The following is a 53,577-nucleotide window of genomic DNA, read 5'->3' as shown; positions in this document are numbered from 1 at the left end:
CGCGCTCTACGTCAACCTCGGTATCGGGAGCTACTCGGAGCAGTCGCAGCAGAAGGTGCAGACCTTCGCCGACACCGTCGCAGCCGCGCACGGTGCGAGGCTCCATATCCACAAGGTCGAACAGGAGGAAGGCGCAGGCATCCGCGAACTAGCCGATCTGGTTCATAGGCCGACGTGTTCGACGTGCGGGACGATCAAACGCTATCAGTTCAACCGCGCGGCGATCGAGCAGCGCTACGACGTGATGGCCACGGGCCACAACCTCGACGACGAAGCGGCCCGGCTGCTCGGCAACGTGCTCCATTGGCAGGACGACTATTTGGACAAGCAGGGACCCAGCCTGCCAGCATCGGTGGAAGGATTCGCCAAGAAGGTGAAGCCGCTCTATCGTTTGGCCGAGCGCGAGATCGCCGCCTACGCGGTGCTGAACAAGATCGAGTACATCGTCGAGGAATGCCCGATGGCCAAGGGCTCCAAAATGCTCCTCTACAAGGACGTGTTGAACCGGCTGGAGACGGAATCTCCTGGCACGAAGCAGCGATTCTATTGGGGCTTCCTGGAGCGGCAAGCGAAAGAGCAGCCGGCGGCGTCCTCCATGACCGAAAAAGACCGGGCCTCGCTCCATCCCTGCTCGAGCTGCGGCCAGCCCACGACGGCCGAGATCTGTTCCTATTGCAAGATGATGGCGCGCGCGAAAGTCAGCAAATAGCTAACAGCCGATAGCGGGCAGCAGGTGGCAAAAAGAAAATATCCCTAGGCTGCTCGCTGTTCGCTATCGGCCGCCTGCTCACCACTTGAATAGGACCGCGCAACCTCGTAAGCTGCTGTCAGAATAGCCAACAGCGAGCAGCCAATAGCCATCAGCTTTCCCCACCCTCCCCCTTTTTCAAGGGGGAGGGTCTCGGGGAGGGGGTGATTCGGTGATTGCTCATTCGCGTCGATGAAAGCGGACAGTGATACTTCAGCATTTGCCCAATCACTCATTCACTAATCACTCAATCACTGCTTTTTCTCTTCGCGCCTGAGAATGGCCACGGTTCAAAGAGATTATTACGAAGTGCTCGGCGTGCCGCGCACGGCCACGCAAGACGACATCAAGAAGGCCTACCGCCGGCTTGCGCGCCTGTACCATCCCGACTTGCACAGCGGCGGCCGCAAGGCGGAGATGGAGCGAAAATTCAAAGAACTGAACGAGGCGCACGAGATCCTCTCCGATCCGGACAAGCGCAAGAAATACGACCGGTACGGGCACAACTGGGAGCAGGCGGAAGCCTATGAAAAGGCCAGGCAGGAGGCGCGAGCGCGCGCCGGAGCGGGACCGGAGTTCTCGTTCGGCGACGCCGAGGCGTTCAGCGACATCTTCGAGACGTTTTTCGGCCGGCGGGGGCGCGGCGCAGGCACAGCGCGCGGATTCGCGGTCCAGGGCGAGGACCTGGAAACCGACGTCCATCTCTCGCTCCGCGAAGTCCTGACCGGTGTCACGCGGCGGCTCACGCTGTCGGAGACGGTCCCCTGCTCCGCGTGCGGCGGAACGGGGATGGCGCGGGGGCGGCCCTGTCCGACCTGCCTGGGCTCCGGCGCACGACAGGAGACGCGCACCATCGAGGTGAGAATTCCGGCCGGCGTGCAGGAGGGCACGAGGGTGCGCGTGGCGGGGAAGGGCCATCCCGGCGTGAACGGCGGCAAGCCGGGCGACCTCTACCTGCGGGTCCACATCGCCGCCGAGGGCGTCTTTCGGAAACAGGGCAGCGACCTACACGTGGCGCTTCCCGTATGGCCGTGGGAAGCGGCGTTGGGGGCGGAGGTGTTGGCGCCGACCCTGACGGAGCCGGTCAAGGTCAAAGTCCCGCCCGGCAGCAAGGCCGGTGCGAAGCTCCGGCTCAAAAGCAAAGGCCTCCCCACCGCGTCGGGCGGCCATGGCGATCTGTTTTTGACGCTGCAGGTCGTAATGCCGCCGACGCTGACGGAAGAAGAGCGCAAACTGTACGAGCAACTCGGCCGATTCCCGCATCCCGATCCGCGCGCGGACCTGCTCGCGGCTGCGCGCCGCGGATGATCGTCCCGGTTCGCCTTCATCCCGCCGACAGGCGACGGTGAACCGCTCGGCGCACATGCAAACGACGGCCACTCAACACAAGGAGGGTGTGATGAAGAGATTCGCGGTCACTGTCTTCTCGATGGGCTTGGCAACTCTGGCTATATTGGCGTTCACCTTGCAGCCCGCGTGGGCCGATCCGCCGGCCGACAAACACGGCAGGGACGGCTACGGCAAAGAAGGCTACGGCGGCCACGGTATGGGGATGGGCATGATGCTGCACGGCAGCACCTCCCACCTCATCCGCCACCTCTTGAGGCACCAGAAGGACATCGGGCTGAACGACGAGCAGGTCGGCAAGCTCAAGGAGTTGCAGCTCAACCTGGACAAGACCCGCATCAAGAGCGAGGCGGACATTCAGATCGCGGAACGCGAACTGCGGGCCTTGGTTGAAGACGACAAGTCGGACCTCGGCGCCATCGAGGCCAAGCTGAAGCAAAGCGAGGAGCTGCAAGTCGGGCTTCGCCTGGCCGCCATCAAGGCCCGGCGCGAGGCGCTCGGGCTGTTGACGCCCGAGCAACGGGAAAAGGAAAAGGGCATCCATGAAAAAATGATGCGAGAGCATAAGAGCGCCGGCCGCGGTCACGGGAGCCCCAAGGGAGAGCCCAAGAAGGACGACGGAAAGAAAAACTAATCATCCGACAGGAGGTGAATCATGCGCAGGTTCGGCATTGTTGCGGTGACCGTCATGGGCTCGACGCTGGCGCTGAGCGCGCCGGCCTGGAGCGATGAAAAGGGCAAGAAGGACAAAGAGGAGGCCAAGGTCTCGGAACTTGTGAAAGACGCCAAGGTCACCATCGACCAGGCGATCAAGACGGCCTCGGAGAAGGTGCAGGGCACGGTGGTCGAGGCCGAATTGGAAAAGAAACACGGCAAGACCGTATGGGAGGTGGAGATTGTCGGTACTGATAACAAAGTCACCGAAGTCCATATCGACGCCGCAACGGGCGACGTGATCGATACCGAAGAGAAGAAAGAAGAGAAGAAAGGCGAGAAGAAGAAAGGCAAAGAGAAGGGCAAATAACGGGACTTGCCCGGCGACAGGGCTTGCGCCGCGCAAGCGGCGCTCCCTGTACTCAGGCGACCTTGCGGAGCCGGTTGCGAGTGATCTTGGAATTGGAAACTGATGCCCGCCGCTTCTCCTGCCAGAGTGAAATCCCGGCACCGACGCAAAAGATGACAAAGACCAGCCCTGCCACGACCGCGGAGAAGGCATCCGCTTCCGACGGCCACTCCGCCGCCCATGCCGGCGACGGGACGAACCCTGCGGCCGCCGCTAACAGGAAGAACGCGTGTCGGGCGGTGTCGTCGCGCATCGAGCCGTCCTTCGCTCGATCGTTTTCAGTAACCTGGTTTGGATGAAAATCAAGCCCCCGGCCGGCGCCGGTCGTTCGGAGGGCGCCGTTGTCTATGGCCATTCAAGTTTTCCATGCCCGCGTTGAACAAGTGCGGGACCTGACCCACGATGTGCGGGAACTTGTTCTCCGCCTGCTCGACCCGCCCAAGATCGACTTCAAGGCGGGACAGTTCGTGTCCTTCGAGGTCATGCATCCGAGGCTGCACCGGCCGGTGACGCGTCCCTACTCGATCGTCTCTCCGCCAAGCCGACCCGAGTTCATCACGCTCCTGTTCAACCTGGTTCCCGGCGGTCCCGGCTCCACCTACCTCTTCAGCCTGCGCACGGGCGACGAGACGCGGTTCCAAGGCCCGGCCGGCGCATTTTACGTGCGGGACGATCCGGCCAGGGATCTGCTCTTCGTCGCGACCGGCACCGGCATCGCGCCGTTCCGTTCCATGATCGAGGACCGGCTCGAACGCGGCTTCGAGCGGCGCATTACCCTCTACTGGGGGCTGCGGAGCGAGCGCGACGTGTACTACCAGAATGAATTGGACGCGCTGGCAAAGCGGCACCCGAATTTTGCCTTTGCCATCACGCTGTCACGGCCGCAGGCGCGGTGGACCGGTCCGGTCGGGCGTGTGACGACGCTCGTCGAAGAACGGCTGACCTCGGTGAAGAATCTGGCCGTCTACCTGTGCGGCAACAGCGGCATGATCGCGGACGTGTCCGCGTTCATCAACAAGGAGGGTCTCTGCCCCATCTACCGCGAGAAATATTACGACGACACCGGCGAGCCGGACGATTAGGCACAGCGCGGCCGGTTGACCCCTTTCGTCCATCTGTGAGAAATTGCCTGCCGCGTAACTCGTCGTTCGTGAAGCGTGAAGCGCAAGACCGATACGAGCGACGATTCACCGGGACCCATTGCTCCAAGAATGCAATGGGTGCCCCGCTTCACGTTGTCCAGGTTGAGGAGAACATGACCAATCCACTGCAGAGAAAAAGCCACGATCTACTTCAAGGTCCCGGCCGGGCTCCGGCTCGGGCGATGCTGAAGGCCGTGGGGTTCACCGATGACGATTTGTCCCGCCCGCTGGTCGGCGTGGCCAACACCTGGATCGAGGTGATGCCCTGCAATTACCATCTGCGCCGGCTGTCCGAACGGGTGAAGGCCGGCATCCGCGCGGCCGGCGGGACGCCGATCGAATACAACACCATCGCGATCTCGGACGGGATCTCCATGGGCACGGAGGGGATGAAGGCGTCGCTCATCAGCCGCGAGGTCATCGCTGACTCGGTGGAATTGGTCGCGCGCGGACACCTCTTCGACGCGGTCGTGGCCCTGTCCGGGTGCGACAAGACCATTCCCGGCACGGTGATGGCGCTGGCCCGATTGGATCTGCCGTCGCTGATGCTCTACGGCGGCTCGATCATGCCCGGCACGTTTCAGGGTCGCGCCGTGACGATTCAGGACGTGTTCGAAGCGGTGGGCAAGCACGCGGCCCACAAGATGACCGACGCCGAGCTGAAAGAGCTGGAAGACCGTGCCTGTCCCGGTCCCGGCGCCTGCGGCGGCCAATTCACGGCCAACACCATGGCGATCGCCTTCGAGTTTCTCGGCATCTCGCCGATGGGCTGGAACGGCGTGCCGGCGATGGACCCGTGCAAGGACGACGTGGCCTTTGCATGCGGCAAGCTGGTGATGGAGTTGCTGAAACAGGACCTCCGCCCGCGCCGGATCATCACGCGCAAATCCTTGGAGAACGCGATCGCGGCCGTCGCCACGACGGGCGGCTCGACCAACGCGGTGCTGCATCTGTTGGCGGTGGCCCGGGAAGCTGGTGTGCGGCTCACCCTCGACGACTTCGACAAGATCAACCGGAAAGTGCCGCTGCTCGCCGATCTCAAGCCGGGCGGCCGGTTCATGGCCGCCGATCTCTATGCGGCGGGCGGGACGACGCTGGTCGCCAAGCGGTTGCTGGATGCTGGCCTGCTGCACCCCGACCAGCCGACCGTGACCGGCCGTACGATCGGGGAAGAAGCCGGACAGGTGAAGGAAACGCCCGGACAACAGGTCGTAAGGCCCCTCTCGAATCCGATCAAACCGACCGGCGGGCTGGTCATTTTGAAAGGCAATCTGGCGCCGGACGGGTGCGTGGTGAAAGTCGCGGGACACTCGATGCTGAAGTTCCGCGGACCGGCCAAGGTCTTCGATCGCGAGGAAGACGCCTTCGCCGCGGTGAAAGCCTGTCAGATCAAGGCCGGGGACGTGGTGGTGATTCGGTACGAAGGCCCGGCGGGCGGGCCCGGCATGCGCGAGATGCTGGGCGTGACCGCCGCCATTGTGGGGGAAGGGCTCGGCGACTCCGTGGCCCTCCTCACCGACGGCCGTTTTTCCGGCGCCACCCACGGCCTGATGGCCGGCCACGTCTCACCGGAAGCCGCCAGAGGCGGCCCGATCGCCGCCGTGAAAAACGGCGACGTGATCGTCTTCGACATCCCGAAGCGCCGGCTGGACGTCGACCTGACGCAGAAAGAACTGGCCGCCCGCCTGAAGAAAGTGAAACACCCGGCGCCCCGCTACACCGCCGGCGTGATGGCCAAGTATGCGCGGCACGTGTCGTCGGCGTCGGAAGGCGCGGTGATGAGCTAACCCTGCACGAGGCGGGGGAAACGATGGGGGTTCCCCCACCGCCCAGTGCATCGGTCTTTTCCCGGGTAGGCCGTGGACGGCCGAGGGCCTATTTCGCCGGCAAATTCAAGTACAGCGCGACGGGAATCAGGATGGCGCTGATCCACGTCAACCATTTTTTATGGAAGATGTCATAGATGCCGTAGATCAGGACCGCCGCAATGGCGGAGTAGTACAGAATCGCGTTGCCTCTGGAATACCCGCTCACTCCTTCGGCAAACGCTATGACGGGTGTGAAGAGCAACAACAAAAGAGCCAAGAACCCGACTAGCCGCTTCATAGTCAACCTCCTTGTGAGCTTCTTCTCTCTCCGCAAAAGAAAAGCGCCCGTGAGGCTATACAGTTCTCCCCACGGGCGCTCGCTGACGGCGTCGTGTTTCGCGCAGCGTTTGGAATACCTTTCCGAACTGACCTACCCCGGTCCCATTTCAGGCCTCCGGGCCGCACACTGATGATATGTTGGCTCTTTCCGGCCGCTGTTGTCAACCGCCGGAGATTGACCGATGATCACCCCTCTTTCGGGAAGCACCTCTCCATACAGTCCGGGCACAGGCCTCCGTTGAAGCGGATGCACGAATGGTCCGTGATGAACGTCTCCAGATCCCACCAATTGCCTTCTTCGTCCGGCACCTTCTTGCACCAGGCGCAGAGGTTGATGACTCCCTTCGCCCGGCTCAGATGCTCGTCGATGTCCCGTTCCTGTTCCGAGCGGGCGAGCACACGCGCGTCCCGAAACACCACCACCGCGCCGATGACGACGCCGGCGTCATCCACGACAGGGGCGGCGCGGCCTTCGATCGGTCGTTTCCGATAGTCTTTGGTCACGAGCGTGACCTCGGACAGATCGACGATCCGGCATTCTTCCATCGCGGTCATGGCCGGATCGTCGATCTCGTGCATCTGCCCCTGTTCCTCGATGCACAGGATCGCCCGGAGGCCGGCGCCCAAGGCCTCTTTCTGAGTCCATCCGGTGAGCGCCTCCGCGGCGGGACTCATGTAAGTGAGACGTCCGCCTCGGCTGGTGGTCAACACGGCGTCACCCATCACGCGCACGGTGGTCGCCAGCCAGCGCAGGCTTTCGCGCAGGCCCCGTTCCGACTGGCTCCGATGGAGCGCGATCTCGATGCTCGTTCGCAGCTCGTGCGGCTGATAGGGCTTGAGCATGTAGCCGGCCGGGGCCGTCGTTTTGGCCCGTTCGAGGGTTTGGTCGTCGGCGAAGGCCGTCAAGTAGATGACCGGCACGTTCAGCCGGTCTTTGAGATGCTGAGCGGTCTCGACGCCGTCCATCTTGCCCTTCAACACGATGTCCATCACGACGAGATCGGGCCGCGTCTCCGCCGCTTTCCGGATCGCCTCCTCTCCGGACGACGCCGTGGCCGGCACCTCGTACCCCAGCCGCTGGAGACTGAGCTGGATGTCCCTCGCCACGATCGGCTCATCTTCCACCACCAGAATTCTCGCCTGTTCCATAACACCCCTCACATGCGTTCCTAATAATTCAGGGTCCGGAACCTGATCCGCCACTCCGTGCCTTTGCCGCTTTGCAACTCGACGGTCCCTTCCAACTTTTCCGCCAACAGACCGACCAGCTCGAGTCCCAACGAGTCCGGGTTCCGCAAGACCCCGTCCTTCGGCAATCCGGTCCCGTCGTCGCTGACCCGCAGGGTGTACGTGTCATCCAGGTTGGCGACCAGGTCGACCTGAATATGCCCCTGCCTGCCGGGCTGAAACGCGTGCTTCAGGCAGTTGGCGACGAGCTCGTCGACGATCAGGCCGCAGGTCATGCCCGTATCAAGGTCGAACTCCACGTTTTCGACGTTGAGGTCGAGGACAATCTGGCGGGGATCCACGCCGTACGAACGGAAGAGGTGCCCGGTCAGCGTCCGGATATAGTCGCCCATTTTGATCTGCGAGAGGTCCTGCGAGCGATGCAAGGTTTCGTGCAGCAGGGCGATGGACGTGATGCGCGTCTGGCATTCCTTGAACAATTGCGCGATCTGCTGATCCTTGATGCTGGCCGATTGCAGGTTGAGCAGACTGGAGATCACCTGCAGGTTGTTCTTGACGCGGTGATGCACCTCCCGCAGGAGGCTTTCTTTCTCCTTCAGCGCCTTCCGGAGCTGGTCCTCCATCTCTTTGCGTTCCGTCAGATCCATGCAAGACCCGATGAATCCGGCGAAAGTGCCGTCCGCTTCGAAGAGCGGAATGCCCGTATCCAGGACCCAGCGGTACTGTCCGTCCGCCCGGCGCAGGCGATACTCCATCGTGAACGGTTGCTCGGTCTGGAACGCGGACAGATAGGTGTCCAGGCAGCGCCGCATGTCGCTCGGGTGGACGCCGCTGACCCAGGCATCCCCCAATTCCTGCTCCAGCGTCCGCCCGGTAAATTCGAGCCACCGCTTGTTGACGAAGGTGCACTGGGTGTCCGGTCCGGCCATCCACACCATCACCGGCGCGGTGTCCGCCATCATGTGGAAACGGGCTTCGCTCTCGCGCAACGCCGCCTCGATCCGCTTCCGCTCCGTGATATCGCGGGCGATGGAGGACACGCCGACGATCCGGCCGTCGGCGTCCTTGACTGGGGAAATCGTGAGCGACACGTCGATCTTCTTTCCGTCTTTCCTTCGCCGTACCGTCTCGAAATTGCGCACATGTTCGCCACGACGGATGCGTTCGAGCATGGCCGGGATTTCATCGGGACGATTCGGAGGACACAGCAGCGAGATGGGCCGACCGATGACCTCTTCGGCTTGATACCCATAGATCCGTTCCGCCCCGGCGTTCCAGCTTCGGATGATCCCGTCCGGGGTCTTTCCGATGATCGCGTCGTCGGACGACTTGACGATCTCAGCCAACTGCAACAACGCTTCCTGGCGCATCGCGTCCAGTTCCTTGTTGGCTTGTTCGAGTTCGGCGGTGCGCTCGGCGATCTGGCGTTCGATTCCCTCGTAGACCCACCGGAGTTCTTCTTCGCTGTGCTGACGCCTGACACACAGCACGGTCGTGGTCCACACCGCCAGAAGCGCCAGACTGCGATTGCAGAGCACGACCCAATACGGCACCACTGAGGGTCCTTCTACGAACGCGTCGGCGAGGGTGAGGACCGAGGCGATGCCGGCCACCAGCAGTGTCGCGCGGCGTGACCGGATCCACGAGGAAGTCAAGACCGGAACGACATACAGGACCGCCGCCTGAAGGCCCAGCGGCAACCAGTAGTCCATGGCCCAGATGGCGCCGATAAGCGTGATCGTGACGCCGATGATGGGGAAATCAGGTCGGAGGATCGCCATGGACGTTAAATTGAGCAAGAGTTATGCCTTCGAAGAAAATCATGCGTTTATATGACGTCGTAGAGGGGGATCCCTCTCTCCCTTCCACGAAGAACAAGAGAACACGGTGCGGGAGATCGAACCGGAATCCGACCCTTGTCTACAGGAGAAAAGTCTGTAGGATCGCCGGCCTTGAGAATTTTTGACAAGCGGCGGAGTCACAAAGCCGGGGCCCATCGCGTCGGAATTCGGATGACGCCGATCGGAAGGCCGCCGGCGAAGTCGCCGAACAGACGAACCGCCTCGGCCGGTAGTGATGACCCTGCATCACCGTTCAGCTTTGAACGATGTTGGGGATGTTCAAGAGCTCTTCACAAGGAAGCCCGACCGACAGGCCGAAAGACCCACTGGGCATTTCCCCAGTTTCTTCGATCGCCCCATCGGGATGGGGAGTGGGGTAGACAGGAGCAGGAGGCGGCATTCGCGCAGCCGTTCCGGCATTCGGCTCTTGCGCCGATGGCCTTATCACGACAGCGATTTCTCAGGTTCTCTCGCCGGGCAGGTCGCCGAAATGTCCGTGCGCCTCCGGCAAGTTCAACCCCTAGGCCGGGAGGCCGGACTCCAACCGTTCCCCGGGGAAGGTCCTGGTTTTCTTCGTTATGAGAACGAGGGAGCGCAGACTGAAGAAGGAAACCCGGTGAAGCCCTGATGTGTCGGACGAACAGATCTTGATCAGGGCTGATCGAAAAGTGAACAGGGCAATCCTTATCGCCCGCCCAGCTTGCCCCGCATTTCCTTGATCATTTCCTCCAGATCGGCCTCGGCGCGACTCCGCTCACTGATGAGCCGGTCCAGATTGTACGGTCGAGGCGGAGTCACGGCTTGTGGAGCAGACGGAACGGATGGAGAGGGAGGGACGGCCTTGGGCGTCGAGGGCGGAGGATTCGCGGGGCGAGTCGTTTGCCCGCTGGGCAGAGGGGTGGAACGATCGCCGGATGTGTCCGGCGCAGGCGTGTCGGGTGGAGCCAGCACCTGTTGCGGCGCGATTCCCTGCTCACGCAGCCATCGCTTCGCGACGCTGGACTTGAGCGCGAAACTGATACTGGTAATCGGCAGTCCGTCCGGCGCGACGCGCGCGATCGCTGTATTGACCCCGATCATGCGGCCGGAAGCGTCCAGCAATGGGCCGCCGGAGTTGCCGCGGTTCAGTCCCGTTTCCGTCTGAAACACGGATTTGCCCTTCGTGCCTTGAAAATTCTCGAACTCCGCGCTGATGGTGCCGGTCGTCAAGGTCCAGAGCCCGCCCTGTTCGGGATGCCCGATCGCCACCACGCGATCGCCGATCCTGGTCCCGTCGGAGTCGCTCAGCTCGAGGACCGGCAGCGGTCCGGCTGTCCCCTCGAGCTTGAGCAGCGCCAGGTCCAGCGGTTGCGAGAAGGCCACTACGCGCGCCTTGACTCCTCGCGACAAATCCGCCTTCGGATCGCCGGTCACCCGGTCCGGCTTCAGATAGACCGTCAAGCGGGGATAGGGCTTGCCCGTCGGCTCCTCGATCACGACATGGGCGTTCGTCAACACGAGCCCGTCCTGTTGGATGATGGAACCGGTGCCGCCGCTGCCTCGTCGGCCGGCGTTGGAATGGCCCATGACCATCACGACCGCCGGCGAACGCTGCTCGTAAATTTCGCGCGGCGTCAGTTCGGCCGGGAGGCCGATCCTCGACCATAACGCGAGACCGGCCGCGACGGCGACCGGTAAGAGTGTCGGCTTCATCCGCGCCTCTTCAGTTCGTCCTCGCGAGATACGACGAGCGCCAGGCCTTCACGACAGTATAAACCGGCCCGTCCGACGATACCAGCCGCCGCTCGCAGGACACGCAGAACGTCCAGGCGACTCCTTGCTTGCTCATTGCTTGCGATAGAACTCGGCAATCGTCTGCACCACGTAGGACAGTTGGTCGTCGGTCAATTCCGCGTAGATGGGCAGCGACAACACTTCCTCGGAAGCCCGTTCGGAAACCGGGAACGCGCCTTTGTGGTAACCAAGGTCCCTGTAGCAGTTCTGCAGGTGCATCGGCAGGGGATAATACACTTCGGTCCCGACACCCTTGTCTTTGAGGTAGGCGCGCAGTTCGTCGCGCTTCTGCGCGCGAACGGTGAATTGGTTGAAGACGTGGAAGTTGCCGGCCTGCGTCTTGGGCAGCCGCACGCGCTCGTCGAGGCCCGCCTCCTTGAACAATTGCTCGTAGCGGGCGGCATTCCTTCTCCGCCCCTCGGTCCACTGATCCAGATACTTGAGCTTGACCGACAGGACGGCCGCCTGCAGCGCGTCCAGCCGGCTGTTGATCCCGACCGCCTCGTGCAGATAACGGACTTTGCTGCCGTGCACCCGCAGCATCGCGATCGATTCGGCGAGGCCCTTGTCGTTGGTCGTGACCATGCCTCCGTCGCCGAAGCCGCCGAGATTTTTCGACGGGAAAAAGCTGAAGCAGCCGGTGTCCCCGAGCACGCCGGCCCGGACGTTGTGACGCGCGGCCCCGATGGCCTGGCAGGCGTCTTCGATGACTCGAAGCCCACGCCGCCCGGCGATCCCGTTGATCGCCTCCATGTCCGCGCATTGCCCGAACAGATGTACCGGAATGATCGCCTTGGTCCGGGGCGTGATCGCTTTCTCGATCAAATCGGGATCCATGTTGAAGGTCTCGGCTCCGATGTCCACGAAGACCGGCTTGGCGCCGAGCCGGGAAATCGCCCCCGCCGTCGCGAAAAAGGTGAAGGGCACGGTGATCACTTCGTCGCCGGCCTTGACGCCCAGCGCCATCAACGAGAGCAGGAGGGCGTCGCTGCCGGACGCCACGCCGACCGCGTGGGCGCCGCCGACATACTTGGCCACCGCCTGCTCCAGCGCGGCGACCCGAGGGCCCAGCACGAACCCCTGTTCATCGCACGTGGCCTCGATCGCCCCCATGATCTCCGATCGAATCGACCGATACTGCGCCTTCAGGTCCAACAAGGGAACGTTCACGGTTTCCTCCTCACGAAAGAAGGGTTCCGAGTCGTGTCGTTCTGCGCCTCGACGCCGCACGACCATGAGCCGGGCCGCAGCTGTCCATACAGAGCTTCATATTGCCTGACCATCTCGTGAATCTCAAATTCTTGCGGCAGCGGATCTCGGCGGACCCGGAGCCTGGACCGTCGCCCGGCGTCTTCCAGGACACGGCAGACTCGTTGCGCCATTCCGTCCACATCTCCCGCGCGGCACAACCATCCGTGTTCACCCTCGACGATCGCCTCTTCCGAACCTCCCACCCGCGTCGCCACCACGGGCAGGCCGCTGGCCCGCGCTTCCAAGAGCACGCGGGGCAACCCTTCCCAATGGGACGTCAGCAGAAACACATCCAGCGCCTGCATCAAAGCCGGAACGTCCCGCCTCCAGCCGAGCAGCCGCAGGCGCTCCTGCAAGCCGGCTTTGCGGATCGCCGCTTCAACCGGCTCCCGCAACTCGCCGTCTCCGACCAGCACGAAGCGGACCGAGGGAAGCCGCCGGCAGACCCGCGCCGCGACCGCGACAAAGTCCAGCGGCGCCTTCTGCGGCTTCAGGCAGGCGACGGTGCCGACCAGCAACTCCCCGTCTTGGACGCCCACCTCGGCGCGCAGACGGTGTCGCTGCGAATCGGACAGCGCGGTGGAGAACGGTCGAGGGTCGATGCCCGGACGGACCAGCGACACCCGCTCCCGTGTAAACAACCCCCATCGCAGTCCCTGCTCGATGTCTGCCTTGGACACCGCCACCCAGTGCGTCGTCACCCGGCCGGTGAATCGCTCCAGACCGACCAGCATCTTCCGCAGCCAGGCCGGCTGCCGCGGCGTGACGCCGTATCCATGAACGGTGTGCACGACGACCGGGACCCGCGCGAACCACGCCGCCCAGCGGCCGAGAATGCCGGCTTTGGAACTGTGAGTATGGACGATGGTGGGACGGAGCTTCCGGAACAGCCGCACGAGTTGGATCAGAGCGAGCAGGTCGTGCAACGGCCGGATCTCCCGGCGGAGCGGGGGCAGCACCTGCACGTCAACGCCGGACAAGGCCTTCGCCTCCGCGGTGAGCAGGCCGTCGGGCCCCGTCACCAACGCCGGCCTGAATCGCGCACGATCGAGATGCGAGACCGTGAACAACGCGACTTCCTGGGCTCCACCCAGTTCCAGCTTCGTGATGACATGGCAGACCGTGTCCACGGATCTCAGCTCCGGCCAGCGGCGCCGTTCGTCTCGGCGGCCAGTTTCTCCGCCAGGCGTTTGCCTTGGGCGATCGCATCTTCCATGGAGGTATGTTCCCATCGCCCGTACCGGCCGATGGAATGGATGCCGCGTCGCTCCAGCTCTCGTAGAATCGCCGGCAGCATCTTCGCCCGATGCCGGTCGAACAGGACATAGGCGTAGTAAATATCTTTCACGTCCGCGACGAGAATCTCGTCGTCTTTCCGGAAAATGCCGGCTCGCTCCATGCCTTGACGAACCATGTCGAGCAACCGCGCTGGCGGCACCATTTCGTTTGGGCGATGGGAGATCTCGACATAGAGCGAACTTGTGCCGGGCCGCCCCAACGCCGGCGCAAAATTCATCGGAAAGCCGGCCCGATAGAACGGGTACTCGGGTTCGGGGAAGTAGATCCAGTGCTTGTCGGACACCCGTTCCCGCGCGACGCCCAGGTTGACGTTGTACACCGACACCCACCGCAATCCGGCTGCGGCGTCCTTGATGTCCCGCGGCAGATCGACGCAGCGGCGCACCAGTTCCGGAATCGGGATTGTCGAAACCAGAGCTTCGTACTCTTCCACTCTGATTCCCTGACGCCCGTCGCGGAAGACGGCCCGTCGCCGCGTCGTCTCGATTTCGACCAATTCCGTGTCATAGGCGATCCCGCGGACGGCGGGCAGGAAGGACTGCGGCAAGACATTGATCCCCCCTGTCGACGGATACAGAAACGTCGGGTTGTATCCGAACGCCTTGTCCTTGATGCCGAGGGCGCCGTTGATCACATCCTTCAGCTCCGGTTTCGGCACCAGCCACGACACCCAGTCGGATGTGAGCTCATCCAACGGCACCTGCCACAACTTTTCATTGAACGGGATCATGAAATGCTTCGCCATGCCCTCCCCGAGATTTTCCAAAATCCACGCCTTGAAGGATCGTTCTTCGGGCGGTCCAGGCGGAGCCGGATCGGTCAAGGTCGCGATGAATCCGAGCAGGCATTCTCGGATCACCTCCGGAGGAAGCCCGTAGGTGTTCACCTGGAACGGGTACTCGGTATAGGTCCGGTGAGAGTAGATGAAGGAGCGTCGGTTATGCTTCTCCAGGCGGCCGTCGAGCAACCGCTCCACCAGCGCCTTGATCTCCGGCCGGCGGAAGTGGAGCAGGTGGCCGGTCATGTCGAAGGTAAAGCCGTCTTTCTGATACGAGCGGCAGAGCCCTCCCGCTTCTTTCTCCCTTTCAAAGACCCGGTACGGCAGATCCCGCAGATGATACGCGGTGCTGAGGCCGGCCAAGCCGGCGCCGACGATGAGGATCATCCGGACGTCCTTCTCTCCGGTTGTCCGGCCGGCACAGGTCCCTGAAGGCCGACTCCTTTTCCGCTTCCCACATTCACGCGTGTGAGCGCATAGGCCGCGATGCCCAGCGACATCAGCGTCAGCACGCTGAAGACCAGCGCCAGGTCCTGCGGCACCGACATGACCAGCAGGCCGATTCCGCCCAGGACCGCGGCCGCGACATAGCTGATCAGCACGACCTGCGGCACCGACAGCCCCCACTGCCTGAGCCGGATCGCCATGTGGTCGGGACTGCCCAGAAAGATGGGCAGTCCCCTGAGGAATCGAATGTACATGACGAACAGGGTGTCGAAGATGGGCACGCCGAGAATCATCAACGGAGTCAACAGCGAAATCGAATGGCCGCCGGTGTATTGGCCGATCATGCACAACGCGCCGAGCATCAGCCCGATGAACATCGCGCCCGCGTCGCCCATGTAAATCGTCGCCGGATGACGGTTGTACCGCAGGAATCCCAACAGACTGCCGATCAACGCCGCCAGCAGAAAGGCGATCGTCTGGTCGCCGTTGAGCAACGCGATCGCGCAGAGAAAGGTCGCGCTGATCACGCCCACGCCGGCGGAAAGCCCGTCCATGATGTCCAGCAGATTGAAGGCGTTGATGATCCCGATCATCCACACCACGGTCAACGCCAGGTCGAGCCACTCCGGCAACGCGGCGATCTCGATGCGAATCCCGCTCTTGATCAGGACGAAGACGGCGAGCAACTGCCCGGCCAGTTTCGTGCGCGGTGAGAGCACGCCGAAGTCGTCCACCAAGCCGAGCATCATGACCAGCGTCCCCGCCAAGACGATGCCGAGCACGTCTTGACGGAACTCGAAGGTGAAGGCGAGGCTGATCAAGAACGACAGGTACACGGCGAGGCCGCCCAGATAGGGCACGGGCTCGCGTTGATGTTTCAGGCGCCCGTCCGGACTGTCCACGATCCCGTACTTCAGCGCCGCCCGGCGCGCCAACGGCACGCCGTACAACGACAAGCCGAAGGCCAGCATCAAGGTGAACCCCAGCAGGATCATCGCCTCGCCGTCCTCACACTCGCCGTTCCGTCATCGAGTCGCCGACGCGCCTTTCGTTCCGCCCGCCGGCCCGGCATGAAGCCGTTCGAGATAGGCGCGATAGCGCTCCTCCGAATGATGCTCGCTCACGCGACGCCGCGCCGCTTCGCCCATTCGACGCCGCCGGTCAGGGTCTCGCAACAATGACACGACCGCTTCGGCGACCGAAGCCGCCTCCGGCTTGACCCGGACGCCGGTCGCCTCATCCACCAGGCGCCAGGTCAATCCCACATCGGTCGCGACGGAGGCCAGGCCGGACGCCATGGCCTCGAGCAGACTTTGCGACGGATAGTTGTCCTGCCGTTGCAGCGAGACGAACACCGCCCCTTTTGCCAGCACGGGCGCGATGTCGGCCTGGAATCCCAGGGTCATCACCGCTTGCAGGTCGAACCGTCCGACGGCCGTCTCGACCTGAGGCGCCAGCGGTCCGTCACCGAGCAGGAAGAAGCGCGCATCCGGCGCGCCCCGTCGGATCAACGACGCCGCTTCGACGAACAGCAACGGGTTTTTGTCTTCGATCAGGCGTCCCGCGAAGATCACCCACGGCTCCTTCACCGGGGCCGGCCGGAAACGATCGAGGTCGACCACGCTGCCCGGCGAAACCGCGATCTTTTGCGGCGCAACCCCGCGCCGGATCAAATCCTCGCGCACCTGGACGGTCAAGGCGTCGACCTGCGCGCAACGCGACAAGGCCGCCCGATACAACGGCAAGGCCTTGGGCGTTCCCACGTGGGCGGACAGATCGGGATTGGTGATCGACACCACGAAGCGATGACCCGGCCGCACGACCATCAGCGGCAGCGCCACGTATCCTCCGCCGAGTGCCAGGTGAAACAGGCGCCGGCTTGCGAATCCGTACCGCCCGAGGAGCCAGACCGCCATCAGCAGATAGTCCACTTTGGAGAGCCAGAAGGTCGCGCCGGCACCGACCAGCCGGAGCCGATCCGCCATCCATCCGCACGGCTCCGCCAAAGTACGGACGCGCGGCTCCCGACCGGTCACCGCGCCAGCCGCGACAAGCTTCTCCCAGAGACTTCCGTTGACGATCAATTCCGTCTCCGGGTCCTCCGCCGCCAGGCGGGCGAACAGGCGGCCCAACCGGCGTTCGGTGCCGCCGATGCCCGCGTTGTTGATCAGCACGAGGGCGCGACGCATGCCGGGGCATCCACAAATTCACGGCACCAGAGTTCCACGTTGAGCCAACGCCAGAGCACGAACCCGAGGTTCTTGCGTCCCGCCTGGTGCGCGTCGAACTCGCGCCGCACCGCGTCAGGATTGAGATAACCGCGCGAGCGGGCCCGCGAGTCGAACAGGACGTCCTGGGCCATCTCCCGCAAGGACGTTCTGAACCACTCGTCTTCGGGCGTGACAAATCCGAGCTTATCCGCCCGCCATCGCACCGGGTCGGGAAGAATCCCGTCCATCGCTTTCCGCAGCAGCACTTTGGTCCATCCCTCGTGAAGCTTGAGATCGGAGGGCAGCGCAAAGGCATACTCCACCAAACGGTGGTCCAGAAACGGCAGGCGGGGCTCGATTCCGAACGCCATGGCGTTGCGGTCCTCACAATGGAGCAACGCGCGCAGCCCATTCCGTTCGAGCAGCCGCCGCTGCATGGCGCGGAGATGGAAACCCTCCGGCTGATCCCCCTCGCCTTCCTCTTTCCAGCGCCGCCGGAACTCCGGGGCCAGCCAGGCTGCACTGCCCGTCATCAGAGGCCGAACCTTCTGCACCACGACGTGTGGAAGCAGCGCGCGTGCGAAATTCGCCATCGCCTGAGGCGGCAACGCCCCGTGTCGTTGCCGGTAGGCTCGCCACTCCTCCCGAAATCGCCTCCACCGGCCTTGAACCAGAAGATCGGCGAACAACGCGCCGAAGAACCCGTGATACCCGGCTAAAATCTCATCCGCCCCTTGTCCGTCCAGGAGCACCCGGATTCCGTGCTGGGCAGCCAGGCGCATGACGGTCCATTGAGCGAAAATACTGGTCGATCCGAACGGCTCATCTTGCTGCCGAACCACCCGCCTGACTGTCTCGATAAACTCCTTCGGATCGGGAAAGGCGTAGTGGGGCTCCACGCCGGTTCGTTCCACGACGAATCGGATGAAGCGACGCTCGTCGTACGCGGGATCGTCGAAGCACGAGGAAAAGGTCTTCTGCCGCGCGCCGATAAGGTGAGGCGGGACGCCCGCATCGTTTCGCAGCAACTCGTTGGCCACGCAGACGATCGACGACGAATCCAGCCCTCCGCTCAGGCAACTTCCGACCGGCACGTCGCACCGCAGTCGCAGACGAACGGCGTCCCGAAAGAGATGACGAAACCGCTCGACATCCTCCGGCCGCGTCCCTCGCGGGGCTCCATCGGACTCCGGCAAGCGCCAGTATCGATGCATCGTCAGCCGCCCTTCGCCGATGACCAGATAATGCGCAGGCGGCAGTTGCCGAACGTCCTCGAAGAACGTGCTCTCGGCATAGTCCAGATACGCCCCGTCGAGGTAGGCATACACCGCCCGGTGATTCGGCTTGGGTCGACCGATGAATGGGAGGAGCCCCTTGATCTCGGATGCGAAGGCGAATCGCATTCCGTCCCAGACATAATAGAAGGGTTTCTCGCCGAACCGGTCGCGGGCACAGAAGAGCCATTTTCTCTGGCCGTCCCACAGGGCAAAGGCAAACATGCCGTTGAACCGCTCCAGACAGGACGTCCCCCATTCCCGATAGGCTGCGAGCAGAACCTCTGTATCGGATTCCGAACGGAACCGATGGCCCAGGGCCTTCAGTTCAGCACGCAGTTCAAGGTAGTTGTAAATCTCTCCGTTATAGGTGATCCAGCAACGCCCATCGTCGGTCGCCATCGGCTGGTGCCCACCCTCGGACAGATCGACGACCGCCAACCGGCGATGCCCGAGACCAATGTGATACCGGTGGTCTCGCAGGCTCGACAGTGCGACGGTCGAGCCTTTGACGAGACACGGCTGCTCGCGTCCAGAAGCGGACAGCAACACATAGCCTTCGCCGTCAGGACCGCGATGCGCCTGTTGCTCGATCATACGTCCGAGCAGTCCGGGATCGACCGGTTTGTCCGTCACCTGGAACATGCCCGCTATGGCGCACATGGCGAATCGATTCGCACCTCCTCTCACCCGGTCGCTGCGACCAGGTTCGCATAGAACCCTTCCATTTTCGACATTTCCCGGTTTTGATCGGCGATCTCGACCGCCGTTGCGCGGTTCCTCGTTGAGACCTTCGCCCTGAAACCTGCGTCCGACAACACGCGGACAAGGGCGTCGGCCAGGCTGCCCTCGTCCTCATCCACGAAACATCCGTTTTCACAATCGCGGATCACTTCCGCATACTGCGGGAGCCGGTTGAGGACCGGCACGGCGCCGCAGGCCATCGTCTCGATCAACGTGTTCGGCATGCCGTCAGAATTGGGCACCATGACGACCGCGTCCGCCAGATTCAGCCACCGCGGCATGTCTTCATAGGGAATGGCACCGACGAACTTCACCCGCTCCAGGACTCCGAGCTCCGCCGCCAGCCGTTGCAAACCTCGGACATAGACGTGATCGGCAAACTGCTCAGTAATGACCAGTACGGAGCCAGGCACCTGCTCGCAGACCTTCGGGAGAGCCCGGATCACGCGGGCGTGGTTGTAAAATGGCTGCGCGAGCCTGGGGCTTAAGATGACACGCTGCTGCTCCCCGATCTTCCACCTCTCCCGAATAATGCGCACATCCAGACCCGGTTTGAAGCGTTCCAAATCAACTCCCCATCCGATTCTGACCAGCGCACGGACCTCGGGCGCCAGCTCACGGACCTTCGCTTCCATAAACGCCGAATGGGTCGTCACCAAGTCGGCCCTTCTCAATAACCGACGGGTCAGACTCCGGCTGTACCATTCTTTGAACGCCCCCTGCTCTTCCAGAATGTCGCTGCCCCAGGGCGTCGCAACACAAGGACAGGCAGGTTTCAGCACAAGCCCCCAGGCCAACCCTCGAAGGTAATGAACGTGCACGACATCCGGCTTGAGTCGTCGAAGCATCTGCAGTAGCCGGACGGCCGAAACCAGCCTCCCAACTTTGCGCGGTACTCCCGTGGCTTCGATATTGACCTGCCGGAAGCCTGTAATAAGATGTGGCTCGGCTGGCTCGACCGTCACGACGGTGGCTTCATGGCCGCGGCGCGCAAACCATTCCACCCACCTGCGAAGATTCACGGAGGCGGCCGGGCCGACAAAGCACAGCCGAAGCGGTGTCATGGGCGTGTGCCTCAGTTCAGTTCTCAGCCGCCAGCGGGCAGACCAGCCGTCTCAACAACAGCTTGAATTCCGATACTGACTTCATGAGATCGTGATGTTCCCGTGCATAGGCCTCAGCATGCCGTCCTAACTCTCGCCGCTGATCGTCGTCCGCGCAGAGCGCACGGGCTGAAGACAGCAGGCTCTCGAAGCAGCCGGCGGCGCAGACGCCGATCCGCTGTTCGGTCAACAAGCGGTCGGGATCGACTTTCCAAGACAGAATCGGAACGCTGTGCATCGCCGCTTGAACGAAGGTATTGGGGAAGCCTTCGTACTCTGACGTGTTGACGAACAACTTGGCTGCGGCAAAGTGGCGGTCCACATCGCGGAGCGGCACATCCTCATGCCACGACACATTGGGCAGCCGAGCCGCGCGCTCGCGGACGCGCCGCCATAACTCGTCATGCGTCCGATCCCGCATGCCGACCATCACACAGCGCTCCGCCGGAAGCCGCTCCGCCAGTTCTAAAAACATCAACGGCTGCTTGACTGGATGGATGCGCCCGACCCATAAGACAATGGCAGGCTCGATCGTGGAGTCGTGTCGGAGAGGGTGTCCTGTGCGGATCAATGCCCCCGTCCGGTGATACCGACTCCTGAGCGCTTCCTGCTGGTCTCGCGTCCGGCAGACCACTTCATCGGCCAACCAAACCCCTAGAGGATAGAGCCACTTCAACGCCCCTTCGACCCTACCGTAAACCCGGCACACATCGGCTATTGATGAAACGACGAAGACAAACCGACGGCGCAACAGTCGGCAGATTAATGCGTAGGCTCCAACTTCCGCTCCGGCACCTGAGTGCAGATAGACATCGGCATTGATCTTCCGAAAAAGACGCAGCATCTCCGAAAAGGCCGACCAGTAGCCTCGCACCACGCGTATCGGATGACGGCAAAGGGCAGTAAAGCTGGCAACCAGCCGATCCTTTCCGTGTCGGCGAAAGAGGGCAATCCGGTCATGTCGCTCGGTCCCTGAGTCTGTTTGCACGGTCGTCAAGACCGACACCTTGAAGCTCGGTTCTTCTGCCAATGCTTTGGAAAGTAGGAAGAATTGCACCTCCGCTCCGCCGAAGGCCAGATTGCTCTCCGGTTGGTACAAACCATAACCCAGAGGCGAAATGAAACAGACCCGAATCGCTCGGTTCGTCTTCACGTGGCCATCCGACCGACCGAACATCGTGGTAACGCTCCCTTGTACCACCCTGCCACCAGATAGAGACTCCATCAGCTCGTCGATCCATCCATGTATTCTCGGTGCCACAGCTCCAGCATCAGCAAAGCGTACAGTCGGGACCCGTAATTGTCATCGGTCTGCTGATGTGTCTCAATGATCTGGCGGACCCGGTTCGATTTGAAATACCCCCGGCTGGTACAACGGTCGGACAGCAGGGTCTCGCGAACAAGCTCATGGCAATCGATGCGGAACCAGCGATCAATCGGAACGCCGAACCCCTTCTTGTCTCGGTTGAGGATGCTGTCAGGAAGCACATCTCGCATGGCCTCCTTCAGCAAGTACTTGGTTTCTCCATTGCGTATTTTCATATGAACTGGCAGCGATGCGGCGAACTCTACCAACCGGTGATCCAACAGCGGTGACCTGGCCTCAAGTCCATGGGCCATCGTTGCCCGATCTACTTTCACCAATAGATCATCCGGCAGATAACTCCTGGTATCCACGCTCAACAGTTTGTCCAGGAACGTAGAGGCCTGAGCCTCGTCGAACCACTGGCTCATCAATTCTCCTGCCCTATAGCCGCGCACCGTCTGGCCGAAGCCGGACGTATACAGCGCTTCGGCCTCGGCCGGCGTGAAATAACAGATGCGTTCGAGGTAGCGTTGGTCAATCGGCATGAACAGGCGATCGAGTCGACATTGTATGCCCCGAATCTCGGGCACATCGCCCGGTAGCCGGGCAATCAGCTTCCGCAGCTCGGCTGCAGCAATCGCGACGTTCGTGGAGTTTCCAATTAACCTGGATGCCAGATGATCGATCGGCCGAAATCGATAGCGAGGATACCCACCGAACAGTTCGTCTCCACCATCTCCGTTCAAGACAACGGTCACGAACTGCCGACACAACTGGGATACGTAAAAAGTCGGGATCGCCGAGGAATCGGCGTAAGGCTCGTCATAGACACGCACCAGTGTAGGCAGAATGTCGACGGCGGAAGACTCCACAATAAACTCATGATGATTGGTCCCAAACCGTTTGGCCACATCGCGCGCGTAGGGGAGTTCGTTGTAGGCCGCTTCCTTGAAGCCGATGGAGAAGGTTTTGACCGGCTGAGTCATCAGCCGACTCATTTCGGCGACGATGCTGCTGGAGTCTACTCCTCCGCTCAAGAAGGCTCCCAGCGGCACGTCGCTGGCCAGGCGTAACCTGACCGATTCCTGCAACAGTGAACGGAACTCTTCGACATACTCCCGATCGGTTCGACCTGTCAGCTTGTCGTCGTAGCGCAGCGACCAGTATGAGCTTTCGGATGCCTTCCCGTCTTCGTAAACCAACACGTGCCCGGGAAGCAGTTTTCTCACGTTCCGGAAAATCGTTCTGGGAGCCGGAATGTATTGATAGGTCAGATAATAGTGAATCGCGACAGGATCGATGTCCCGAGGAATTCCACCCGCCAGCAAGGCTTTCAACTCCGAGGCAAACATCAAGCCTCCCTGCAGAACTGAGTAAAAGAGCGGCTTCTTTCCGAGGCGGTCCCTGGCAAGCACAAGTCTCTGCGTCCGTTCGTCCCAGATCGCAAAGGCGAACATGCCTCTGAGCATAGACAGGCATTGCACCCCATGCTGCTCATAGAGATGGATGATCACCTCCGTGTCAGTGCGTGATCTGAACGTGTGCCTATCCTCCAAAAGTCGACGCAGTTCCTCGAAGTTATAGATTTCTCCGTTAAAGACGAGCCAGACCGAGCCGTCTTCGTTCGTCATTGGTTGATGCCCGGCTGGGCTAAGATCCAGAATGCTGAGCCGTCGGTGGGCTAAGCCGACGTGCCCGCGCACATAGATCCCATGATCGTCCGGTCCTCGATGCCGCAGTCGTTCTCCCATGGCCTCGATCACGTGTTTCGCCACGGGTCTCCGATCCGCCGTCACTTGTCCTGCAATGCCGCACATGTGTCGGAAACTCCGTCCTCGACTCGGATTGTGGATCGTTAGACTGCTGCTCGCCGTCCTCTCATTGATACCGGGAAAGCCAATTCGGTGACCTCGTCTAAGTTCGCCTTCTGGAACCAGTCCCGCACCTCCGACCCCGTATGCTTCCACTGAAATCGGGGGGAATACAGATCGAAAGTGTCCAAAACATCCCAGCGAAGGCCTCGCCCTTGATCACTTGTCGGAATGCGCCGGGCGATCCGCCACAGAAGAGGCAGTCTCCCCATTGCGTGCAGGATCGGCACACATGTCCAACACAGCCCGTACAAGAGCGGTTTCGGCAAGTGGATCGTGATACAGCGCAAGCGATCCAGAAACTCGGAGTATTCACCAGCCCAGCTATATACCCAGACGGCAATTACCCCCGCTGGCTTGAGCAGCGGCGGCAGGCGCAAGAACGCATCGCGTGTATTGGCGGTGTGATGGAGGACGCCGACGCTATAGATCGCATCGAAGGTGGCGGCCCGAAACGGCAGATTGATCACGTCGGCCTGTACGACGTGAATTCCTTTGCGACGGCCCATGTTCGTGTAGGCTGCATCGACCGCGTACGATAAGTCCACGCCGATCACCTCAGCTCCCCAATCCGCCGCAATCTCCATATACCGCCCGGCCCCACATCCCACGTCCAGCACGAGCTTCCCCTTCATGTCCGATTCGGCAAAACCGGTCTTTAGGGCAAACGCCTTCAGTGACTCATCGTGGCCCGCTAGAGAATCGATTTGGGTCTTCCGATGCAGATTCCACTGGTATGAAAAACTCTTCGCATAGGCATCGGACTCCACGAACCGAGGAACCCCCTGCAGGATCGGGAAAACCTTCTTACAAAGGGTACAGAGCAAGTTGCCGCGCTCTATCTCCTCGCCGTCCCACGCGTCGACTGTGAGATTCAAAGGCTCGCGACACGTCGGACAAACCACATGCTGTCGCAACGATTCCTTCATTTCTTCTGTCTTCCCTCCCCTGGCCTTCTGCTCCTTCAGCAAGTAGAGACCCGCTCCGGAACATTCATTCAGCTCGGGTCGCCAGCCTCACATGTTGCATGGCGGAGAGACCGTCCTTCCCAAGGCTGGTGAAGAGCTCTACATACTGTCGGGCGATGACAGCCGGGTTGTGCTGCTCCTGCACGTACCGCCGACCGTTTTCCCCCATCATCGTCCGCAGCGGCTCGTCTGCCCACAGTTCACGAATGAAGCGTTCGAATCGATCCCAGTCCTGATCCGCGCAATACCCCATGTGGAAACGCTCCAGCATCCGGCCGGGGTTAACCGCCCACGACACGATCGGCGTCCCGCAGGCTGCAGCTTGAAGAAAGGTGTTGGGAAATCCCTCCACACGCGACGTGTTGACGAATATCGCAGCTTCTTCAAACAGCCGAACGGTATCCTCAAACGGCATCCATTTCACCCACCTGAGATTCGCGAGCCCGTTCATCCGCCTCTGAAGCCGGGGCATCGCGGCCACATCAATGTCGCTTGGCCGACCTACCATAAGAAAAGAGGCCTCCGGCATGCGGCCGGCCAACTCTAGAAAGAGTTCAGGTTGCTTCCACTCGTCCATCCGCGCCATCCACAAAATTCCCCTCCGCTGCCTTTCGCCCTTGCATCGCACCGGAATAGGGCATAAAGATCTGATCAATTCTCCTTCCCGACCGTAACGCGACCGAAGCAGAGTCAGCTGATCTTCATGTTGGCAGACAATCGCATCCGCGCGACGCAGTCCCCCTTCAAAGCGTTTGCCCCAGATTCCATGGATCTCGGCATAGGCTCCGGACACATCGTCTTCGTGGGCCACCATGTAAACGAAACGGCGTCGCAACAGAGCGCACGCACGCTGTACATACCCCACTTGGGGCGAGGCGCATCGCATAACATACACATCCGCGTCAGCCGAACGGATCTCCCTGACCCATTCGAAAAACTCCCGCAGCTCGCGCTGGCGATGGACCAGCCAGCGAAGCGGCCCTCCCACTACGGAGACGATCAACTCACGGCATATATAGCTTTTGCGAACAATCCAACGAATTCCCGAAGCCATCCAAGCTGGGAGTCGATCCAACCACGCTTTGACTCCCCGCTCGAACCACCCCCAGACCGTGTCCGGCGCCGCCTTCCTGCCGGCTTGCAAGCTCGCCGCCTCCGGTGGGTCATCGGTCAGGACCTGAAGCTTGCCGAACACCTTGCTCAGAAGAATGGTGATGGCTCCATGCTGCTCTTTTCCTGCCCGTCCGCTGTCCCCTGTCAGCACGGAAACCGCGAGATTCCTGTCTTGTGCCAACTCATTAGCCAAACTGCAGATCTGGATCTCTGCCCCGCCGACGGGAAGGCCGGAGGAAGGTCGGAAAAAGCCGTATGCATGAGTCGAAATGAAGCAGACACGCTTCCGGTTAGCATCCGTAAGCCGCTTTACATGGACCTGAGCGCTTTCCAGGTAACAGGTCTGAATCTCTGACGCCATACGGTCTGCTGAAAAGCACCGCCGGACACGATCCAGCGCGGCCTCCGCGATCGCTTTCGCCAACGCCGGCTCTCTGAGGAGCTCCAACACACGCGTCGCCATGGCCCCCGCATCGCCGACCGGCACAATGAACCCTGTCTGACCATCCTGCACTACCTCGACCGCTCCTCCAGCCGCAGTGGTCACAACGGGGGTATTGGCCACAGCCGCTTCAAGCAAAACGTTGGGGAATCCCTCGGTCGTCGACGACATCACCAGAACATCCATAAGCTGGATCAGGCCCATCACATCCGTTCGCTTGCCTAGCAACATTGCATGCCCGGAAAGTCCCAGCCGTTCAACGCTTCGCTCGAGTTCGTCTCGCATCTCACCGTCTCCTACAAGGAGAAAGCGCGCATCCGGCCGGATCTGCGCAATCCGAAAGGCCGCTCGAAGAAAAGTCCCGTGATCCTTCTCCGGACAGAGTCGACCGACGATACCCACAAGCGGCGCATGCGCCGGCAGACCCAGTTCGGCTCTGAGTCGTTGCTGCTGCGCAGCATCGCGTGGATTCGCCTGTACGATCGGAACGCCGTTATAGATCGTGCGCAGCTTCCGTTCCGGAATGAAGGCCCACTGCCGGTTCTCCTCGCGAACCCTGCGCGAGTTCGCGATAATGGTCGTCTGCAACGGAACGGTGAGCATATCGATGCTCCGCTGCCACTTCGGATACCACCAAGGAAACCGGCCTGGACGCTCACTTCGCACGGAACCGATGACCGTCGGAGTGCCTGCCAGAGTCCCGGCGATAGAGCCGATCATCATCGCATAGTGCATCCAACAGTGGAGAACGTGGCACGGCTTGGCATAGAGATAGCGCATGAGCCGCCAGGTCACCCCTATCATCCAGAACTCGTAATGCGAATTAAGAGTGGTGACCGGCACACCCAAGCCTCGGACGTCAGAATCAAAAAATTTGTCAGGCAGATTGAGCATGACGACCTCCGGTTCCCATCGGGAACGGTCGAGGTATTCGAGGAACGTCACGAGTTGTCGTTGAGCGCCGCCCATGCCGAGGCTTGGAATGAATAGAACCACCCGTTGCCGTCCTGTCGGCAACCGTTTGGCCACTGCGCGGCGTACTGGATACAACCCGAGCGTCGTCAGGCCTCGAATCGCGTTCGCGAGCACGGCCAAGCCAAACAACCCGGCCACATCGAGCCAACGCCGCAGATGCAACCAGGCCCACAACGCAGGCCGGTGAACCGCCCGAACTCCCACACAAATCAGAAGGCTGTTCACCATCCAGGTCCTTCGATTCCATACGCGGAGTCGTCCACGGCCGTTGTAAGACGCGATGAGTGGAACCCGGAAGGTCATCGGCATTCGGCGGTAGGTCCAATGATAGACACCCAGACGACTCTCGAACGGCACCACACAAAGATCAACAGATTGTCTCTCTCCAACCGGTGGTACCAGAACCGAACCGTCCATAGCCAAAGGTAGGAGCTCGGTGAACAGCCCTGTGGTACGCGCACGCAGCAGATCTGTATCGCGGACACAGCCTATCAGCATGGCTCCAGGATAGCGCGTCGCGACCGCCTGCGCGGCGGACAAGAAATGAGAGAACCTGCAGGACTGCAGCAGGATGATCCGCATCACTCCTTGGCTGTTCCGCTCACAACGAACTGAACCGGATAGGCCCCGCACCGGTTCATGAGCGTCCAATAGCCGAGACGCAGTGCGTTCATGCCCGGCCATACCCTCGGTAGCCGAACCCATCCCGCAATGCTGGAGAATGGCCGCGACCATCCGATCGATTCCGAACTGGGTTAAGACATGCTTGCGTCCAGCCTCACCGAAGCACCGGCGAAGCGGTTCGTCCTTGAGAAGCCGTATGACGCGCGCGGCAAGCTGTGTGCTGTCTCCGCAAGGCACAACATAGCCAGTGATCCCGTCGAGCACCGCCTCCCGCGCGCCTCCGGCGTCGGTGGTCACGACCGGGACCAGGAGCGCTTGGGCTTCCAGCAGCACCAGCGGCATCCCTTCTGTCTGGGACGTGAGCACAAGGACATCAAGAGCACCGAGCAAATCCAGCACGTCCGTGCGAGCCCCTAGAAAGGTCACACAATCCGCCAAACCCATCCGTTCCACATCGGCGATCAGCTGCTCCCGGTCGTTCCCATCTCCGATTACAAGTGCATGGACCGACGGCACAGCTTGCCGGACAAGCGTGAGCGCCTTGAAGAACGTCGGGTGGTCTTTCTCCGGTGATAGTCGCGCGATGATACCCACTACGAGTTTGGTCTCGATTCCCAGGCCCGATCTAATGGCCTTGCGGACGTCTGGCGTCGGCGGGTGCAGTTCGGTCTCATCGACACCATTATGGACGGTGACAATTTTCTCAGGTGGGATGCGCGCCCAGGCGATGTAATCCTCCCGGCAGGCATGAGAGCAAGCAAGCACGATGTCGGCCAAGTACCCCATGGCAATATCAAGCGGCCGTTGCCACGGCAACGGCGCCGTCTGACGTCTGGCCGGGCTTCCGCTGTGCAAGGACGTCACGATTCTTGGCACGCCGGCCAGTGAGCCAGCGATCGAGGCAAACACCGTCGCCCACGGCAGCCAGCCAATAACGGCATCCGGCGACTCCTGATGAAGTCGTCGCGTGAGCGCCCAAATGATTTTCCAGTAAGGAACTCCATAAACGCATGGCAGATAACTGAATGAAACATTCAGTCGGCGAACTTCTGGCTCGAAGAACTTGAAAACGGTATCTAAGGTGCAAACCTGGACGCGGTACTTCTTATGATCGAGTCGGCGAAGGAAATTGATAAGCACCTTTTGCGCGCCGCCCAGGCCGAACAAAGGGACAAAAATGAAGAGAGATTGATGCCCTAGGTGCTTCCGTCTAAGTCCTGGATGCAGGCCTGCCTTCCGCAACCCCGCTGCTCCGACCGCCAGAATGGTCAGCAAGCCGATCATCAGATAATCCATATAGATGGAAGCCCGATCCCGGATTGGCTTGGGCACACGCAGTTCGGTCAATCTCATCAGTGTGCAGGTCAGCACCGTGATCAGAGACCACACCGCTAGTCCATACGTGGAGACCGCCTGCTGTCCATTGATCGCCACAACTCGAGGGATACCGGCGAGCACGGGCAACAGGCGGAAGGTCCAAAACCGCACCCCGAAACGGTCGGGGAACGACAGCAGACACATGTCAAATCGCTCAGCGCGGATGCGCGCTAGGGTCTCCGGTGTGAGAACAGGCTTCTTCCCTTTACGATCTCTGTACTCCAGGATTGACTCTCCGTCATACCATTTCTTGACCTCAGCGGCCCTCGCCTCGTCCACCAGCCCTGCGATGGACGCCGACGGCCAGCGAGACTTGGCAAGTTGGACCGCCTCTCGAAATCGAGTCTCGTCGCAGCTTTGAACAACTAGAATTTTCATATCTCACGCTCGACAAACGGCCACGATCACCGGTGCCTTTTCGATCCCATAGGGAGTGACTTCCCGATCCGCCATGCTGTTGACCAGCGCCTGCATATGACGAAAGGCCCGCTCGACATCTGCTGTTGGCTCAGGGGAAACGGCGGCTGTTTCTTTTTTGTTCCGGGCGAGCTTCTGCTTTAACTTCCTCAACAGTGCTAGACCTATCAACCGCTCATCCCTCTCTAGCCGGGACCTTAACGCGTGCAGTTCGTGGAAAAGCGTAGGGATCAGAGACAAGTTGTGCCAGATACGCCTCATGTTCTCCTGAAAAGCGAGGAATGCGGGCGTATAGGCCTGCCCGTAGAGCGAGAATTCGGCAAAGGCGACGCGGAGCAGGGTTCTGAACTCTTCCGGAGTGTACTCCCGAACATGATATGGGTTGTCTGGAGTCATACCTGTTCCATTGACGAGACGGTTCGGAGTCGAAACCACACAGATGCCCGCGGGCTTCAGAATCCGTCTGATTTCACACACAACAGCCTTTGCGTCTTTCACATGTTCGATAACCTCCAGTGCGATCGCGGCATCCACGCTTTCTGACTTTATCGGAAGCATCGGCGCTGTAGCTCTGAGAAAACTAAGTCGATGCATCTGACAATGGTTCCTGGCATAGGAGATCGCTTCGGCGGACAGGTCGACACCTATCACAGTTCGTCCCGATGCTTCGGCGAGATACGCGGCGCCGTATCCGCTCCCGCATCCTAAATCAAGCACCGTGGCAGTCGGCCCAAGTAGCCTGGCCACAAACATGTACCGGCCCAGATGTTCGGCGTAGGAGGAATAGGATGGACCATAGTGCAGATGGGGAATGATGCGCTCAACATGCATAACCAGTCACACTCCACTCATGATCAAGGACGATAAACCCCACGTTTGGGTGAGTTGTCACAATCTCGAAGTGTTGAACAAATTCCCGCACGTCGTAGGGTGCGCTCCAATTGTTTTCGGAGGCAACGCCCACTGTGAGCCAGTACTGACCCGCTAAGAGCGGCAACTTTGAATAGCGCACCTCAATTGATCCAGCTTCAGCATTAATGGCCACACGAGTCGCCCGCATGAACGTGTTAGTCGCATGAATGCACGTCCCATCTGCGGCATGAATTTTCACACCAAACCCAGGATCGCGAAACGGCCTGTGCACCTGATAACAGATGCGGACAATGAGATCCTCGCATGTCCTGAAAACAGTCCGTGGTTGTCCATGAGCATCATGTGTGGTGACCTTCACAATTTCGATCTCTCCGCTTCCCCATCTCCTTACCCCGGGCTCCGGACCTAAGGGGCGTATTCCTTTAAGCTTCTGTTCCCGTTCTAGTCGGACAAACTCAAGATACGCGTCCACCACCTCATTGGGCTTCCCTATGCGCTCCAGACACCCTTCATTGATCCAAAGGACACGCGTACATATCTCTTTCACCCGTGCCAAATCATGCGAGACAAGGACGATCGTAGTCGAGGTCTTCAAGTCCTGAAATTTCTCGTAGCATTGGCGCTGAAACGCCGCGTCGCCAACTGCCAAAATTTCATCCGTTAGCAGGATATCGGCCTCCACGTGAACGGCGATCGCAAACCCCAGCCTCGCGTACATACCAGAGGAGTAATACTTCACCGGCGTATCCAAAAAGTCTTTCAGCCCTGAAAAGGCCACGATCCGGTCAAAGCGTTGTTCGATTTCCCGTCTGGTCAACCCCAGCACGGCAGCGTTCAAATAAATATTCTCGCGCCCGGTCAAATCCTGGTTGAAACCAGCGCCCAACTCGATCAACGACCCAACCCGTCCTTCCACGGCGAGCCGGCCTGTCGTCGGAGCGGTGATGCCAGCGATCAATTTCAAAATCGTGCTCTTCCCAGCTCCATTGGACCCGATGATTCCGAGAGTCTCGCCGTGCTCAACTTCAAAGCTGAGGTGCCGGATCGCCCAGAATTCGGATTGTTTCCCGCCACTCCCGTTGCCAGCCGAGTCTATTGATGGTGTAAAGAATCGAGAGAACGTGCGTAGAAGGGTGGGCGGAAGTCCGTTGTAGCACTTCGAAACATCGTCGAACTGGATGACCATCCCTGATGAACGCATGACAGCCTACATCACGTCCGCGAACCTGAGTTCCACAGTCTTAAAGTAGACATATCCCATCACCAGCGCGACGCTAGCCAGCGTCAACGAAAACACAATCAATTCGGGCGGCGGCAACGTTCCTCGGAGCAGAGCATTGCGATAAGCCTCCAATATCATGGCCATCGGATTCACCATGTAGAGCGTTCGATACTGTTCTGGAATCACCTCGACCGGATATACCACTGGGCTGAGGAACATCCATATCTGAAGGATCAGCGGTAACAGACTTCCGAGATCCCGTTTGAGCACGTAGAGAGCGGAGACCAGTAACACCAGCCCGGTCGTGAACATGATTTGAATAGCCAGAATTCCTGGCACCGCAAGCCAGGCAAACGAAACTGGAACCTCTGAAAGAATCAGCAGAACGCCGAGGACCGTGGCACCGACCAAAAAATCAAAGCTGACGGTCAGAACTCTCGACAGAGGAATGACTTCGCGCGGGAAACTGGCCTTCGTGATGAGACTCATGTTGGCTACGATGCTGGACGATCCCAATGAGAGGGAATTTGCAAAAAACAGCCAACTCAACAATCCTGTGTAAGCGAACACCGCATAGGAGACGCCTTCGACCGGAACCTTGACGAACACGGAGAAGACGGTCAGGAAGACCAACATCATCGAGACCGGCTGGACCAGAGCCCACAGCACGCCTAGCGCGGTCTGCCGATGGCGCGCCTTCAGTTCTCCCAACGCGAGCGTCCAAAGAAGCCCCCGATATCGGATGAGTCGCATCAGATGGTCTTTCATATCGGGTCTGCCCTCTCCCCCTAGGCGCGACGCCTGAGACGTTCCAGCGCGGTCTAGTTTGGCGTGAGTCGGGATCGCCGTTATGCTGGTCTGCACATGAGATTTATCGAAATTCGTGCATCGTCCGACAGCGAGTCATCCAAGCCGACACATCCACCGTATTCCGGTAACGGGCAACCTGCTCGAACGACCACCAGATGGAATAGGCCAATATAAAGGTCGCAAACGGGACCGTCTGAACACCTAGTCGAGGATCGATTCCGAGAGACACTGCGAACGGAACCGCGTTCGCCAACAGTACAATGACCACGATCATTTCTCTGTGCTGGCTAAACAGAAGCAGTCCAAGCCCAAGGAGATAAAACACGTAGGCTGGGTGCGCTTGTGTGCCGATTTGAATCTCGAACTGATCCGTGGGCCTCAAATACATGTCAACGTACCCCTGGAGTGTTCGACTGAGAATCTCTTCGACGCTATGCAACCCGAACAAATACTCGAAGGCACCCAGCGACGGTCCAGGGGTGGCATTTACCTCCATCTGCTCGCGACTCGGACATCCCGCACATCCGACTTGCTTCAGAATCACAAACTCAACATTACGAAGCCAGACAAAATGCACGTTGACGCTATAGAGAGGATCGCCAAACGTCTTCGCGTTATGCACAAGATGGGGGATTGACACGGCAGCAATGAGCGCCAGCGGAAGCAGCACGGATCTCCATTTTCCTGCCCTTTCTCGCCACGCCCAGAGCAAAAGGAGAGGGATCACAAACGTGTAACTGTTAAACCGCAGCAGATGCGCCGCTGCGCCAAACAGTGCTTGTCCAATTTGCCGACTTCTACATCCCAGTTGGTCTCCTTTGACCAACACTGCGTAAACAAAACCCATCACAGTGATCAGATACGCCTCCTCTCGCAGTCCCCGCACGCTCAGACTGATCAGATATGGATTCACGCTAAGCAGCGCAGCGACCAGGAGACCGACTAGTGGTTGCCCAGTGTAATCTCGGAACAACTTGTAGGCGACCAGGATCAGAACCAACGACAAGAACACAGTGAGCAGGCGGAGATGCACAGTCGAGTCACCTGTGAGCCAGAACCAGCCTTTGATCATCCAAATCCACAGAGGTTCTCGAGATCCGGTATCGTAGGGGCTCCGCATCTTCTCGGCCAGCTGCATATATCCGATCGCGTCAGGATCAAGCCTGCTCCAGGCTACCTCGACCAGCCGCTTCAGTCGAAAACTCCCACCGACAGCGAGGATGCCTGCCATGGAAAACCATGACCACATTCGTTCTCCCGGAACAGACACCTGCCACATGCGTCCATACCAGCCAAAGATTCCTATCAGCAACACATATGGGATTATGAAATAGCCGTCCATCTCTTGACTGATCATGACAGCTTCCCACCACTTGAGCTCATCACTTACCCGTGTGTGCGCAATCGTTTCCACCATTGCCGCCAAGGCGGCTAACACTGCAAGGCTGTATAGCAACGCCCCTTGTGGGCGGATCAACACCCGCATTAGATACGCCGACACCGGTGTGAGGACTGCCAGCGCCGCAATAGGCAGGTTGGGCAAACGGAGCGGAGGCTTCAGGACAACAACGCGCAGGCGTGATAGGACTGCACTTTCCACTGATCCTACCTGAGGCTCCATATGACCCTGGAATCGAATCCATATAGTTCCTCGGCTTGCTGCCAATGATGGAAAGTTAATAGATGTGCCCTCCAAGGAGTCGACATGCGCTACCTCACGGAATGCCCGTCCGTCGCTAGAAATCGAAAGGGTCGAATGGAACCCCGGATTAGTACGACCGTAGAGAAACACGACCAGTCGCCCTTCGTGGTCGTTTTGGACTCGTACCGTGACTATCCCAGACCGGCCGGGCATAAGGCGTAATCCCTGCCGGGTAATCTCCCAATCCCCCTCAATCGTGTCCTGCGAGCTGATCCGCGACTGGACCTGGGCGTAACTCTTATCGTAGAGTTCTCCGGCTCGATTGCCCGATATCAGATCGAACCTTCCGGCCATAACCGCCGCCGCAGTCACCACGCTCGCCAGCGCTATGACTATGGCTAGTTCGCAGCTCTGTTTAGTTGTTAGTTCCATTCCGAGCACTCTCTGAATTCTTCCAGGACAACTTGCCCCCCACTCTGAGTCACTTCGTGCAAGGACGAACACCAGGTTTCAAAGACCGATTTTCCAATCCGCAGGCTTCGCTGGATGTGGCAAAAAGATGATCTTTCCTGTTCCCTACAAGGATCAAGAACTGTCCAAAGAGGCGACTGAACTTTGGCCCATAGAAATCTACGCTGACAGAAATCGAAAGCATCCCCGCGATGAGGTGGAAGCTACTCCGTTCTATACACCAGACGCTCAGGACGCTGTTGACCGGCTTCCGATCTTAGCAAGGCAAGCACATGGCTGAGCGTTCACTTAGAAATCACGTCGCTGAAAGACTGTACAGGCAGCTGCGATTAGCATCGCAGCGTACAATAGCCCGTACGCCGAGGCCATCGCTTGGTACGCCACCGGGATGGCTATTCCAATCGCGGCCTGGCCCTTCACATTGAGCATCTCCAAATTCGGACAGACATAATACAATCCAGTCATGATCGACTTAAGCGCTTCGCTTTTGGTCTTCTCGGCGATCCCCTTGAGATCGGTGGTCAAATGGCCGATCACATAGAATGCCAGCGTCATGATGGCGCTCAGCGTCGAGGAGCTGAAAGTGGAAAAGAACAGGGCCAACGCGGTCACCAGCAACAATTCGACGAAGATCAACTCGACCGCCTGCAACAGCGACAGATGAACTGGCGAGTGATTCATCAACAGCGTGACGATAAAGACCGCGAGCATGATCAGCACGTTGACCAGCAGCGTTACTATTAGGCCAAAGTACTTGCCAAACAGAAACTGCACTCGGCTAATCGGCCTTGCCATGATGGTATACACAGTACGCCGTTCGATTTCTTTGGTCACAAGTCCGATGCCGACGAACACGGCGATCAACACTCCCACCAGGTTGATCGCGGCGAGTCCTGTATCGGTCACGACCTTTTTCTGTTCTGCGATCGTGAGCTCCCCCAACAGCACCGACGCGCCGATCAGCAACATCGCGAAGAACAGGAGGTTGTACAGAATCTTGTCGCGCAGGTTTTCACGAAAGGTGTTGAATGCGATCACAATGACACTCCACATGACCGACCTCGCTAAGGACTATTCTTCAATCTTCATACCGGTTTGTGACAGAAAGAGATCCTCTAGAGAGCCCTTCTGCGGAGTGACGGAGATCAACCGCCCGCCATGTCGCCGGATTCCTGCCAGCACCTCTTCCAGCCGATCCGGAACGGGCAGCGCAATGAGACACTGCCGCCCCCTGGTCAGTACGCGCGCGGCGTCCGGCGCCACAAAGGATACCTGGTCGGGCGCCAATCCTTCGCAAACGATCTCTACGGAGCGGGTATTCCCGCTCACCAACTCGTCAACCCGACCACTGGCGAGCAGTTTCCCTTTGACGACGATTCCGACTCGATCACAGATCATCTCGACGTCCGGAATGATGTGGGTGCTGAAAAACACGGTCTTCCCTTGGTCCCGCAAACTCAGGATCACGTCGCGAACTTGCTTGCGTCCGATTGGGTCCAAGCCAGACATCGGCTCATCGAGAATGATCAGCTCGGGATCATGAATGAGGGCCTGCGCCAGCCCTATCCGCTGCAACATCCCTTTCGAAAATTTCCGGAGCTGTCTGGTCCTCGCTTCGGTCAATCCCACCAATTCGAGCAAGTCGGTCACTCGGCGATCAAGCTCAGTACTTCCAAGCCCTGCGAGATGTCCGTAAAACGCAAGAAACTCTTCCGCCGTCAGATAATCGTAAAAATAAGGTGACTCCGGAAGGAAGCCGATTCTCCGACGGGTCTCGACATCGCCGGCCGGTTTGCCCAAGACTTCGGCTTTCCCGCTCGTCGCCCGCATGAGTCCCATAAGGATCTTTAGCGTCGTCGTCTTGCCGGCACCATTAGGTCCCAGGAATCCATAGATCTCTCCCCGGCTCACTGAGAATGAAAGGCCTGCGAGCGCCGTGATGGGAGTCTGCCAGGGCCAGTTCGGCTTGAAGGATTTCGTCAAGTCTTCGACAAGGATGACATCCACGTTCTGACCTCACTCATGTCGGGGGCACCTAGTTAGTCACTTGCCAGCCTGACCCGTTCCGGTTGCTTCCTGGCTTCTCCGCGACGCAGGTTGGCAGCTCACGTGGCGATGCACACGTAACCGTTCCCGCAAGCCTGGACTCGAGACAGTTCCGGTGGCTGAATGGAACCGGTACGTTCCACCGAAAGGATCAGGCGGCAGCTCGGCAATAATGCCTCCTGTGACCAAGTCGGCAAGTTTCTGCGGCCGCTTGTGATAGCGGGACTGGTAGCGACGGACCGCTTCCTCGAGAAACCGGATGTCCCGTTCCGCGAGGACTTCTTTCATCCGCTGCGCCAGCGCTTCGCGCATCCGTTCGTCATTGGTCTGCTGATAGAACCGCTGGAGGAATTCGAGGGCGGCGTCCGGATCACCGCTTTCGACCGTCATCCGAGCAGCCAGCTTCGGGAGATACTCAGGCGCCCCTGGCAACAGCGAGGCGATGCGAAAATACTCCGCGGCTGAAACGTGATCGCAAAGTTCATAGAAGTAGTCATAGCCAATGATGAACGGAAGCTGCCAGACGTCCGGATTATGTTGCATGCCCTTTTTCAAGATGGCGATGCTTTCTTCAATCAAGCCAGCCCATACGCCCAGAATGGTTCCCGCTGCTTGATAGGCCATCACGAACTTGGGATCGAGATCCGTCACGACATCAACCGCATGATAAGCCCACCGATAATCGGATCGGGTCGCATCCCGCCCGCCAAAATGCTGGATCGCCTTGAGCCAGATAAGGTCTGCCGCGAGCTGCCTGTACCCTAGAACGGCAACCTTCAGGTATTCGCCTCTCGGCAGATACGAGAGCTCCGCAGCTCTGATCTCTGCCGGCCGTTGGCGCTCCATCACGATCAACGTTCCCACCGACGCTGCGCTGAGACCAATGACCAAGCACGCTGCAAGGATCGCGTGCATGAAGGATTGGCGCTCAACCGAATTCATGACGGGTCCATCCCCGCTTGCCCTAACTGTGCGGCCAAGGAAGCGACGTTCGCCCTGAGATATCGCTCTTCAAGTGCATCTTTCGCCCATCCGTTGTACCGCTGCCGACGATCGAGAATCTCCCGATACTCTTGCAAGGCCGAAGCTCGATCTTCAGCTCGTCCGGATTTCACATAAAGCCGGACCAACCATTCCCGTCCAGGCAGAAAATTCGGCTCCAGCTCAACTGCCTCACGGACACGCTGCTCGGCCGTGCGGCGATCACCCAAAGCCAGATACAGTCGCCCCAGTTCCAAACGATCGAAGGCCGAGTAGGGCTCCAATTCCAGGGCTCGCTCATAAGCCCGCACTGCGATCCGCAGCCAGGAAAGCCTCAGATCCGGTGACTCGGACGCGAGCCGAGAAGATGCCATCGAGGTATGCACAAATCCCAGCAACGCGAAGAGACGTCCATCAACGGGATTTCGCTCGATAGCCGCTCTGAGTTCGTCCATCGCTGCCTCGGCGGCCGCTCTATCTCCGATCTTCTGGAAAATCCAGAAATAGATAGACGCCAGAGAATTGTGATAGAGGGCCTTGCCTGGATCGAGCGCGATCGCCATTTGATATTTGGTGATTGCTTGTTCCATATTTTCTGCCGCCTGGGCACGCAACCCTGCTTCATATGCTACCCACGCAAGCCCCAGGCGCACGAATCCAACTGCAAGTACAGTGATCACGACGAACCCCGCGACAGCCCAGACCCACTTCGGCCTCACAGCGATTGCTTTCGTTCGTTCCTCATGGCGCCTAGACAGTCGCTCGGCCACCAAGATGATCGCTACGAACAGGGTCAAGAGAATCGCGATGGCCGGCTCATGCAGGTTGGAGTCTACGGCGGCATGAACGAGGATTCCCGCTGCTGCGCCCGTTACACCCGCGATCGTCCCGCGTTGCCATCGGCGCAGGCGGAGTCGCAGCACTGATGCAGCGGCTTGTCCGACTGTGGCGATACCCCAACAAAACACCACGACGCTCGCAACTCCGAGCTCCACACCCATCTGCAGGTATTCACTATGAGGTGTCTGCGCAATCTTTCCATATCGAGCGATTTGATCTCCCACCGGGAATGCATATCGGGGATACACGTATTGATAAAGTCCCAGCCCGACACCGAACGGGTGATCAACCATCATGCGAGCGGATTGCTTCCACATGTGGATGCGAGTATAGGCAACCGGATTCATCGTGTGCTCAGCTATCACTCTGGTTCGCAAGGGATTGGGAATCACTAGACCGGTGACCACAATCATCAATAGAACAACGAGCCCACGGCGGCCGAAGCGAAATCCTGCGACCAGCGACACGCCGACTAGCAGGCCCAAGACCGCCCCGCGCGAACCGGTCCAAAGAATCGCGGAAAGCAAAAGACCAAGCGCCGCAATGCTTGCTAGTATTTCGGTCAGCGGCGCATAGCTTATACGCCTCGCAGGCCATGACGCACACAGCAGCTCTTTTCGCAGGTTTCCGGCTCTATCAACCCAAGGCATTCCAACTCTTGCATAGCACAGGACACCGACAATAACGGTCACAACGGCCGCAAGATAGCCCGCAAGAAAATTGGGATTAAAGAACGTGCCCGTTGGTCGAAGCGCACTAAACCAGCCGCTCTGGATAAGCGCCAAAGCAGCTTCCATGATTCCAATCCCGACGACGACGGCGAGCAGTTTTACGACATGATCCCATTCAGTCACGAAAAACACAATCAAATAGAGCAGCGCCGCATAGGTGAATAAGACAACCACCCACTGCACAGTTTGATGCTTGTAGGGAGATAGTCCCGCCGAAAGGAGTGCAAGGGCCAGATAACACAGAATCGGCTGGTTGATCCGTAGTGGAATCCACAAAAAGAAACCCTGCCCAATTCCCTGCACCAGGTAGACCGTAGCCAACAGGAGCACAGCCAGACGAATGATCATCACCGCTAGGTGCGTGGTGCCGCCTTCTAGCAAAGGAGCAAAGATTAGGAGGCTGATGAGAAGAACGAGCCGGACAGGAGTGCGAGGCAGAAATGGCTTACCTGAGCAGGAGGTACCGTCCGCCGAATTTGTCACCCCGTTACCAGACACAGCGAGCAGACAATACGATCATTCCGTTCGATCGACGATGTAACCGGCCTTGCAAAAAAACCAAACGGGGAGAGAACGATTCTCTCCCCGCCGGCTCCAGTCAACACTAACCTGCCACTGTCTATCCAAGCACGTCGTCCGTGTCCCCAGCCTGCAGGTTCTGCTTGATGTCGTTGACATGCCACTGGTCAATCGTGGGATCATTGTCCAAGTTAGCCGTCGCGGTCGCCGTGAATCCAGTTCCTGATGACGCCGCCGCCACGACTGTGTTTTCAGGAGTCACGGTCCCAATACCGGCGTTGATAACCTGAACTGCACCAGCGCTGATCACACCACCGGTTACGGTCGTAGCCTGAGATCGATAGGTGTAACGGTTGGACGACCCCGCCAGCGTAAACCCTATGTCGGCGAAACTGCTGTACCGCGACTGTTCGCCGTAGTAAGAAGTTTCGGCCACGAAAGTTCCGCCCAGGTTGGTCTTCGCCTCCGACTGACGAGACTTCGCCTGATAACGAAGGAAATTGGGAATTGCGATGGCCGCCAAGATCCCGATGATGGCCACAACAATCATCAACTCGATGAGAGTGAAACCTTTTTGTCCTCGTATTGCTTTCAGCATCTGTCCTCCTCCCTCTTTAAAAAATGGTTCAACCCTCGGTCCCATAGATTCCCGAACCCAACATCCTGGCCGGACACTTAATCCGACCATTTGCAGAGAAAACAAAGCACGTTCTATGCCGTCCATCCTGCAGCGTCATTAAATTCTACAACCTATCGTTATTTAGCGTATTTTAACCGATTTCTCTGAATGAGCCTTGGGAACTCGGCTACAGGAATTCCCTTTTCAGGTCATGAGAGTCAAGTTTTGTCACTCAAGTTGGTTGCCCGAAGGACGTGGACGCAAAGAAAGAAACATGTCGTGCACAAAGAGCATGCCTCTTTTCGAAGACACCCAGAAACGTCATTGATAAGCTCACATGGGGAAAAGGAGCTTGTCTGGACTGACCCGCCGCACTTATCCAGACACGTCATCGGTATCCGGCATCTGGAGATTCTGCTTGATGTCATTCACATGCCACTGGTCAATGGTCGGGTCGTTGTCCAAGTTGGCAGTTGCAGTCGCAGTGAACCCTGATCCGCTCGAGGCCGCTGCTACCACTGTGTTTTCGGGAGTGACGGACCCAATACCTGCATTAATTGAAAAGACCGTGCTGGGGCTGACAACGCCGCCACTCACAGTGGTCTGTTGAGACCGATAAGTATAACGGTTAGTGGAGGCGGCTACCGCAAAGCCTATATCCCCGAAATTGCTATACCGCGACTGCTCGCCGTAATATGCAGCCTCTGCTACGAACACCCCGCCCAGATTGGTCTTCGCTTCTGACTGTCGAGATTTCCCTTGATATCGTATAAAGTTGGGGATTGCGATCGCGGAGACAATACCAAGCACAGCTACCACAATCAGCAACTCGATCAAGGTAAAGCCCTGTTGAGTCCGCACAGATATCATCATAAACATACCATCTTGCGTGTGAATAACTCAGTGCAGAGACCATGCCAATTAGCACCTTTTTCTAATCCTACAGGGAGTCCGTTGAAAGGAAAGGTTTTTATGAAATCGCACATGGAGGAATATTACTGAAGCTATAGAATCAATCAGTACCTTGGTAACAGGGATGACAAAAATTGGCACTGAAAAACTGGCAAGAAATCAGGGAGGCGGTCCTATGAAATTTGGGACAGATAGAAAGGAACTGTCAACTGAATCAAAAAAGATACTCAGTGTATCTAAACTATCCTTGCAGAGGTCTTGTCACTAGGTGTGTAAATGGAATGAGGCGGCGGCCTCCTTCGTTGTGACCGGTTGCTGAACGCCATCGACACACTGGATGCCGGCGTAGACCAGGGGCAGCAGCTCCGGGGCATTCAGGCGCCGGAAGTGGCACTCCGCCACTTGGAGCAGCTTCCAGATCAACGCTGTGGCGGACTCGACCCGCTTGTACCGCTTGCCCGCCGTCGTCCGTAGCCGCACGGCGGCGAAGGGCGACTGGACCACGTTGGTGGTCCGCAGGTGTCGCCAGTGCTCCATCGGGAACTGATAGAACGTGATGAGGCGCTCCCCATCAGCGTGTCAGCGCTCGACGGCCTTCGGGGCCACGGCGCGGTACCGGCGGCTGAACTGGTCCCGGCGCCGATCACACTCGGCCCGAGTCTCGCCTACGGAATGGCTTTCAGCCAGGTCGTGGCCTCCGCCTGGTACTTCGTCGGGATCGCATCGAGCACGTTGACGATCTTATGGTTCCAGCACCGCTGCTCGGCCGCCGTCGGCTGCTGCTCGGCAAGCGCGGCCCAGATCCCGAGATGGCCATCGGCCACCGTGCACCGCCAGGGCTTCAGGCCATGCGCCCGCAGATCCCGCAGGACGGCACTCCAGGACTCCTGGGATTCCCGCTGGCCACTGTCGACCGCGAGGACCATCTTCTGACCGTCGGTCAGCGCCCCGATCACCACGAGCAGCGCGGCTTTACTGTCCTCCAACCCCGCTTTGACGTACAGCCCGTCCGCCCACGCGTACACGACCTCCAGATCATCCAGCCGCCGGGTCTTCCAGGTGTCATATTCCTGTTGCCACTGGGCCTTGAGTCGCTGCAGGGAGGCCGTCGACAGCGGGGCCCCCTCGCCCAACAGCCCCCGCAAGGCCAGCTCAAAGTCTCCGTGCGCCAAGCCATGCAGGTATAACTTGGGCAGGAGCTCGCCGACCTCCTTCGTCCACCGCTTGAACAACGGCAGGACGCGACTGACGAAGCGTTCGGGCAGGCCCCGCACCCGTGGCCGCCGCACGGTGATCGTCCCACACGTGAGCGTCAGCTTCCGCGGTTTGCCGTACCGGTTGCGATATCCCGCCGGCGCATCGACGGCCGCCCGTCGGGCGGACTTCGGACGTCCCAGCCCGGTCGTCACTTCTTCCTCCAAGAGCGATTGGACCCACCGTTGGATGTGGCCCCGGGCAAAGGCCTCCAGATGGTCCCACCATGCCTGCCTTGACGCGGACGGGGCTGCTGTAGTCTGCTCCTTCACGGCGGTGCCTCCTTTCATGGCTGGGCGTCAGCCCGGTGGGTTTGGTCACCCGAAAGGTTGCCACCGCCTTTTTCCTATTTCCACACTTTCTGACTATACCTCATCCTTGCACTGCTAACGTGCTTTTGAACTGGCTTACAATAGCCGACAACAACTTTCTGCTTTGACAGTGCTTCTCGCCCTAGGTCACATTTGTAGCTGGTGCCATCTAGGATCATGCATGTACTACAACATTAACCCGGTAAACAGGGAGAGAGGCCCTTGTGGCTGCCGTCAAACAGCAAGGTCACGGCGTTGCGTGTTGGGGGGACTTGTTCTCCGAAACCCTTCGTTGAGCCTGTCGGACACGCTCCTCTTGGGTCGGATCTCCCATCCCGCGTTCGCGAAAGCGCTCAATCAATTTGATATTGGAGGGATCGAGTTCCAGAGAATGAAGCCAGGCTTCCCGGGCTTCCGAGATCAGATCTTTCTTGAGGTAGATTTCGCCTAAGTGTTCAAAAATGACGGGATCGTCCCCGACCAGATCGACTGCTCGCTTGATTTCCGCGAGCGCCTCGTTGATCAATCCCATCTTGAAGAACGCCCACCCGAGACTGTCCACATAATATCCGTTGTTCGGTTTCAACGCGACGGCCTGCTTCGTCAGCGCGACAGCTTCCTCGATCTTGATCCCTCGTTCCGCGTAGCTGTACCCAAGATAGTTCAGCGCATCCGCGTGCTTCGGATCGAGTTTCAGCGTCGTCTCCATGGCGCGGACCACGTCGTCGAACCGATTCAGCTTGTCATACGCCGTCCCGAGATTGAAATGCAGATCAGGATTGGCGGGGTTATAACGGATTCCTTCTTCGAAGGTTTGCAGGGCCAATTCGTATTGTTCGGTTTGGAGATAGGTCAGCCCGAGCACCAAATACCCCTCAGGCTGTTTGGGATTTAACTGAACTGCCTGCGAGAGATGCGCGGCAGCTTCCGGGAACCGCTTCAACCGGTACAGCAAAACTCCCAAATGCAGATGGCTGTCAAAATAGTTCGGGTCCAGCTTGAGATTGTAGGTATAGGCCTCCACTGCTTTGTCATATTGCTTGGTTTCTTCAAGCATGAATCCCAGGTAGTCCCTGATCTTCAGTTCGGCCGGACGGACAGCCAAAATTTGTGTTAGCCGTTCGATCGCTTTCTGATACTCCTTCAGTTCACCGTAAATTAAACTCAGCCGAAGTTGGGCGTCGAGATCCGAGGGATCATCGGCAAGGACCTTTTCCAACTCCGCCATCGCCTCCCTGTATTCCTTCCCGTTGATATACAGTCGAATCAAATGCTGACGAATTTCCCTCCCGCGAGGATTCACCAGTTGCAGATATTTGCGATAGACCGCGATGGCCTTTTCACGGTTCTGTTGAGACTCATACGCCGAAGCCAACGCCATGTAAGCCGGCTCGAACGCTGGATTGACGGCCATGGCCCGCTCGAAACTGGCAATCGCTCGATCCGGCTGCTTTGCCTCGATCGCCACGCGACCAAGATAGTAATAGCCCACCGGCGAGTCAGGCGAGATTTTGATGCCCCGCTCGATGGTCTGCGTCGCTTCGTCGAAGCGCTTGAGATTCAGCAGCAATAACCCTCTCGAAAAATACGACTCGCTCTTGGACGGGTCGATCTCGATCGCGCGATCGAACAGCATGAGGGCCTTGTCCACCTGTCCGGCTCCCGCATAAATTCCGGCGATCTGTCCCAACAACTGCGCATCCTGATCTGCGCCCCCGGCCACTTCATCCGCGTAGCGCACGGCCGTCGCGAGGTCGCCCGCGGAGAAAAACAGCGCAGCCAGGCGAGCCTTCAGGAAGCGGGAAGTGGGATCGGTTCGCAACGCGGCCTGATACTCCTGGATGGCGCGTTCGGTCTCCTGAGCCAGCTCAGCCTGGTAGCCCAGCATGAAATGATACGAGGACCGAGCATCGACGGCCGAAGCCGGCTTGGTTTCTGATGGAGGTGAACCGGGAGGAGATACGATGTCAGTGCGAGGAGCGGCGGCACAGGCGGCAATGATCGAAGGAATCGCCGCAATCATCAAGGCATTGAGTCCCAGTGTCCTGAGCGTGAGACCGACAATTGCGGCAGCCATGTTCATGGACCGTACTACGACTCCGTTGTCACAAGCTGCGGAGAATATCCGGACGCGTACGAGGAGGATTATACAGACGGTGATAACCCAGCGTCAAACTGCTTCACGGGTGTCGAGGCTTTCGAACTTCGCGAACTTATCGTGAAAGAACAGTTGCCGGTCTCCGATCGGACCGTTGCGGTGTTTCCGCACGAGAATATCGGCGATCCCCTTCTTTTCCGAGTTCGGATCGTAGACTTCTTCACGATAAATGAAAATCACCACGTCCGCGTCCTGCTCGATGGCGCCGCTTTCGCGCAGGTCCGCAAGCATCGGAATCGGCGGTTTGCGGTTTTCGACGTTGCGGCTCAACTGCGACAGTGCGACGACCGGGATATTGAGTTCCTTGGCCAGTCCTTTCAAGGACCGGGAAATGTCGGAGATCTCCTGTTGGCGAGACTCGGCGTCGCTACGGCCCTGCATCAACTGGAGATAATCCACGATCAACAGGTCGAGACCTCGCTCCGCCTTGAGGCGCCTCGCCTTGCCCCGCATTTGTTGGACCGAGAGCGCCCCCGTGTCATCAATGAAAATCGGCGCCTGTTCGAGACGACCGGCCGCCTCGGCCAGCCGCCACCAATCCTCCTTCTGCAGTCTCCCGGTCCGTAACGCGTGAGAATCCACGCGGGCTTCCGAACTCAGCATCCGGAGCACCAATTGAGGCTTGGACATCTCCAGACTGAAAATCCCGACGACAGCCCCTACATGGATGGCGGCGTGCTGGGCGATCCCGAGCGCCAGGCTGGTCTTGCCCATGCTGGGGCGCCCGGCAATCACGACGAGATCCGATGCCTGCAGACCGGCCGTCAGATCATCAAGATCGTAAAACCCGGTCGGCACCCCCGTAACCCGCTCTTTCCGTTTCGAGAGGCGGTCGACGAGTTCGAGACTTTCTTTGATGATATGGTTGATCTGCGTGAACGAGCGGCCGAGCTTCCCTTGAGCAAGACTGAACACCGATTGCTCGGCAAACTCCAACAACTCATCGATCGGGGCCGTACCCTCGTACCCGCGGGCGATGACGTCGGTGGCTGTGCTGATCAGTCCCCGGAGGAGCGCTTTGTCCCGAACGATCTTGCAGTGGTAGCGGATATTCGCCGCGCTCGGCACCATCTGGACGAGTTCCGCCAGATAGGCGGCGCCTCCCACCGCTTCCAACTCACCTCTCTCCTTGAGCCGCTCGGTCAGGGTGATCTGGTCGATCACCTCTCCGATCTCGGACAGTTCTAGCATCGCGCGATAGATCTTCCTATGCGCTGTCCGATAGAAATCTTCTTCGCTCAACAGTTCCATAGCCTTGGCCATCGCCCCATTATCGAGCAGAATGGCGCCCAAAACCGATTGCTCGGCTTCCAGGTTTTGGGGGGGCAGTTTAGGTTCGGAAAGATCGACTGTCGCCATGACCGTCGCTGTTCCTGTCAGGAGCTTGTTGTTCCGCCGACCAAACCGGCAAGCGCTTGAATCTTGACCCGCTTGAAGGAATGCGTCTTGGAGCGGCGTTTCTCCGACCGCTTTGAAGCTGGACTGGATGAAAGATTTTCGATCATCAGCACTTCGTCAAAGGAAAGGCCGGGGGCACCGAGCACAAGAGCCGCAGTGGCCTGATACCGCCGCGATTCTTCGATAGCCGCCCCGACTGTCTCGGCGGGACGCTTCCGAACAGTCCCATGAATGACCCTACACCCGCGCGCCCTTAACAGGTTCGTCACCTGAAAAAGCCGCTGGGACAAGTGGGCCGGCGCGCAGACTACATAGTCAGGCCCTGCTTGGCGGATCTCGCCGGCAATGTCCGCGCTCAACGCGCGGAAGAGTCGATCGACATCCAACGCGAAGCCGGTGGACGGCAGATCTCGACCGAATCGTCCGATCAAGTGATCGTAGCGTCCGCCGCCACCGAGTTCGCATCCAACCCCATCCGCAAACACGTCGAACACGAGCCCGTCATAATATTCGAAGCCGCGGAATTCGCCGAGGTCGAGCAAGAGGCAGCCGTGGAGGTCAGCGGACTCCAGCAACCGATACACCTGAGTGAGCCGATCGAGCGTCGATTGCAGCGTACGATCCCGTCCGGCAAGCCGACGCCCTCGATCCAGCACTTCCTCCCGCCCATAGAGTCCGGGCGCTTCGAGGATCGACCGAGCCTGGACCAGGGGCACTCGCTCGGACGAAAGAATTTCTTCGAGGCGCGGCAGATCCTTGCGCGCCGCGGCCTGTTCGGCCCGCTTTCGTCCCTCCGCAGACATCCCTGTTCCGGCCAGCAGTCCCTTGAAAAACCCGACGTGCCCCAGAGAGACTTTGAATGAACGGAGCCCGACTTGTTTCAAGCATTCGGCCATGAGCGCGATGATTTCGGCGTCGGCGGCAATATCGTCCCGCCCGATCAGTTCCGCTCCGACTTGAAAAATCTCCCGATCCCGCCCAGCATGTTCCGGCTCGTACCGAAAGACGGAGGTCCGATAGGACAGGCGCAAGGGGATTTGCCGATCGATCATCCCCATCGCCACGGTCCGAGCAATCTGCGCAGTGGCGTCCGGCCGCAGGAGCAAGATACGGCCGGTCGTACGATCGGCGAACTGGTAACACTTCTCGATGATGTCCTGCTCAAGGCCCGGTGCCAGCACGTCCAAGTATTCGAACGTAGGCAGGATAATTTCGTCATAGCCCCAACGACTCAACTGGGTCAGGAGAATTCCCTCAAGCCACCGGACCTGCAGCGCGACGTGAGGCAAAATGGTCGTCATGCCCGCCGGCACGAGTGAACGTTCCTGTCTGGACATCGGGCGGGAGGGATGAGTGGACGGTGTGCTCGGCGGGCGAGCCATGGCCAATGGAGGGTCGGTTACAGACCCATGGAGAGATCGGCGACCTTGACCGAGAGAATGTTTCTCGCGGACTTAATCTGGTCCAGCACCTCGCGAGATAAGGGGACGTCGGTACCAATGATCAATAAGGCGTTGCCGCCGCGTTCCTCGCGGGAGCACTGCATGCGGGCGATGTTGATGTCGTGATCTCCTAGTACTTTTCCGACCTCGCCGATCACGCCCGGGCGATCGACGTTGAGGATCAGCAGGAGGTGCCCCTCCGGCACCACTTCGACTTGGAACGTGTCGATTTCGACGATGCGAGGCTCCTTGCGATTGTGAAGCGTGCCGGCCACATGGTGCACACGTCTGCCCGCTTCGACCCAGACCCGGATCACACTCGTGAAGTCGCCGGCGTCTCCGCTCTTGACCTCTTTCACTTCGATCCCCCGCTCCTTGGCCACGACCGGTGCGTTCACGAAATTGACTGCGTTTTCGAGTATGGGGGTCAGGAGTCCCTTCAAGACCGCGATCGTCAGCGGAGCGACAGTGAGCGAAGACACCTCTCCGTTGTATTCAACGGTGACCCGCTCGAGTCCGCCCTCGTAAAGCTGGGCTTGCAAGAGGCCGACTTTTTCGGCCAATGCCAAATACGGCTGGAGCTGAGGAAGAAGTTCAGGCGGCACCGATGGGACGTTGACGGCGCCACGCGCGATGCCCTTGGTGAAGTAATCAACGATCTGCTCTGCAATGCCGATGGCGACGTTTTCCTGTGCCTCCGTCGTCGACGCGCCGATGTGCGGGGTGCAGATGAAATTGTCCAGGGTGAGCAGGGGATGATCCGGCTTGACCGGCTCTTGGTCGAATACGTCGAACGCGGCGGCGGCGACCTTCTTGGTCTTGAGCGCCTCGCAGAGGTCGGCCTCGTTGACGATCCCGCCGCGCGCGCAGTTGACGATCATCACGCCGGGCTTCATCTTGGCGATGGTCCGAACGTCGATCAGCGATCTGGTTTCAGGGGTCAAGGGCGTGTGGACCGAGATAATGTCGCTCCGGCGAAACAGTTCATCGAGATCCACCATCTCGACCCCCATCTTGCGTGCCCGTTCCTCGGCCAGATAGGGGTCGTAGGCGATGACGTTCATGCCGATCCCCTGCGCTAGCTTGGTCAGATAGCCCCCGATCTGTCCGACACCGACGATCCCCAAGATCTTGTTGTACAGCTCGACGCCCATGAACCGCTCTTTCTCCCACTTCCCGGCCTTCATGGACGCAGTCGCCTGGGGAATCCGTCGGGTCATCGCGAAGATCATCGCCATGGTATGTTCGGCGGTTGTCACAGTGTTACCGCCTGGTGTATTCATGACCACGATGCCACGGCGGGTCGCTGCTTGGGTATCCACATTGTCCAGCCCGGAGCCAGCACGCCCTATGACCTTGAGACGCTCTGCTGCGTCGATCACATCCGCGGTGACTCTCGTCGCCGAACGGACGATCAAACCATCACAATCTTTGATCTCCTTGAGCAACTCATCCTTGGAGAGCTTGGTTTTGACGACAACGGTGAATCCCGCCTTTTCGAGGACCTCGATCCCTTGCTTTGACAAGCTGTCACTGACCAGAATTTTCATACTCGTTCGGCTTTTTTTCGACTCGGGCAATGGGTCTGGGTCAGACGCTCAGATTATCTCCGGTGGCCTCTCCCCGTGATGGCCTATCGCCCATCGCCTATGCTCTGAATTACACCATCAGCAATTCCTGCGCCTTCGCCACACCGCTGCCTAATTTGATCGGATGACCGAGGCCCCGCAGCACCATTTCAACGGCCGCCAAGGCCGTGATCACATCGAACCGATCCATATACCCCATATGGGAGAGCCGGAAAATCTTCCCTTTCAAGTGGTCTTGGCCGCCAGCGGCCGTGATCCCGTATTGCACCCTGAGGTTCTTATAGATCGCCTGACCATCAACGCCCTCGGGAGCGGAAACCGCCGTCACAGCATCGCTGGGCGACTCCTTGGGGAAAAGGGAGAGTCCGGCCGCCTTGACTCCCTCCCGCATGGCCTGAGCCAGCGCCGCTTGGCGGGCGAACACCGCTTCCAGTCCTTCTGCCTTCAGCATCTTGAGCACTTCCTGAAGCCCAAGGATTAGGGAGACCGCCGGGGTATATGCTGTTTGGTTCTTGATCTGAGAATCCCGCTCCTTCTTAAAGTTGAAATAAAACGCGCCGTTTTTCGCTTTCTCAGCCAATTGCCAGGCCTTCTCACTCACACTGACAAAGGCCAACCCGGGCGGCAGCATCAGCGCTTTCTGCGATCCCGTAATGACCACATCAATTCCCCACACGTCGGTCTTGATATCGAACACGCCCAACGCCGTAATGGCGTCGACCACCAGAATCGTTCCTTCGTATGGCTTGACAATCTCCGCCAGAGTTTTCACATCGTGCGCGACGCCGGTCGAGGTCTCGCTGGCCTGCACATAGACGGCCTTGATCGACGGATCTTTCTTGAGGGCATCGGCGACCGCCTGCGGGTCGACCGCCCGCCCCCATTCGACTTTGATCTCCGCGACCTGGGCACCAAATGTCTTACACAACTTGACCCACCGCTCTCCGAACTTGCCCGCGTTGACACAAAGCGCCTTGTCACCAGGGGACAGAAAATTCGACACCGACCCCTCCATTCCCCCGGTGCCCGAGGAGGCAAGAATCAGCACATCGTTGCGGGTTTGAAAGAGCCATTTGAGATCTTCGCGCACTTCGGCGAACACTTGGACGAATTCGGGCGCGCGGTGGTGAATAACCGGCCGCGCCATCGCCAGCAGGACCTCCGGCGGCACAGGAGTCGGTCCCGGAGCGAGTAGATACCGTTTCAACATCGACCCGTCCTCCTCAACTCCACAAAGATTTGGGGTCCACAAAGATTTGGGGGTTCTCTAGGTCAGGAAGGGCGGTACGCTATCACAGCCCTTGTGAGAGAGTCAAGGCAACCTACACCTCCAGGACCGTCTTGTTTTCCAGTCGGTTGAATAGCCTCAGGTTCATCGCTCCTCGCACCGACGCACTGATTGCTGTCTTCGCACGCGCATTTCATTTTCATTAGCTTCCTTGACAACACCAGGAACAATCGTTAAGGTAGCTAAAACTTTGGATTTTTGTGGCGTGCGCTCATCGACTGATCGATTCGTGGGGCGCAGGAGCCCGGAAGAAACTGCGGAGAGTAGACAGGTGAAAAACTTATTCGTGGTTGCTTTACCGATCGTGGCCTTGACTGCAGTGGCCTTATCGACACCCGCAACGGCTGAACAAGCAGTCGTAGTGGCCTCGGCGGCACAGGTTCCGGCATCGGTCGATGAATCCTCATCGGCCCCCCACCTCGCTTCACAACCAGCTGAAAAGCCGCCGGGAGCGGAAGAGTCCTCAAACGGGCTTTCTCAGGACGATTCTCTTGCCGACAAGACAGTCGTAGAGCCGGCTTCGGCTTCGGAGAAAACCGCCTTATCTCAACAGGCCACCGACTCGCAGTCTAGCCTGTCCGTAGGGGGATCGGAGAAGGCCTCCGAGGGAGAGAGAGAAGTCACTTACAACGTCCCCATCGTGGTGGATTCCTCAGTCCAGGGCCACATTCGCTACTTCAACACCTCAATTCGTGATCGGTTCGAGAAATGGCTGCTCCGACTGGGCAAGTACAAGCCGTTGGTCGAGAGCATCTTTTCTGAATTCGATTTGCCGAGTGACCTGGTGTACCTCTCCCTGGTCGAGAGCGGCTTCAATCCGCATGCGTACTCTCGAGCCCGCGCCACCGGGCCATGGCAGTTTATGAAAGGTACGGCGAAGCTCTATGGGCTTCGGGTCGATCAGTACGTGGATGAACGTCGAGATCCCATCAAGTCAACGGTTGCGGCAGCCCGGTATCTGAAGGATCTCTACGATCTCTTCGGAAGTTGGCCGTTGGCGATGGCCGCCTACAATGCCGGCGAAGGAAAAGTGCTGCGTGCGCTGCAGAAGGCCCAAGCTGAAAGTTTCAAAGAAATTTCCCGCACCAAGCTGATCCGTCGGGAAACCAAAGAATACGTTCCCCGTTTCATGGCGGCCACGATCATCGCAAAGAATCCGGATCGTTATGGATTTCCTCTGGAAGGCGTCACGCCCCACAGCTTTGAAGAAGTGATCGTCCGCCGTCCGATCCATTTCCGGGCGATCTCGAACGTCACCGGCATTCCTTATCAGGAGCTGAAGAATCTGAACCCGGAGCTTCGCCGGGACGCGACACCGCCCGATGACGCAGAGTATCATCTAAAGGTACCGGCAGGAACCAAAGAGAAGGTCGAACAACTGCTGGACCGCATTCCGACCTACAAGCACATCCCGCTTGCCGTGAAGTCCAAGCACAGCCGCACAGACCATGGAAGCACGAAAGTGTATCGCGTACGGGTGGGCGACACGCTCGAAAAGATCGCCAAACGCTTCCGAATCTCGGTGAAAGTGCTCAAGGCGAGAAACAACCTCACCAGCGCCCTGATTAAGCCGGGCGACGTGCTCGCGATCAGATAACGCTCCTCGCTTTCCTGCCAGACAGACGCTCTTCGTCTCCCTCCGAGCGACACGCATCTGAAAAATCGGCTAGCGTTGTGTAGCGTCCGATGAAGGGGGATGGTCGGCTGGATTCGTAGCGGACCCTCCGGGTTGTGATTCGGTCGTCGCGGTTCCAGAAGAAGTTCCCGCCGGTCCTTTCTTCACTTCCAACACCTTGATACGGACCGCAGCCTCGCTGGCAAAGGGAGAGCTGGGATAGTCTTTGATCAACTGCTGGTAATGGCTCAATGCGCTTTCCGGCCGTGATTGAGCCTCTTCGAGCTTGCCCAGTTCAAAAAGCGCGTTGTCTTTATTCAAGGCACCTGGCAGTTGTACGACCGTTGAAAACACTTTGGCCGCCTGATCCCGATCTCCTTTCAAGAGATATGCGTAGCCCAATCGCTGCTGAACCAGTCCGAGCAATGCGGAATTGGAAGCATACAGCAGGACGTACCGCTTGTAGGCCTCGATCGCCGCATCGATCTCGTTCGCCTGCACCAACGCATTTCCCAAATGGTATAAGGCGAGCGGCGCGCTGGGAGTGCGCGGATACTGTTCCACCACTTGGCGATACTTCTTGATCGCCTCCTTAAGATTGGCGTCGGCTTGTTCCGGTTTGTCGGCAGGACGCGTCAAATAATGGCGGGTCGCTTCGCGGTACAAACCGAGCGCCGCCTCCGCCGTACGGTGGTCATACCAGAGCACGCCGATCACAATTGCCACCGCCGCGACCAGTACTGCGCCTCCAACCAGAATCGCCCGGCGATATTCCTGAATCGTCAACCACAGACGCTCCATCCCGCTGAGAAGCTGCGTCTCGTTCACCGGGTCGCTTTTTGATGGAATCTTAATGCGGTAGGACATCGGTCGCGCCTGGATGCCGATGGCCGGCAATCATTCTCCGGCTCGGCGGTGACGGGCCTTATACTAAGGTTCGCCGCAGATTGTCAATCGCGCCAAAATCCGGATCCCCCCCAGTGCCCGGTCGTTGACACTGAGGATCAGCGAGTATAGCGTACCGCAGCGAAACCGGCGTGGCACGATGGCGTCAACCGACGAGACCGATCGGTATTTTCAGTTCATTGAGAGGCTCCGGCAACTGGAGCGGCAGCACCTGCTGCGCCGGCCGAAACCGCTGCAGTCGGCGACCGGCCCGGTCGTCTCGATTGACGGCCGTGAAGTTATTCTGTTGGCATCGAACGACTATCTCGGTCTTGCCACCCATCCTCAACTCATTCAATCCGCCGTCCAGGCCACCGAGAAATTCGGTGTCGGCGCCGGCGCGTCTCGCCTGGTCTCCGGAACACTCCCGCCCCATATAGAGCTGGAGTCGGCATTGGCTCGCTTCAAAGGTACGGAGGCGGCTCTGGTGTTCGGTTCGGGTTATCTCGCCAATCTTGGAATG

General features: G+C 59.3%; 41 protein-coding genes and 1 pseudogene (1 of these 42 only partly in view). 8 read left to right on the top strand and 34 right to left on the bottom strand.

All coding sequences use genetic code 11. The features are described 5' to 3' along the window. The 4 genes from AB1555_12470 to AB1555_12455 form a co-directional block, all read left to right on the top strand. On the top strand, positions 1–709 hold a 709-nt coding region (locus AB1555_12470), incomplete at its 5' end, for a tRNA(Ile)-lysidine synthetase (GenBank protein ID MEW6247502.1). Between the two features lie 318 nt (positions 710–1,027). Further along, positions 1,028–2,056: a J domain-containing protein gene (locus tag AB1555_12465; GenBank protein ID MEW6247501.1), complete on the top strand. Its 1,029-nt coding sequence runs from the start codon at positions 1,028–1,030 to the stop codon at positions 2,054–2,056. A gap of 91 nt (positions 2,057–2,147) precedes the next feature. Further along, complete coding sequence (locus AB1555_12460; protein ID MEW6247500.1) at positions 2,148–2,729, top strand: Spy/CpxP family protein refolding chaperone; 582 nt, start codon at positions 2,148–2,150, stop codon at positions 2,727–2,729. Between the two features lie 21 nt (positions 2,730–2,750). Continuing rightward, positions 2,751–3,119, top strand: a complete 369-nt coding sequence (locus AB1555_12455) for a PepSY domain-containing protein (protein ID MEW6247499.1) — start codon at positions 2,751–2,753, stop codon at positions 3,117–3,119. A 52-nt stretch (positions 3,120–3,171) separates the two neighbouring features. On the opposite strand, the gene AB1555_12450 is transcribed toward AB1555_12455, so the two are convergent. Beyond that, positions 3,172–3,411: a hypothetical protein gene (locus tag AB1555_12450; protein ID MEW6247498.1), complete on the bottom strand. Its 240-nt coding sequence runs from the start codon at positions 3,409–3,411 to the stop codon at positions 3,172–3,174. Between the two features lie 94 nt (positions 3,412–3,505). On the opposite strand from AB1555_12450, the gene AB1555_12445 reads away from it, so the two are divergent. Further along, a complete protein-coding gene (locus tag AB1555_12445) occupies positions 3,506–4,240 on the top strand; it encodes an FAD-binding oxidoreductase (GenBank protein MEW6247497.1) in 735 nt (244 codons plus the stop codon). A 173-nt stretch (positions 4,241–4,413) separates the two neighbouring features. Further along, positions 4,414–6,087, top strand: a complete 1,674-nt coding sequence (gene ilvD / locus AB1555_12440) for a dihydroxy-acid dehydratase (GenBank protein ID MEW6247496.1) — start codon at positions 4,414–4,416, stop codon at positions 6,085–6,087. A gap of 88 nt (positions 6,088–6,175) precedes the next feature. Here the strand turns inward: ilvD and AB1555_12435 are convergent, their stop codons facing one another. From AB1555_12435 to AB1555_12280, 32 genes and pseudogenes are all read right to left on the bottom strand, one after another. Then, the gene (locus tag AB1555_12435) at positions 6,176–6,406 is read right to left on the bottom strand and encodes a hypothetical protein (GenBank protein MEW6247495.1); all 231 of its coding nucleotides are present in this window, start codon (positions 6,404–6,406) and stop codon (positions 6,176–6,178) included. Positions 6,407–6,633: 227 nt separating this feature from the next. After that, the gene (locus tag AB1555_12430; protein MEW6247494.1) at positions 6,634–7,596 is read right to left on the bottom strand and encodes a response regulator; all 963 of its coding nucleotides are present in this window, start codon (positions 7,594–7,596) and stop codon (positions 6,634–6,636) included. A gap of 20 nt (positions 7,597–7,616) precedes the next feature. Continuing rightward, positions 7,617–9,416, bottom strand: a complete 1,800-nt coding sequence (locus AB1555_12425; GenBank protein ID MEW6247493.1) for a PAS domain S-box protein — start codon at positions 9,414–9,416, stop codon at positions 7,617–7,619. A 744-nt stretch (positions 9,417–10,160) separates the two neighbouring features. Beyond that, complete coding sequence (locus tag AB1555_12420) at positions 10,161–11,168, bottom strand: serine protease (GenBank protein MEW6247492.1); 1,008 nt, start codon at positions 11,166–11,168, stop codon at positions 10,161–10,163. Between the two features lie 132 nt (positions 11,169–11,300). Next, complete coding sequence (locus AB1555_12415) at positions 11,301–12,419, bottom strand: DegT/DnrJ/EryC1/StrS family aminotransferase (GenBank protein ID MEW6247491.1); 1,119 nt, start codon at positions 12,417–12,419, stop codon at positions 11,301–11,303. Further along, complete coding sequence (locus AB1555_12410; protein MEW6247490.1) at positions 12,416–13,630, bottom strand: glycosyltransferase family 4 protein; 1,215 nt, start codon at positions 13,628–13,630, stop codon at positions 12,416–12,418. The genes AB1555_12415 and AB1555_12410 overlap by 4 nt, the downstream gene beginning before the upstream one ends. A gap of 5 nt (positions 13,631–13,635) precedes the next feature. Continuing rightward, complete coding sequence (locus tag AB1555_12405; protein MEW6247489.1) at positions 13,636–14,964, bottom strand: FAD-dependent oxidoreductase; 1,329 nt, start codon at positions 14,962–14,964, stop codon at positions 13,636–13,638. After that, the gene (locus tag AB1555_12400) at positions 14,961–16,019 is read right to left on the bottom strand and encodes an MraY family glycosyltransferase (protein ID MEW6247488.1); all 1,059 of its coding nucleotides are present in this window, start codon (positions 16,017–16,019) and stop codon (positions 14,961–14,963) included. The genes AB1555_12405 and AB1555_12400 overlap by 4 nt, the downstream gene beginning before the upstream one ends. Before the next feature lie 30 nt (positions 16,020–16,049). Then, on the bottom strand, positions 16,050–17,213 hold the full coding sequence (locus AB1555_12395) for a glycosyltransferase (GenBank protein ID MEW6247487.1): 1,164 nt from the start codon (positions 17,211–17,213) through the stop codon (positions 16,050–16,052). Further along, the gene (asnB, locus tag AB1555_12390; GenBank protein ID MEW6247486.1) at positions 17,192–19,171 is read right to left on the bottom strand and encodes an asparagine synthase (glutamine-hydrolyzing); all 1,980 of its coding nucleotides are present in this window, start codon (positions 19,169–19,171) and stop codon (positions 17,192–17,194) included. Before asnB (AB1555_12390) ends, AB1555_12395 begins: the two co-directional genes overlap by 22 nt. A gap of 23 nt (positions 19,172–19,194) precedes the next feature. Beyond that, complete coding sequence (locus AB1555_12385) at positions 19,195–20,316, bottom strand: glycosyltransferase family 4 protein (GenBank protein ID MEW6247485.1); 1,122 nt, start codon at positions 20,314–20,316, stop codon at positions 19,195–19,197. 16 nt (positions 20,317–20,332) lie between these two features. Continuing rightward, a complete protein-coding gene (locus tag AB1555_12380; GenBank protein MEW6247484.1) occupies positions 20,333–21,508 on the bottom strand; it encodes a glycosyltransferase family 4 protein in 1,176 nt (391 codons plus the stop codon). Between the two features lie 71 nt (positions 21,509–21,579). Continuing rightward, on the bottom strand, positions 21,580–23,478 hold the full coding sequence (asnB, locus tag AB1555_12375; protein MEW6247483.1) for an asparagine synthase (glutamine-hydrolyzing): 1,899 nt from the start codon (positions 23,476–23,478) through the stop codon (positions 21,580–21,582). A 38-nt stretch (positions 23,479–23,516) separates the two neighbouring features. Continuing rightward, positions 23,517–24,410: a methyltransferase domain-containing protein gene (locus AB1555_12370; protein ID MEW6247482.1), complete on the bottom strand. Its 894-nt coding sequence runs from the start codon at positions 24,408–24,410 to the stop codon at positions 23,517–23,519. Between the two features lie 115 nt (positions 24,411–24,525). After that, a complete protein-coding gene (locus AB1555_12365; GenBank protein ID MEW6247481.1) occupies positions 24,526–29,409 on the bottom strand; it encodes a glycosyltransferase in 4,884 nt (1,627 codons plus the stop codon). A 3-nt stretch (positions 29,410–29,412) separates the two neighbouring features. Then, the gene (locus AB1555_12360) at positions 29,413–30,279 is read right to left on the bottom strand and encodes a class I SAM-dependent methyltransferase (protein ID MEW6247480.1); all 867 of its coding nucleotides are present in this window, start codon (positions 30,277–30,279) and stop codon (positions 29,413–29,415) included. Continuing rightward, positions 30,269–31,507, bottom strand: coding sequence for an ABC transporter ATP-binding protein (locus AB1555_12355; GenBank protein MEW6247479.1), 1,239 nt, complete (start codon positions 31,505–31,507; stop codon positions 30,269–30,271). Before AB1555_12355 ends, AB1555_12360 begins: the two co-directional genes overlap by 11 nt. Before the next feature lie 21 nt (positions 31,508–31,528). Beyond that, positions 31,529–32,296 carry an ABC transporter permease gene (locus AB1555_12350; protein ID MEW6247478.1) on the bottom strand — a complete coding sequence of 256 codons (768 nt, stop codon included), beginning with the start codon at positions 32,294–32,296 and terminating at the stop codon, positions 31,529–31,531. A 118-nt stretch (positions 32,297–32,414) separates the two neighbouring features. Further along, positions 32,415–33,953 carry a glycosyltransferase family 39 protein gene (locus AB1555_12345; protein MEW6247477.1) on the bottom strand — a complete coding sequence of 513 codons (1,539 nt, stop codon included), beginning with the start codon at positions 33,951–33,953 and terminating at the stop codon, positions 32,415–32,417. 801 nt (positions 33,954–34,754) lie between these two features. Further along, a complete protein-coding gene (locus AB1555_12340; protein MEW6247476.1) occupies positions 34,755–35,519 on the bottom strand; it encodes an ABC transporter permease subunit in 765 nt (254 codons plus the stop codon). A gap of 18 nt (positions 35,520–35,537) precedes the next feature. Next, entirely contained in the window at positions 35,538–36,473 is a 936-nt protein-coding gene (locus AB1555_12335) for an ABC transporter ATP-binding protein (GenBank protein MEW6247475.1), read from the bottom strand. Positions 36,474–36,509: 36 nt separating this feature from the next. After that, a complete protein-coding gene (locus AB1555_12330; GenBank protein ID MEW6247474.1) occupies positions 36,510–37,454 on the bottom strand; it encodes a hypothetical protein in 945 nt (314 codons plus the stop codon). Then, a complete protein-coding gene (locus AB1555_12325) occupies positions 37,451–39,412 on the bottom strand; it encodes an O-antigen ligase family protein (GenBank protein ID MEW6247473.1) in 1,962 nt (653 codons plus the stop codon). The genes AB1555_12330 and AB1555_12325 overlap by 4 nt, the downstream gene beginning before the upstream one ends. Before the next feature lie 544 nt (positions 39,413–39,956). Next, positions 39,957–40,181 (bottom strand): annotated as a pseudogene (locus tag AB1555_12320) (prepilin-type N-terminal cleavage/methylation domain-containing protein). Positions 40,182–40,577: 396 nt separating this feature from the next. Next, a complete protein-coding gene (locus AB1555_12315; GenBank protein ID MEW6247472.1) occupies positions 40,578–41,081 on the bottom strand; it encodes a prepilin-type N-terminal cleavage/methylation domain-containing protein in 504 nt (167 codons plus the stop codon). A gap of 297 nt (positions 41,082–41,378) precedes the next feature. Next, entirely contained in the window at positions 41,379–41,651 is a 273-nt protein-coding gene (locus tag AB1555_12310; protein ID MEW6247471.1) for a hypothetical protein, read from the bottom strand. A 128-nt stretch (positions 41,652–41,779) separates the two neighbouring features. Continuing rightward, on the bottom strand, positions 41,780–42,640 hold the full coding sequence (locus AB1555_12305; GenBank protein ID MEW6247470.1) for a transposase: 861 nt from the start codon (positions 42,638–42,640) through the stop codon (positions 41,780–41,782). Between the two features lie 286 nt (positions 42,641–42,926). Continuing rightward, positions 42,927–44,756 (bottom strand): tetratricopeptide repeat protein, encoded by a 1,830-nt coding sequence (locus tag AB1555_12300; protein ID MEW6247469.1) that lies wholly within the window; start codon positions 44,754–44,756, stop codon positions 42,927–42,929. A 93-nt stretch (positions 44,757–44,849) separates the two neighbouring features. Continuing rightward, positions 44,850–46,196 carry a replicative DNA helicase gene (gene dnaB, locus AB1555_12295; GenBank protein ID MEW6247468.1) on the bottom strand — a complete coding sequence of 449 codons (1,347 nt, stop codon included), beginning with the start codon at positions 46,194–46,196 and terminating at the stop codon, positions 44,850–44,852. A gap of 17 nt (positions 46,197–46,213) precedes the next feature. Further along, positions 46,214–47,536, bottom strand: coding sequence for an ATP phosphoribosyltransferase regulatory subunit (gene hisZ / locus AB1555_12290; protein MEW6247467.1), 1,323 nt, complete (start codon positions 47,534–47,536; stop codon positions 46,214–46,216). A gap of 98 nt (positions 47,537–47,634) precedes the next feature. Continuing rightward, positions 47,635–49,227: a phosphoglycerate dehydrogenase gene (gene serA / locus AB1555_12285; protein ID MEW6247466.1), complete on the bottom strand. Its 1,593-nt coding sequence runs from the start codon at positions 49,225–49,227 to the stop codon at positions 47,635–47,637. 109 nt (positions 49,228–49,336) lie between these two features. Next, positions 49,337–50,476: an alanine--glyoxylate aminotransferase family protein gene (locus tag AB1555_12280; protein MEW6247465.1), complete on the bottom strand. Its 1,140-nt coding sequence runs from the start codon at positions 50,474–50,476 to the stop codon at positions 49,337–49,339. 229 nt (positions 50,477–50,705) lie between these two features. On the opposite strand from AB1555_12280, the gene AB1555_12275 reads away from it, so the two are divergent. Then, positions 50,706–52,151, top strand: a complete 1,446-nt coding sequence (locus tag AB1555_12275) for a transglycosylase SLT domain-containing protein (GenBank protein MEW6247464.1) — start codon at positions 50,706–50,708, stop codon at positions 52,149–52,151. A 69-nt stretch (positions 52,152–52,220) separates the two neighbouring features. Here AB1555_12275 and AB1555_12270 read toward each other — a convergent pair whose 3' ends face one another. Then, positions 52,221–53,036, bottom strand: a complete 816-nt coding sequence (locus AB1555_12270; protein MEW6247463.1) for a tetratricopeptide repeat protein — start codon at positions 53,034–53,036, stop codon at positions 52,221–52,223. A 178-nt stretch (positions 53,037–53,214) separates the two neighbouring features. Here AB1555_12270 and bioF point away from each other — a divergent pair, with 178 nt between their 5' ends. After that, positions 53,215–53,577 carry the beginning of an 8-amino-7-oxononanoate synthase gene (gene bioF, locus AB1555_12265; protein MEW6247462.1) on the top strand. Its footprint extends 831 nt past the window's final position, so the window shows 363 of its 1,194 coding nt (coding positions 1–363); the start codon lies at positions 53,215–53,217; its stop codon lies beyond the right edge, outside the window.

The sequence above is a fragment of the Nitrospirota bacterium genome (assembly GCA_040755395.1).
GTDB lineage: Bacteria > Nitrospirota > Nitrospiria > Nitrospirales > Nitrospiraceae > DATLZU01.
Note: the sequence above shows the minus strand (reverse complement) of the source record. Positions and strands in the feature narration are given on the sequence as shown.

Excerpts from the sequence above, each read along its gene's own strand:
- serA (MEW6247466.1), bottom strand. The coding sequence starts at position 49,227 with ATGAAAATTCTGGTCAGTGACAGCTTGTCAAAGCAAGGGATCGAGGTC.
- hisZ (MEW6247467.1), bottom strand. The coding sequence starts at position 47,536 with ATGACGACCATTTTGCCTCACGTCGCGCTGCAGGTCCGGTGGCTTGAG.
- AB1555_12460 (MEW6247500.1), top strand. The coding sequence starts at position 2,148 with ATGAAGAGATTCGCGGTCACTGTCTTCTCGATGGGCTTGGCAACTCTG.
- AB1555_12450 (MEW6247498.1), bottom strand. The coding sequence starts at position 3,411 with ATGCGCGACGACACCGCCCGACACGCGTTCTTCCTGTTAGCGGCGGCC.
- AB1555_12350 (MEW6247478.1), bottom strand. The coding sequence starts at position 32,296 with ATGCGACTCATCCGATATCGGGGGCTTCTTTGGACGCTCGCGTTGGGA.
- AB1555_12465 (MEW6247501.1), top strand. The coding sequence starts at position 1,028 with ATGGCCACGGTTCAAAGAGATTATTACGAAGTGCTCGGCGTGCCGCGC.
- AB1555_12420 (MEW6247492.1), bottom strand. The coding sequence starts at position 11,168 with ATGAAGCCGACACTCTTACCGGTCGCCGTCGCGGCCGGTCTCGCGTTA.
- ilvD (MEW6247496.1), top strand. The coding sequence starts at position 4,414 with ATGACCAATCCACTGCAGAGAAAAAGCCACGATCTACTTCAAGGTCCC.
- AB1555_12430 (MEW6247494.1), bottom strand. The coding sequence starts at position 7,596 with ATGGAACAGGCGAGAATTCTGGTGGTGGAAGATGAGCCGATCGTGGCG.
- AB1555_12300 (MEW6247469.1), bottom strand. The coding sequence starts at position 44,756 with ATGGCTGCCGCAATTGTCGGTCTCACGCTCAGGACACTGGGACTCAAT.
- asnB (MEW6247483.1), bottom strand. The coding sequence starts at position 23,478 with ATGTGCGGCATTGCAGGACAAGTGACGGCGGATCGGAGACCCGTGGCG.
- AB1555_12330 (MEW6247474.1), bottom strand. The coding sequence starts at position 37,454 with ATGAATTCGGTTGAGCGCCAATCCTTCATGCACGCGATCCTTGCAGCG.
- dnaB (MEW6247468.1), bottom strand. The coding sequence starts at position 46,196 with ATGGCGACAGTCGATCTTTCCGAACCTAAACTGCCCCCCCAAAACCTG.
- AB1555_12355 (MEW6247479.1), bottom strand. The coding sequence starts at position 31,507 with ATGGTCATCCAGTTCGACGATGTTTCGAAGTGCTACAACGGACTTCCG.
- AB1555_12385 (MEW6247485.1), bottom strand. The coding sequence starts at position 20,316 with ATGACACCGCTTCGGCTGTGCTTTGTCGGCCCGGCCGCCTCCGTGAAT.
- AB1555_12405 (MEW6247489.1), bottom strand. The coding sequence starts at position 14,964 with ATGATCCTCATCGTCGGCGCCGGCTTGGCCGGCCTCAGCACCGCGTAT.
- AB1555_12325 (MEW6247473.1), bottom strand. The coding sequence starts at position 39,412 with ATGATCATTCGTCTGGCTGTGCTCCTGTTGGCTACGGTCTACCTGGTG.
- AB1555_12310 (MEW6247471.1), bottom strand. The coding sequence starts at position 41,651 with ATGGAGCACTGGCGACACCTGCGGACCACCAACGTGGTCCAGTCGCCC.
- AB1555_12315 (MEW6247472.1), bottom strand. The coding sequence starts at position 41,081 with ATGTTTATGATGATATCTGTGCGGACTCAACAGGGCTTTACCTTGATC.
- AB1555_12395 (MEW6247487.1), bottom strand. The coding sequence starts at position 17,213 with ATGCGTCGCGCCCTCGTGCTGATCAACAACGCGGGCATCGGCGGCACC.
- AB1555_12400 (MEW6247488.1), bottom strand. The coding sequence starts at position 16,019 with ATGATCCTGCTGGGGTTCACCTTGATGCTGGCCTTCGGCTTGTCGTTG.
- AB1555_12455 (MEW6247499.1), top strand. The coding sequence starts at position 2,751 with ATGCGCAGGTTCGGCATTGTTGCGGTGACCGTCATGGGCTCGACGCTG.
- AB1555_12360 (MEW6247480.1), bottom strand. The coding sequence starts at position 30,279 with ATGCATGTTGAGCGCATCATTCCCCATCTGCACTATGGTCCATCCTAT.
- AB1555_12270 (MEW6247463.1), bottom strand. The coding sequence starts at position 53,036 with ATGTCCTACCGCATTAAGATTCCATCAAAAAGCGACCCGGTGAACGAG.
- asnB (MEW6247486.1), bottom strand. The coding sequence starts at position 19,171 with ATGTGCGCCATAGCGGGCATGTTCCAGGTGACGGACAAACCGGTCGAT.
- AB1555_12340 (MEW6247476.1), bottom strand. The coding sequence starts at position 35,519 with ATGTGGAGTGTCATTGTGATCGCATTCAACACCTTTCGTGAAAACCTG.
- AB1555_12435 (MEW6247495.1), bottom strand. The coding sequence starts at position 6,406 with ATGAAGCGGCTAGTCGGGTTCTTGGCTCTTTTGTTGTTGCTCTTCACA.
- AB1555_12280 (MEW6247465.1), bottom strand. The coding sequence starts at position 50,476 with ATGTTGAAACGGTATCTACTCGCTCCGGGACCGACTCCTGTGCCGCCG.
- AB1555_12445 (MEW6247497.1), top strand. The coding sequence starts at position 3,506 with ATGGCCATTCAAGTTTTCCATGCCCGCGTTGAACAAGTGCGGGACCTG.
- AB1555_12365 (MEW6247481.1), bottom strand. The coding sequence starts at position 29,409 with ATGAAAATTCTAGTTGTTCAAAGCTGCGACGAGACTCGATTTCGAGAG.
- AB1555_12425 (MEW6247493.1), bottom strand. The coding sequence starts at position 9,416 with ATGGCGATCCTCCGACCTGATTTCCCCATCATCGGCGTCACGATCACG.